This window comes from Plantibacter sp. CFBP 13570 (assembly GCF_014841395.1).
GTDB lineage: Bacteria > Actinomycetota > Actinomycetes > Actinomycetales > Microbacteriaceae > Plantibacter > Plantibacter auratus.
In genome coordinates this window covers 1-55,927 of sequence record NZ_JACYTW010000002.1, presented here as the reverse complement: position 1 = coordinate 55,927, position 55,927 = coordinate 1, and the positions used below count along the sequence as shown (strand labels likewise).

54 protein-coding genes, 2 tRNA genes and 1 pseudogene (1 of these 57 cut by a window edge) are annotated in these 55,927 nt (G+C 69.7%); 35 read left to right on the top strand and 22 right to left on the bottom strand.

Annotated features, from left to right (window positions below):
- Both ygfZ and IFT89_RS01285 read left to right on the top strand, forming a co-directional pair.
- On the top strand, positions 1-729 hold the 3' portion of the coding sequence (gene ygfZ / locus IFT89_RS01290; protein ID WP_370582587.1) for a CAF17-like 4Fe-4S cluster assembly/insertion protein YgfZ. 438 nt of this gene lie to the left of the window's left edge; 729 of the gene's 1,167 nt are visible here — the last part of the coding sequence; its start codon lies off the left edge, out of view; it ends in the stop codon at positions 727-729.
- 5 nt (positions 730-734) lie between these two features.
- Positions 735-1,859 (top strand): FUSC family protein, encoded by a 1,125-nt coding sequence (locus IFT89_RS01285; protein ID WP_137242101.1) that lies wholly within the window; start codon positions 735-737, stop codon positions 1,857-1,859.
- A gap of 19 nt (positions 1,860-1,878) precedes the next feature.
- On the opposite strand, the gene IFT89_RS01280 is transcribed toward IFT89_RS01285, so the two are convergent.
- Positions 1,879-2,703 carry a class I SAM-dependent methyltransferase gene (locus IFT89_RS01280; RefSeq protein WP_137242100.1) on the bottom strand — a complete coding sequence of 275 codons (825 nt, stop codon included), beginning with the start codon at positions 2,701-2,703 and terminating at the stop codon, positions 1,879-1,881.
- Between the two features lie 71 nt (positions 2,704-2,774).
- On the opposite strand from IFT89_RS01280, the gene IFT89_RS01275 reads away from it, so the two are divergent.
- The 3 genes from IFT89_RS01275 to IFT89_RS01265 all read left to right on the top strand — a co-directional run bounded on the left by IFT89_RS01275 (position 2,775) and on the right by IFT89_RS01265 (position 6,253).
- Positions 2,775-3,524, top strand: a complete 750-nt coding sequence (locus IFT89_RS01275) for a phosphoglyceromutase (protein WP_121289753.1) — start codon at positions 2,775-2,777, stop codon at positions 3,522-3,524.
- 162 nt (positions 3,525-3,686) lie between these two features.
- Complete coding sequence (locus tag IFT89_RS01270; protein ID WP_202937996.1) at positions 3,687-4,553, top strand: hypothetical protein; 867 nt, start codon at positions 3,687-3,689, stop codon at positions 4,551-4,553.
- Between the two features lie 110 nt (positions 4,554-4,663).
- Entirely contained in the window at positions 4,664-6,253 is a 1,590-nt protein-coding gene (locus IFT89_RS01265) for a chaplin family protein (RefSeq protein WP_202937995.1), read from the top strand.
- Positions 6,254-6,329: 76 nt separating this feature from the next.
- Here the strand turns inward: IFT89_RS01265 and phoU are convergent, their stop codons facing one another.
- A complete protein-coding gene (gene phoU, locus IFT89_RS01260; protein ID WP_064296372.1) occupies positions 6,330-6,998 on the bottom strand; it encodes a phosphate signaling complex protein PhoU in 669 nt (222 codons plus the stop codon).
- Between the two features lie 166 nt (positions 6,999-7,164).
- Between phoU and IFT89_RS01255 the strand changes: the two genes are divergently transcribed.
- The gene (locus IFT89_RS01255; protein ID WP_137242097.1) at positions 7,165-8,331 is read left to right on the top strand and encodes a sensor histidine kinase; all 1,167 of its coding nucleotides are present in this window, start codon (positions 7,165-7,167) and stop codon (positions 8,329-8,331) included.
- Complete coding sequence (locus tag IFT89_RS01250; protein ID WP_064296370.1) at positions 8,328-9,011, top strand: response regulator transcription factor; 684 nt, start codon at positions 8,328-8,330, stop codon at positions 9,009-9,011. The genes IFT89_RS01255 and IFT89_RS01250 overlap by 4 nt, the downstream gene beginning before the upstream one ends.
- Positions 9,012-9,087: 76 nt before the next feature.
- Here IFT89_RS01250 and IFT89_RS01245 read toward each other — a convergent pair whose 3' ends face one another.
- Positions 9,088-9,621 carry a hypothetical protein gene (locus IFT89_RS01245; RefSeq protein WP_194602081.1) on the bottom strand — a complete coding sequence of 178 codons (534 nt, stop codon included), beginning with the start codon at positions 9,619-9,621 and terminating at the stop codon, positions 9,088-9,090.
- Between the two features lie 211 nt (positions 9,622-9,832).
- On the opposite strand from IFT89_RS01245, the gene IFT89_RS01240 reads away from it, so the two are divergent.
- Together IFT89_RS01240 and ispD are read left to right on the top strand one after the other, a co-directional pair.
- Positions 9,833-10,315: a CarD family transcriptional regulator gene (locus IFT89_RS01240; RefSeq protein ID WP_064296368.1), complete on the top strand. Its 483-nt coding sequence runs from the start codon at positions 9,833-9,835 to the stop codon at positions 10,313-10,315.
- A 46-nt stretch (positions 10,316-10,361) separates the two neighbouring features.
- Positions 10,362-11,618 carry a 2-C-methyl-D-erythritol 4-phosphate cytidylyltransferase gene (ispD, locus tag IFT89_RS01235; RefSeq protein WP_202937994.1) on the top strand — a complete coding sequence of 419 codons (1,257 nt, stop codon included), beginning with the start codon at positions 10,362-10,364 and terminating at the stop codon, positions 11,616-11,618.
- Between the two features lie 11 nt (positions 11,619-11,629).
- Here ispD and IFT89_RS01230 read toward each other — a convergent pair whose 3' ends face one another.
- Positions 11,630-12,742: a winged helix DNA-binding domain-containing protein gene (locus IFT89_RS01230; protein WP_202937993.1), complete on the bottom strand. Its 1,113-nt coding sequence runs from the start codon at positions 12,740-12,742 to the stop codon at positions 11,630-11,632.
- A gap of 40 nt (positions 12,743-12,782) precedes the next feature.
- On the opposite strand from IFT89_RS01230, the gene cysS reads away from it, so the two are divergent.
- Both cysS and rlmB read left to right on the top strand, forming a co-directional pair.
- Positions 12,783-14,237, top strand: a complete 1,455-nt coding sequence (gene cysS, locus IFT89_RS01225; protein ID WP_202937992.1) for a cysteine--tRNA ligase — start codon at positions 12,783-12,785, stop codon at positions 14,235-14,237.
- Positions 14,227-15,237: a 23S rRNA (guanosine(2251)-2'-O)-methyltransferase RlmB gene (gene rlmB / locus IFT89_RS01220; RefSeq protein WP_137242092.1), complete on the top strand. Its 1,011-nt coding sequence runs from the start codon at positions 14,227-14,229 to the stop codon at positions 15,235-15,237. Before cysS ends, rlmB begins: the two co-directional genes overlap by 11 nt.
- A gap of 96 nt (positions 15,238-15,333) precedes the next feature.
- Here the strand turns inward: rlmB and IFT89_RS01215 are convergent, their stop codons facing one another.
- Both IFT89_RS01215 and IFT89_RS01210 read right to left on the bottom strand, forming a co-directional pair.
- Positions 15,334-16,614, bottom strand: a complete 1,281-nt coding sequence (locus IFT89_RS01215; RefSeq protein ID WP_137242091.1) for a DUF4032 domain-containing protein — start codon at positions 16,612-16,614, stop codon at positions 15,334-15,336.
- 104 nt (positions 16,615-16,718) lie between these two features.
- Positions 16,719-17,828 (bottom strand): ABC transporter ATP-binding protein, encoded by a 1,110-nt coding sequence (locus IFT89_RS01210; protein ID WP_079705359.1) that lies wholly within the window; start codon positions 17,826-17,828, stop codon positions 16,719-16,721.
- A 256-nt stretch (positions 17,829-18,084) separates the two neighbouring features.
- Between IFT89_RS01210 and IFT89_RS01205 the strand changes: the two genes are divergently transcribed.
- From IFT89_RS01205 to IFT89_RS01195, 3 genes are all read left to right on the top strand, one after another.
- Positions 18,085-19,053 (top strand): DsbA family protein, encoded by a 969-nt coding sequence (locus tag IFT89_RS01205; protein ID WP_137242090.1) that lies wholly within the window; start codon positions 18,085-18,087, stop codon positions 19,051-19,053.
- Positions 19,054-19,099: 46 nt separating this feature from the next.
- Positions 19,100-19,175, top strand: a tRNA-Thr gene (locus IFT89_RS01200).
- Positions 19,176-19,235: 60 nt separating this feature from the next.
- The gene (locus IFT89_RS01195; RefSeq protein WP_202937991.1) at positions 19,236-20,192 is read left to right on the top strand and encodes a DMT family transporter; all 957 of its coding nucleotides are present in this window, start codon (positions 19,236-19,238) and stop codon (positions 20,190-20,192) included.
- Positions 20,193-20,226: 34 nt separating this feature from the next.
- On the opposite strand, the gene IFT89_RS01190 is transcribed toward IFT89_RS01195, so the two are convergent.
- Positions 20,227-20,775, bottom strand: coding sequence for a nitroreductase family protein (locus tag IFT89_RS01190; RefSeq protein WP_085510333.1), 549 nt, complete (start codon positions 20,773-20,775; stop codon positions 20,227-20,229).
- Positions 20,772-21,191 carry a peptide-methionine (R)-S-oxide reductase MsrB gene (gene msrB, locus IFT89_RS01185; protein WP_085510334.1) on the bottom strand — a complete coding sequence of 140 codons (420 nt, stop codon included), beginning with the start codon at positions 21,189-21,191 and terminating at the stop codon, positions 20,772-20,774. The genes IFT89_RS01190 and msrB overlap by 4 nt, the downstream gene beginning before the upstream one ends.
- Before the next feature lie 217 nt (positions 21,192-21,408).
- Between msrB and IFT89_RS01180 the strand changes: the two genes are divergently transcribed.
- The 5 genes from IFT89_RS01180 (at position 21,409) to IFT89_RS01160 (ending at position 25,295) form a co-directional block, all read left to right on the top strand.
- Positions 21,409-21,717 (top strand): DUF3263 domain-containing protein, encoded by a 309-nt coding sequence (locus IFT89_RS01180; protein ID WP_079705365.1) that lies wholly within the window; start codon positions 21,409-21,411, stop codon positions 21,715-21,717.
- A 21-nt stretch (positions 21,718-21,738) separates the two neighbouring features.
- The gene (locus IFT89_RS01175; protein WP_202937990.1) at positions 21,739-22,311 is read left to right on the top strand and encodes a LytR C-terminal domain-containing protein; all 573 of its coding nucleotides are present in this window, start codon (positions 21,739-21,741) and stop codon (positions 22,309-22,311) included.
- Positions 22,312-22,596: 285 nt separating this feature from the next.
- Positions 22,597-22,800 (top strand): cold-shock protein, encoded by a 204-nt coding sequence (locus IFT89_RS01170; protein ID WP_079705369.1) that lies wholly within the window; start codon positions 22,597-22,599, stop codon positions 22,798-22,800.
- 204 nt (positions 22,801-23,004) lie between these two features.
- Positions 23,005-24,624, top strand: coding sequence for a chaperonin GroEL (gene groL, locus IFT89_RS01165; RefSeq protein ID WP_064296567.1), 1,620 nt, complete (start codon positions 23,005-23,007; stop codon positions 24,622-24,624).
- A 509-nt stretch (positions 24,625-25,133) separates the two neighbouring features.
- On the top strand, positions 25,134-25,295 hold the full coding sequence (locus tag IFT89_RS01160; protein ID WP_161578545.1) for a hypothetical protein: 162 nt from the start codon (positions 25,134-25,136) through the stop codon (positions 25,293-25,295).
- A gap of 34 nt (positions 25,296-25,329) precedes the next feature.
- On the opposite strand, the gene IFT89_RS01155 is transcribed toward IFT89_RS01160, so the two are convergent.
- From IFT89_RS01155 to IFT89_RS01130, 6 genes are all read right to left on the bottom strand, one after another.
- Entirely contained in the window at positions 25,330-25,620 is a 291-nt protein-coding gene (locus tag IFT89_RS01155) for a WXG100 family type VII secretion target (RefSeq protein ID WP_064296564.1), read from the bottom strand.
- Between the two features lie 153 nt (positions 25,621-25,773).
- Entirely contained in the window at positions 25,774-27,438 is a 1,665-nt protein-coding gene (locus IFT89_RS01150) for a sensor histidine kinase (RefSeq protein WP_202937989.1), read from the bottom strand.
- Between the two features lie 10 nt (positions 27,439-27,448).
- Complete coding sequence (locus tag IFT89_RS01145) at positions 27,449-28,138, bottom strand: response regulator transcription factor (RefSeq protein WP_202937988.1); 690 nt, start codon at positions 28,136-28,138, stop codon at positions 27,449-27,451.
- A gap of 46 nt (positions 28,139-28,184) precedes the next feature.
- Entirely contained in the window at positions 28,185-29,828 is a 1,644-nt protein-coding gene (locus IFT89_RS01140; RefSeq protein WP_202937987.1) for a DNA repair helicase XPB, read from the bottom strand.
- Positions 29,829-29,878: 50 nt separating this feature from the next.
- Positions 29,879-31,714: a helicase-associated domain-containing protein gene (locus IFT89_RS01135; protein ID WP_202937986.1), complete on the bottom strand. Its 1,836-nt coding sequence runs from the start codon at positions 31,712-31,714 to the stop codon at positions 29,879-29,881.
- Between the two features lie 5 nt (positions 31,715-31,719).
- The gene (locus tag IFT89_RS01130) at positions 31,720-31,995 is read right to left on the bottom strand and encodes a multidrug ABC transporter ATPase (RefSeq protein WP_124768896.1); all 276 of its coding nucleotides are present in this window, start codon (positions 31,993-31,995) and stop codon (positions 31,720-31,722) included.
- A gap of 136 nt (positions 31,996-32,131) precedes the next feature.
- Here IFT89_RS01130 and IFT89_RS01125 point away from each other — a divergent pair, with 136 nt between their 5' ends.
- Both IFT89_RS01125 and IFT89_RS01120 read left to right on the top strand, forming a co-directional pair.
- Positions 32,132-32,515, top strand: coding sequence for a cold-shock protein (locus tag IFT89_RS01125; protein WP_079705376.1), 384 nt, complete (start codon positions 32,132-32,134; stop codon positions 32,513-32,515).
- Entirely contained in the window at positions 32,508-33,194 is a 687-nt protein-coding gene (locus IFT89_RS01120; protein ID WP_202937985.1) for a DUF3027 domain-containing protein, read from the top strand. The genes IFT89_RS01125 and IFT89_RS01120 overlap by 8 nt, the downstream gene beginning before the upstream one ends.
- Before the next feature lie 86 nt (positions 33,195-33,280).
- Here IFT89_RS01120 and serC read toward each other — a convergent pair whose 3' ends face one another.
- The gene (gene serC, locus IFT89_RS01115) at positions 33,281-34,393 is read right to left on the bottom strand and encodes a phosphoserine transaminase (RefSeq protein ID WP_086474368.1); all 1,113 of its coding nucleotides are present in this window, start codon (positions 34,391-34,393) and stop codon (positions 33,281-33,283) included.
- A gap of 144 nt (positions 34,394-34,537) precedes the next feature.
- Between serC and IFT89_RS01110 the strand changes: the two genes are divergently transcribed.
- The 6 genes from IFT89_RS01110 to IFT89_RS01085 all read left to right on the top strand — a co-directional run bounded on the left by IFT89_RS01110 (position 34,538) and on the right by IFT89_RS01085 (position 39,435).
- On the top strand, positions 34,538-35,239 hold the full coding sequence (locus tag IFT89_RS01110; RefSeq protein ID WP_079705381.1) for a metal-dependent transcriptional regulator: 702 nt from the start codon (positions 34,538-34,540) through the stop codon (positions 35,237-35,239).
- Positions 35,240-35,488: 249 nt separating this feature from the next.
- Positions 35,489-36,655 carry a CHAP domain-containing protein gene (locus IFT89_RS01105; protein ID WP_202937984.1) on the top strand — a complete coding sequence of 389 codons (1,167 nt, stop codon included), beginning with the start codon at positions 35,489-35,491 and terminating at the stop codon, positions 36,653-36,655.
- Positions 36,656-37,083: 428 nt separating this feature from the next.
- A complete protein-coding gene (locus IFT89_RS01100) occupies positions 37,084-37,581 on the top strand; it encodes an HNH endonuclease (RefSeq protein ID WP_079001921.1) in 498 nt (165 codons plus the stop codon).
- A 25-nt stretch (positions 37,582-37,606) separates the two neighbouring features.
- A tRNA-Arg gene (locus tag IFT89_RS01095) sits at positions 37,607-37,678 on the top strand.
- A gap of 78 nt (positions 37,679-37,756) precedes the next feature.
- Entirely contained in the window at positions 37,757-38,599 is an 843-nt protein-coding gene (locus IFT89_RS01090; RefSeq protein WP_202937983.1) for a LysR family transcriptional regulator, read from the top strand.
- Between the two features lie 182 nt (positions 38,600-38,781).
- Positions 38,782-39,435, top strand: a complete 654-nt coding sequence (locus tag IFT89_RS01085) for a ScbR family autoregulator-binding transcription factor (protein ID WP_202937982.1) — start codon at positions 38,782-38,784, stop codon at positions 39,433-39,435.
- 216 nt (positions 39,436-39,651) lie between these two features.
- Here the strand turns inward: IFT89_RS01085 and IFT89_RS01080 are convergent, their stop codons facing one another.
- Entirely contained in the window at positions 39,652-40,323 is a 672-nt protein-coding gene (locus IFT89_RS01080; protein WP_202937981.1) for a response regulator, read from the bottom strand.
- Positions 40,323-42,062 (bottom strand): sensor histidine kinase, encoded by a 1,740-nt coding sequence (locus tag IFT89_RS01075; RefSeq protein WP_202937980.1) that lies wholly within the window; start codon positions 42,060-42,062, stop codon positions 40,323-40,325. Before IFT89_RS01075 ends, IFT89_RS01080 begins: the two co-directional genes overlap by 1 nt.
- A gap of 228 nt (positions 42,063-42,290) precedes the next feature.
- Here IFT89_RS01075 and IFT89_RS01070 point away from each other — a divergent pair, with 228 nt between their 5' ends.
- Positions 42,291-43,715, top strand: a complete 1,425-nt coding sequence (locus tag IFT89_RS01070; protein ID WP_137242074.1) for a CitMHS family transporter — start codon at positions 42,291-42,293, stop codon at positions 43,713-43,715.
- Positions 43,716-43,734: 19 nt separating this feature from the next.
- Here the strand turns inward: IFT89_RS01070 and IFT89_RS01065 are convergent, their stop codons facing one another.
- Positions 43,735-44,232, bottom strand: coding sequence for a LysM peptidoglycan-binding domain-containing protein (locus IFT89_RS01065; protein ID WP_161578542.1), 498 nt, complete (start codon positions 44,230-44,232; stop codon positions 43,735-43,737).
- A 163-nt stretch (positions 44,233-44,395) separates the two neighbouring features.
- On the opposite strand from IFT89_RS01065, the gene IFT89_RS01060 reads away from it, so the two are divergent.
- Positions 44,396-45,430 carry a Gfo/Idh/MocA family protein gene (locus tag IFT89_RS01060; RefSeq protein ID WP_192018282.1) on the top strand — a complete coding sequence of 345 codons (1,035 nt, stop codon included), beginning with the start codon at positions 44,396-44,398 and terminating at the stop codon, positions 45,428-45,430.
- Here IFT89_RS01060 and IFT89_RS01055 read toward each other — a convergent pair.
- Complete coding sequence (locus tag IFT89_RS01055) at positions 45,393-46,595, bottom strand: glycosyltransferase family 4 protein (protein ID WP_085511022.1); 1,203 nt, start codon at positions 46,593-46,595, stop codon at positions 45,393-45,395. The genes IFT89_RS01060 and IFT89_RS01055 overlap by 38 nt on opposite strands.
- 116 nt (positions 46,596-46,711) lie before the next feature.
- On the opposite strand from IFT89_RS01055, the gene IFT89_RS01050 reads away from it, so the two are divergent.
- The 3 genes from IFT89_RS01050 to IFT89_RS01040 all read left to right on the top strand — a co-directional run bounded on the left by IFT89_RS01050 (position 46,712) and on the right by IFT89_RS01040 (position 51,995).
- A complete protein-coding gene (locus tag IFT89_RS01050) occupies positions 46,712-47,926 on the top strand; it encodes an ROK family transcriptional regulator (RefSeq protein ID WP_124768906.1) in 1,215 nt (404 codons plus the stop codon).
- 135 nt (positions 47,927-48,061) lie between these two features.
- Positions 48,062-51,763 carry an AAA family ATPase gene (locus tag IFT89_RS01045; protein ID WP_244650528.1) on the top strand — a complete coding sequence of 1,234 codons (3,702 nt, stop codon included), beginning with the start codon at positions 48,062-48,064 and terminating at the stop codon, positions 51,761-51,763.
- A 16-nt stretch (positions 51,764-51,779) separates the two neighbouring features.
- On the top strand, positions 51,780-51,995 hold the full coding sequence (locus tag IFT89_RS01040; protein WP_137242067.1) for a hypothetical protein: 216 nt from the start codon (positions 51,780-51,782) through the stop codon (positions 51,993-51,995).
- A gap of 36 nt (positions 51,996-52,031) precedes the next feature.
- On the opposite strand, the gene mscL is transcribed toward IFT89_RS01040, so the two are convergent.
- Genes mscL through IFT89_RS01025 form a run of 3 tightly spaced genes read right to left on the bottom strand, consistent with a single transcriptional unit; the run spans position 52,032 to position 53,503 of the window.
- Positions 52,032-52,478: a large conductance mechanosensitive channel protein MscL gene (gene mscL, locus IFT89_RS01035; protein ID WP_137242065.1), complete on the bottom strand. Its 447-nt coding sequence runs from the start codon at positions 52,476-52,478 to the stop codon at positions 52,032-52,034.
- 51 nt (positions 52,479-52,529) lie between these two features.
- The gene (locus IFT89_RS01030) at positions 52,530-52,871 is read right to left on the bottom strand and encodes an FmdB family zinc ribbon protein (RefSeq protein WP_124768910.1); all 342 of its coding nucleotides are present in this window, start codon (positions 52,869-52,871) and stop codon (positions 52,530-52,532) included.
- A 32-nt stretch (positions 52,872-52,903) separates the two neighbouring features.
- Positions 52,904-53,503 (bottom strand): 5-formyltetrahydrofolate cyclo-ligase, encoded by a 600-nt coding sequence (locus tag IFT89_RS01025; RefSeq protein ID WP_137242064.1) that lies wholly within the window; start codon positions 53,501-53,503, stop codon positions 52,904-52,906.
- A 153-nt stretch (positions 53,504-53,656) separates the two neighbouring features.
- Here IFT89_RS01025 and galU point away from each other — a divergent pair, with 153 nt between their 5' ends.
- From galU to IFT89_RS01010, 3 genes and pseudogenes are all read left to right on the top strand, one after another.
- Positions 53,657-54,550 (top strand): UTP--glucose-1-phosphate uridylyltransferase GalU, encoded by an 894-nt coding sequence (galU, locus tag IFT89_RS01020; protein WP_191940703.1) that lies wholly within the window; start codon positions 53,657-53,659, stop codon positions 54,548-54,550.
- Between the two features lie 135 nt (positions 54,551-54,685).
- A complete protein-coding gene (locus IFT89_RS01015) occupies positions 54,686-55,339 on the top strand; it encodes a GNAT family N-acetyltransferase (protein ID WP_202937978.1) in 654 nt (217 codons plus the stop codon).
- A 204-nt stretch (positions 55,340-55,543) separates the two neighbouring features.
- Positions 55,544-55,927 (top strand): annotated as a pseudogene (locus tag IFT89_RS01010) (hypothetical protein); the annotation flags it as partial.

Here is a 55,927-nt window from a genome sequence, read left to right as displayed (position 1 = left end):
ACCGAGCAGTACGCCGTGATCGGTGCGGCGGCGGGTCTCGGGGTTCAGGCTGCAGCGCCGAACGGCATGCCGCTCGTCTGGCACGATCCGTGGTCCGAGGTCGCGGTCGGCGGGCATCAGTACGCGACGGGTGAGCACCCGGGTGCAGCGTGGACATGGACCGAGACGATCGTCGCGCGCGAGCAGCTCGGGTCGCTCGTGCAGCAGGTCCGTGCGGGGACGTTCTCCGCCGCGGGTTCGCTGGCCGCCGAGGCCCTGCGGATCGCCGCCTGGCGCCCGCGGTTGCAGTCCGAGGTCGACGAGCGGAGCATCCCGCACGAGCTCGACTGGCTGCGCTCGGCAGTCCACTTGAACAAGGGCTGCTATCGCGGTCAGGAGACGGTCGCCAAGGTGCACAACCTCGGGCACCCGCCGCGTCGCCTCGTCATGCTCCTCCTCGACGGCTCCGACGCGGTCCTGCCGCCGGCCGGTTCGAACGTGGTGCTCGTCGGCGACGGCGACGACACGACCCGGAAACCCGTCGGACGCATCACCTCGAGCGCGATCCACCACGAGTTGGGCCCGGTGGCGTTGGCGATCGTCAAGCGCTCCGCGGATCCGGCGGCCGTGCTGACGGTGGAGGCCGACGGCATCGATGTCGCGGCGTCGCAGGAGATCGTCGTGCCGGCGGATGCCGGGGCCACGGCGAACGTGCCGCGGCTGCCGCGACTCGGCGCCGTCCGGCGCTGACCCCGGTGGGGAAGGACGACGCCTCGGACCCGGGCGTACGGGTCGACCGATGGACCGCCGCGGTTCGTCGCCGCATCGCACTCGGCGACGCCTGGCATCGTCTCGTCGGATCCGTGCCGGCGGTGCTGCAGGTCAGCGCCACGGCGATCGGCGCGTACGCGTTCTCCCACTACGTGCTCGGGCACGCCGTGCCACTCCTCGCCTTGACCGTGACGATCTCGAGTCTCGGGTTCGTTCGCGACGCCCGCCCGATCCGGGTCCTCGAGACGGCCGTCGGGATGAGCGTCGGAATCGCGCTGGCCGAGATCCTGCTCCTCGGCTTCGGTCAGGGGACGTGGCAACTCGCGGTCGCGCTCGTGCTCACATTGCTCGTCGCCCGGTTCCTGTCGCCGGCGGCGTCGTTCGCGATCGCGGCGGCGGTGCAGTCCGTCCTCGTCATGCTCCTGCCCGTGCCTGACGGCGGCCCGTTCGTGCGTACCCTCGACGGACTGATCGGCGGGGTCTTCGCCCTGCTCGCGACCGCGCTCATCCCGCGCGACCCGCGCCGGAGCGCTCGCCGGGACGGCCAGCGGCTCATCGACGAACATGTCCGGACCCTCGCCTCGCTCGTCGCCGCCCTCCGTCTCGGCGACCTCGAGGAGGCGGACCGCGCGCTCGCACGGGCGCGGGCCACCCAGCCGGCCCTGGACGCGTGGCGCGGAACCCTCGACTCAGGGCTCGCCATCGCGCGCATCTCGCCGTTCCTCCGCAAGGCGGTGTTCGACCTCGAACGGCAGCGGACCATGCTCGACGGCATGGACCTCGCGACCCGCAACCTCCGGGTGATCGCCCGGCGCATCGACTACGTGTCGCGCGATGCCACGAGCCGCCCCGAGCTCGCGGACCTGCTCGCGCGGACCTCCGTCGCGCTCGGCATCCTGTCGCAGTCGATCGGCGACATCGCCCAGCAGCCGGTCGCGAGGCAGTCCCTGCTGGAGATCGCGAAGCACCTCGAGCCGGTGGCCGTCCTCCCCGACGCCTCGGTCTCCGAGCAGGCGCTCGTGCTCGTGCTCCGGCCGTACCTCGTCGACCTGCTCACGGCCACGGGTCTGCCGACGCCGGAGGCGCAGGCGGCGCTGCCCTCGCTCTGACGGGAGCGATCCCCGACACTCAGTCCGTCGAGGAGGGATTCGGGGCGACAGCCGACCACGGCAGCGTCAGCTCGCCGAGGCGCCAGCGGCTGCGACCGGCCAGCACAGGCCACCCGTTGTCGCGAAGTGTCCGGACGGTCGCCGACCAGCGCTGGACCGGGCTGTAGACCGCCAGGGGTGCATGCACCCGCCACGCGCGGTCGAGGTCCGTCATGAGCGCGTGGACACGTTCGCCCGGCACGTTGTGGTGGATCAGCGCCTTCGGCAGTCGTTCGGCCACGATGGACGGCAGCTCGAGGTCGGCGAGCCGCAGACTGATCGAGAACGACTCCGCACGCCCCTGGTCGTCGACGGCGATCCAGCTGGACACCCGTCCGATCTCGTCGCACGTCCCTTCGACGAGCACACCGCCGGGCTGCAGCCGCGACGCCATGAGACGCCAGGCCCCCGTGACCTCGGCTTCGTCGTACTGCCGGAGCACGTTGAACGCCCGGATCACCGCGGGACGGTCGTCACCGGTCGGCACCTCGAACCCGCCGCGCGCGAAGGAGACGGCGGCCGTCGGCGTGAACCGGGTCGTGCCCGCTCGCACCTGCTGCAGCTGCGCGTGAGCGGTGCGGACGCGCCCCGGCTCGATCTCGAATCCGATGACCCGTACGTCGGGTCGGACGGCGAGCAGCCGGTCGTGCAGTTCCAACGCTGTGACGCCGCTCGCGCCGTAGCCGAGGTCCACCACCAGCGGGTTCGTCGTCCGTCTGAGCGAGGGGTGGGTCGCGATCCAGCGGTCCACCCGCCGGAGCCGGTTCGTACCCGTCGTCCCGCGGGTGATCGATCCGACGGGCATGGACCCATTCTCCCTCACGGTGCGGGGTCATCGTCCACCTCGCGGTCATGCGCCGTCGGTATGCTGGGGACATGCCTGAGACTTACACCCTCGTCCTGCTGCGCCACGGCAACAGCGACTGGAATCAGAAGAACCTGTTCACCGGTTGGGTCGACGTCCGACTCAGCGAACTCGGCGTCACCGAGGCCAAGCGTGCGGGCGAGCTGCTCGCCGACTCCGGCATCACCCCGGACGTGCTGTACACTTCGGTGCTCTCCCGCGCGATCCAGACGGCGAACCTCGCCCTCGAGACCGCCGACCGCATGTGGATCCCGGTCAAGCGCAGCTGGCGCCTCAACGAGCGTCACTACGGCGCGCTGCAGGGCAAGGACAAGGCGCAGACGCTCGCCGAGTACGGTCCGGAGCAGTTCCAGACCTGGCGTCGTTCCTTCGACGTGCCGCCGCCGCCGATCGCCGATGACGACGAGTGGTCGCAGGCCGATGACCCCCGGTATGTCGGGATCGACGGCGAACTGCCCCGCACCGAGTGCCTGAAGGACGTCATCGACCGGATGCTGCCCTACTGGGAGTCCGACATCACGGTCGACCTGGCTGCCGGCAAGACCGTCCTCGTGACGGCGCACGGCAACTCGCTCCGCGCACTCGTGAAGCACCTCGACGACATCTCGGACGACGAGATCGCCGAGCTGAACATCCCCACCGGCATCCCGCTCGTCTACGAGCTCGACGCGGACTTCCGCCCGATCGCACCGGCTCGGTACCTCGATCCCGAGGCCGCAGCAGCAGGCGCCGCCGCCGTTGCGGCGCAGGGGAAGAAGTAGCGGAAACCCCACCAAACCACCACCCCGGTCGGGAGTGCGGCTTGGCGACATCGTCGCCGAAAGTGCTCCTGGCCGGGGTTTTCCATGTTGCAAAAAAGGGGTTGAACCGCCTCGGGGTTGGGCGTACAGTGACTGCACTGTAACCCGATTGGGGGGATACGCATGGAGCAGTCGACCGACGGCACCCGTTTCCCCCTGTGGCGCGCCCTGGCGCTCGGTGGCTTCGCCGCCGCGGCGTTCACGGCGATAGCCCTCTTCGGGTCGCCTTCCTCCGCGCATGCTGACGACGGTGCCACCGATCCGTCGCTCTTGGGCGCGGTGACCGAGGTCGTCGGCTCGCTCGAACAGCCCGTCAATGCTGTCGCCGAGGTCGTCGACGTCGTCGACACCACCGTGCTCGAACCGGTGGTCGACGTCGTCGACGAGACCGTCGCTGCGGTACCGGTGGTGAACGACGTGGTCGAGGAGACCGTCGGCGCAGCACCCGTCGCCGCGATCGTCGATCCGGTCGTGCAAACGGTCGACCAGACGTTGACCGGCGTCGCCGACGTCGTCGCCGCGGTCCCGGTCCCCAGTACGCCGATCATCGATCCGGTCGTCCCAGCGCTTCCGCAGGGCCCGGCAGAGGACGTGTCGGCCACTGACTCGACCGCCGTCGGCGCGATTCTCCCGACGACGGTCCTCGGACCGCCGTCCGTCCAGCAGGGTGACTCGACGATCGTGTCGGGCGGCCAGGATCGCGAGGACACGTCGTTCACCACGGCCGTGCCCGCCGCCGTCGTCGGATCGTCCAGCCTCCCCGCCACCCCTGCGAACCTTCCGCTGCTGCCGGACGCCGACGGTCGCTGGGCCGTCACGCCGAGCGGCTCCGGGTCCTCCGGCTCCGGTGGTGCCGTCGGCGGTCCCGCAGCGGCCGAACAGTCGATCTCCGTCATCCTCCCTGCGCCCGGTGACGACCGTCGCGGACCCGCGCGAGACGAAGACCTCCCGGCTTCACCCACGTTCCCCTCCGATACCTCTCCTGACTGACCCCGGATCACTCTGCCGTTCGCGGCGGAGACTCGCCCCCTGGGCGGTTCAACGGTCCGAAGCCTCCCGACCACGGGAGCACATCAGTCACTCTGCAAGGAGCAGGAATCATGAATTCGTATGTCAAGAAAGGCCTCTACTGTGGCCTGTTCGTCGCGGGACTCACGTTCCTCGGCGCTACGGCGGCCAACGCCGACACGTCCGGGGACGACAGCATCCTCGGCGGAACCCTCGTCGACGTGGTCCTCGAGGCCCCCGTCGAGATCGTCGACACCGCGGTGAGCGTCGTCGGCGATTCAACGGCGACGTCCGCACCGGAGGCGGTACCGGCGCCTGAGCCGGCGCCTGAGCCGGCACCCGCGCCGGCACCAGCACCGGCACCAGCACCGGAGCCGGCACCTGCGCCGGAGCCCGCACCGGTACCCGAGCCCGCGCCGGCCGCCACCACCAGTGGTGACGACAGTGTCGCGGGTGGGAACCAGGTCCAGTTGCCCGTCTCCATCCCGGTGACGGTCGAGGACAACGCGATCTCGATCATCGGCGATGCCGAGCAGTCGGGTTCGACGTCCGGACCGGTGGCGGGGGAGTCCGCCTCGCCGGTCGCCGACGAGGCGACGACGTCCGGTGACGACAGTGTCGCCGGAGGCAACCAGGTTTCGCCGGTGGTGACCGTTCCGGTCACGGTCGGTGGGAACGCCATCTCGCTGTTCGGTGATTCGAGCAGTGAGCAGGCGGGTGCGCCTGCCACGTCGGGTGGTGCGGCTGTTCCGGCAGCGCCGTCGACGACGACCGGTGACGACAGTGTCGCCGGTGGGAACCAGGTGTCGCCGGTGGTGACCGTTCCGGTCACGGTCGGTGGGAACGCCATCTCGCTGTTCGGTGATTCGAGCAGTGAGCAGGCGGGTGCGCCTGCCACGTCGGGTGGTGCGGCTGTTCCGGCAGCGCCGTCGACGACGACCGGTGACGACAGTGTCGCCGGTGGGAACCAGGTGTCGCCGGTGGTGACCGTTCCGGTCACGGTCGGTGGGAACGCCATCTCGCTGTTCGGTGATTCGAGCAGTGAGCAGGCGAGTGCACCTGCCACGTCGGGTGGTGCGGCTGTTCCGGCAGCGCCGTCGACGACGACCGGTGACGACAGTGTCGCCGGTGGCAACCAGGTCCTCGGCGACGTCGGGCTCCCGATCTCCGTGGTCGGCAACGCCGTCAGCGTGATCGGCGACTCCGAGTCGACGGGCACCTCGGCCTCGGCTCCGGCATCGTCCGGCGGCGGCACGTCGACCACCGGCGGTGACGACAGCCTCGGCGGTGGGAACCAGATCGACCTCGGCCTGGAGCTGCCGGTCACGATCGGCGGCAACGCGATCTCCGTGATCGGGGACAGCGAGACCGGTGGTCCCGGGACGACCGATCCCACCACCCCGGTCGACCCGACGGACCCGACCGACCCGACCGACCCGACGGACCCCACCACCCCGGTGACCCCCGTCGTGCCGACGGTCCCCGCCACGGTGATCACCACCGCGACGGCGGCGTCCTCGACCGGCTCGAACACGACGGCCTCGGCCGCGCGTTCAGCTGAGCCGACGCTCGCCGACACCGGCAGCGTCGCGGGTCAGCTCCTGCCGCTCGCCGGCCTCGCAACGGTCCTCGGCCTCCTGCTCCTGGCAGGCGGCGCGATCACCCGTCGTCGGATGAGCTAGTCCCGCACGAACGGACGAGCGGTGCCGACCCGGTCTCGGGTCGACACCGCTCGTCGGGGTGTCCGGGATCAGCTGGTCAGTGGTGCACCGGCGTGGTCGCCTCGGGGATCCAGTCGCCGGTCGCGAGGTACTGGACCTTCTTGGCGATCGAGACGGCGTGGTCGGCGAAGCGCTCGTGGTACCGGGAAGCGAGGGTGGCGTCGACGGTCGCGACGGGCTCACCCTTCCAGGTGTCGCCGAGGACCTTCTCGAAGACGCTGGCGTGCAGCTCGTCGACGTCGTCGTCGTCGTTGCGGATCTCGTCGGCGATGCGCGGGTCCTGGGTGCGCAGCAGTTCCGTCAGTTTGCGGGCGATCGAGACGTCGAGTCGACCCATCTCGGCGAAGGTGGTCCGCAGGCCCTTCGGCACGGCCTTGTCGGGGAAGCGGTACCGCGACAGCTGGGCGATGTGCTCGGCCATGTCGCCCATGCGCTCGAGCGACGCGCTGATCCGCAGCGCGCTCACAACGATGCGCAGGTCGCGCGCGACCGGCTGCTGACGGGCGAGGATGTCGATGGCGAGCTCGTCGAGTTCGATCGCGAGCTGGTCGATGCGGTTGTCGTTGGCGATGACCTCTTCAGCGACCGCGACGTCCGAGTTGCCGAAGGACTGCGTCGCCTTCTCGATGGAGATCGTGACGAGTTCGGCGATCTCGACCAGGCGATCCTGGACCTCTCGCAGTGACTGCTGGAATACCTCGCGCATGGCTCTGGGTGCCGTCCTTCCGTGACCTGGCGGTGGGCAGGCGGATGCCCGCTCCGCCGATGATGCCGAACCAAGGTTAACAGTTGGGGCCCCAAGCGTGAACAGTCGTCGAAGTGGCGGGGTATTCGCGAGTTCGGCGTTCGGCGGACTGAGTAACGTAGTACCCATGGACACCATGTGGTTGGTGCTGATCGCCCTGGCACTCGGCCTCATCGTCGGGGGCGGTTTCGTCGCCCTCACCTCGCTCGCCTTCCGCCGCGGAGAGCGCGCCGCGACGGTCGTCAACCCGGTCGTGCCCGACGGGGTCGACCAGGTGCTCGAAGCCCTCGACAGCGCGGGCATCGTCGTCGACCCGTCCAACAACGTGCTGAAGGCCTCGCCGGGGGCGTTCGCGCTCGGGCTGGTGCGCGACCGCGTGCTCGACAACCAGGAGTTCATCGACCTCGCGCTCGAGGTCCGACGCACCGGCGAGGCCGTCACGAGCGATCTGGAACTCGCGCTCGGGCGCTTCGGTGAGGCCACCCGGCATCTGCGCGTGCGGGCAGCGCCGCTCGGCTCTCGCTTCATCCTCCTCCTGGCCGAGGACCACACCGAGGCGCGTCGCCTCGACGAGGTCCGCAGGGACTTCATCGCGAACATCAGCCACGAGTTGAAGACGCCGATCGGCGCCATCGGGCTCCTCTCGGAAGCACTCGACACGGCGGCCGACGACCCGGAACGGGTGAAGCGGTTCGCCAGCCGGCTCGCGACCGAGTCACAGCGACTCACCCGGATGACCGCCGAGATCATCGACCTCTCGCGGTTGCAGGCGGCCGACGCCCTCCACCAGCCGGAACTCGTCCGCCTCGATCGGGTCATCGCCGCGGCGGTGGATCAGAACCGCGTGCCGGCCGAGGCGACCGGGGTGGGGCTCTCCCTCAAAGGCGGCAAGAACCTCGAGGTGTACGGTGACGAGGCGATGCTCGTCGTCGCCGTGCACAACCTCATCTCGAACGCCATCCACTACTCGCCCACCGGCGCGCACGTGGGTGTCGGCGTCCGGGCGGTCGACGACGTCGTCGAGATCGCCGTCACCGATCAGGGCGTCGGGATCGCCGAAGAGGACCGCGACCGGGTCTTCGAACGGTTCTTCCGCGTCGACCAGGCGCGGTCCCGCCACACGGGCGGCACCGGACTCGGCCTCAGCATCGTCAAGCACACCGTCCAGAACCACGGCGGCGAAGTGAAGGTCTGGTCGCAGCTGGGCCGTGGCTCGACGTTCACCATCCGCCTTCCCAGAGCAACGACCCCGCCGGAGGACCTCTCCACCGGCACGGCAAGGAGTACCCCGTGACCCGCATCCTGCTCGTCGAAGACGAAGCGTCCCTGAGCGAACCATTGAGCTACCTGCTCGAACGGGAGGGGTACGAGGTCGAGGTGGCGGAGGACGGCCCCTCGGCGGTCCAGGCCTTCACGGCTCGCGGCGCGGACCTCGTGTTGCTCGACCTCATGCTCCCCGGCATCCCCGGGACGGAGGTCTGCCGTCAGATCCGCGCGGTCTCGAGCACGCCGATCATCATGCTGACCGCGAAGGACTCCGAGGTCGACATCGTCGTCGGGCTCGAGCTGGGCGCCGACGACTACGTCACGAAGCCCTACTCGACCCGCGAGCTGCTCGCGCGGATCAGGGCGGTGCTGCGACGCCGTGTCGAGGCGGACCAGGCGCAGGAGGAGGTGCTGCTCGAGGCAGGCACGGTCCGGATGGACACCGAACGTCATGTCGTCGAGGTCAACGGGGCGCCGATCCCGATGCCGCTCAAGGAGTACGAGCTGCTCGAGCTGCTCCTGCGGAACGCCGGACGGGTCCTCACCCGTGGTCAGCTGATCGACCGGGTGTGGGGGAGCGACTACTACGGCGACACCAAGACGCTCGACGTCCACATCAAGCGCATCCGTTCCCGGATCGAGGCGAACCCCTCCGAACCCGTGATGCTCGTCACCGTGCGTGGGCTCGGCTACCGCTTCGAGGCCTGACGCAGGTCCAGGACGGACGAACGCCCCGCAACTCTGAAGAGGTGCGGGGCGTTCGGTCGTGTGGGGCGACGGAGCGTTATTCGGTCGGCTCCGTGGTGGGCGTCGCGAGCGGCGTCGGCGTCTCGGTGGGCTCATCCGTCGGCAGCGGCGTCGGGACGAGCGTGGAGTACTCGAGCAGCTGGCCGGTGAGGACCGGCACGCTCGCCGTGGCGCCCGTCTCGTCGCCGTACTGGAAGAAGACGTCCAGGACGGCTCCGGGCTGCGTGCCGAGGGACTCGATGCGCAGCGGGTCGTTGGCTCCCGAGCCGTCGAACGTCGTCAGGCCGGGCTCCGCGAGGACCTGGAACTGCTCGTCCTTGCCCTCGATCTCGATCAGCACCGTGTGGGCGCGGTCGTCGCGGTTCGCGACGCTGAAGACGAGGTTGCCGGTCTCGCCGTCGTCGGAGACGACGATGGCGTTGCGGACGGCCACGGAGCCGACGGTGACACCGACGCCGTCCGAGGCGTCGTACTGCTTCAGGGTCGCCTGCGGCGCGATGAGGTTGCAACCGCTCATGCCGAGTGCGACAGCACCCGCGACGACGATGGAAGCGATGAGACGCGCCTTCACAGAACCCTCCAAGATGTGGTGGCCCCGGGCGCAGACGAGTGACAGGTGTCCCGGGATCCGGATTCGAGTCTAGCCCACGGCTGCGAAGGGGTGTGGCCGGGTCGTCGACCCGTGATCGGCCGGTGCGCCACCCGGTCCGCGGGACACCCGGTACCCGGCTCTGATCAGGGGTCCCGTGGTATTCTGGGAGACGCTGAAGGGACCGAGACCCATGATCTTCGAAGTTGGCGAGACCGTCGTCTACCCGCACCATGGCGCCGCGACCATTACCGAGGTGAAGACCCGGATCATCAAGGGCGAGGAGAAGCTCTACCTCAAGCTCCGCGTCACCCAGGGCGACCTCATGATCGAGGTCCCGGCCGAGAACGTCGACCTGGTCGGGGTGCGCGACGTCATCGGACGCGAGGGTGTCGACCGCGTGTTCGACGTGCTCCGTGCGCCGTTCACCGAGGAGCCGACGAACTGGTCCCGCCGCTACAAGGCGAACCTCGAGAAGCTGGCCTCGGGCGATGTCATCAAGGTCTCCGAGGTGGTCCGCGACCTGTGGCGTCGCGACCAGGACCGAGGCCTCTCAGCGGGCGAGAAGCGGATGCTCGCGAAGGCCCGCCAGATTCTGGTCTCCGAACTGGCGTTGGCGGAGCAGACCGACGAGGAGCAGGCGTCGTCCGTCCTCGACGAGGTCCTCGCCTCCTGAGCCGACCGTCCGTTCGGGCGGGGCGCCCGAGAAGTAGGCTCGTGGCATGACTGCGATCGACGAACCGGGTGCCGTTGCCGACCCCTCCCTGGACGGCCCGGCTGTCGGCGTGATCGTCGTGGCGGCGGGCAGTGGGACGCGCCTCGGTGCCGGGATCCCGAAGGCGTTCGTGTCGCTCGCCGGCAGCACCGTACTCGAACACGCGCTCGCCCCGGTCTTCCGCCTGCGGGACGCGGTCCAGGTCGTCGTCGTGGTTCCAGCGGATCGCGTCGGTGAGGCGGAGACGATCGGTCGTCGCGCGGCGGGGAAGGCGGCCGACCACCTCCGCGTCGTCGTCGGAGGCGACACGAGACAGTCCTCCGTCCTCGCCGGACTCGCCGCCCTGTGGCCGGGAGTCCGCACGGTGCTCGTCCACGACGCCGCACGAGCACTCACCCCGACCGAACAGTTCGAACGGGTGATCGACGCCGCCGCGCGAACGGGGTGGGGGGTCGTGCCGGGGCTCCCGGTGACCGACACGATCAAGCGCGTCGACGCGAGCGACCTCGTCGAGCAGACCGTTCATCGGGCCGCCCTCAGGGCCGTCCAGACACCGCAGGCGTTCCCGCGTGATGCCCTCGTCGCGGCCTTCCGCGTCGCCGAGGACCGCCTGGCGGCGGCCACCGACGATGCGGCGCTCTACGCGGACGCCGGACATCCCGTCCTCGCCGTCGAGGGGTCGGAGGCGGCGTTCAAGATCACAACCCCGTGGGACGCCCAGCGCGCGGAGCGACTCCTGGCGGATCGGGACCGGGACCGGGGCCGAGAGCGCGAGGTGGGCGCACGGCCGACCTCCTCGATCAGAACCGGCATCGGCGTCGACGTCCACGCCTTCGCCGACGACGGCGAGCTGAGCCTCGCGGGCCTCAGCTGGCCGGGGGAACGGCCGCTGGCCGGACACAGCGACGGGGATGCGGTCGCCCATGCCATCGTCGACGCCTTGTTGTCCGCTGCCGGCCTCGGTGACATCGGCTCCATGTTCGGCACCGACGACCCCCGCTTCGCCGGGGCGAGCGGCGAGGTCTTCCTGCGGGCAGCTGTCGAACGGTTGCACGCCGCGGGCTTCGTCGTTGTCAACGTCGCGGTGCAGCTCGTCGGCAACCGCCCTCGGTTCGCGCCACGTCGGACGGAGGCGGAGGGCGTGCTGAGCGCGCTCGTCCACGGGCCGGTCAGCATCGCGGCGACGACCACGGATGCGCTCGGGTTCACCGGCCGTGGCGAGGGTGTCACAGCCATCGCCACCGCCCTCATCGAGCGCCGCTGACGGGTCGGTCCTCAGTCGGCGGACGTGCCCTCGTCGACCGACGCACCGAGCCCGAGGAACCGGCCGTATTCGCCGGCGGCTCGTCGGAACCCTGCCTGCACCCGCTGCGACAGCGGTTGGAACGGCGTCGGGGTGACGACGACGCCGGTCGCGCTCGTCCGTCGGCGCCAGGTGCCGACGACGCGCCCGTCGACGGCGATCATCGGGAGGAAGATGCCGTTCGCGCCGGGCACGATGCGGTCCGCGAACGCCGCCGGGAGCGTCAGCTCGCGGTCGCGGTAGCCGAGGAGCAGCTCGTCGAATCCGGGAAGCGCGAGCACCCGCGGTGGTCGTGGAGCAGATGGCGGTTCGATGCCCTCGGCGGTCGACCAGCGGGTGACCCCGTCGCGCGATTCGGAGACCAGCCGTCCGGCGGCCACCTCGACGCCACGTTTCGCCTGGGCGACGGTGAGCTTCGACCACCAGGTGAGGTCGGCGATCGTCGACGGGCCGTGGCCGGTGAGATACCGGACGACGAACTCGCCGAGCGCCTCATCCGCTTCGAGCACCCGCGGTGCACGGATCCACTCCTCACTCAGGACGAGGGCCTGCTGTCTCCCGGCGGGCGGTCCCCAGCAGACCACGCCCGACATCGCGAGTTCCATGATGAAGTGGGAGGCCCGTTGTCCGTCGATCGGGATCCCGGCGCCGGTGTGGGCGGCCAGCAGCTCATCCCTCGTCATGCGCCGATGCCCGCTGAGCATCCTCTCGGTGAGCGCACGGGAGCGCGAGAGGGTCTCGGCGTCGAGCTCGAGTTGCCGGTGTCTCGCAGCGATCGTGGAGCGCACCCGCGGGACACCGAGTCCGAGCAGCCACCCGAGGTCCTCCGCGGTGACGAGATGCAGGGTGCCGCGCATCGGCCATGACCGGACGATCGAGCCGTCCTCGAGCGCCGCGAGCACCGCGTCCATCGTGGCGCCGGTCGACCTGACGCCGACCGCCCACAGCGACGAAGCGAGGTCCTGGGCCTGGATCGCGAGCAGCCGCGAGACGACACCCGTGGGGGAGCGGTGCTCGGCTCCGTCGAGGAGCTGGGCCGCGAGTCGCGCGCGGAGAACCTGCTGGTCGTCGCGTCCCGTGGTCATGGGACCATCATGCCCGGACGACGGCGGCTAGTCTGGTCTCGTGGCCCTCCGACTCTACGATTCGAAAACGCAGTCCCTCCGGGACTTCGTGCCGCTCCGCGAAGCCGAGGCGGGGCTGTACGTCTGCGGACCGACCGTGCAGTCCTCTCCGCACATCGGACACCTGCGCAGCGCGCTCGTCTACGACCAGCTGCGACGCTGGCTGACGGCCTCCGGGGTCCGCGTCACGCTCGTCCGCAACGTCACCGACATCGACGACAAGATCCTCGCGAACGCCGCCGCCGGCGTCGAGGGCGGCTTCGCCCAGCCCGGCGAGGAGTGGTGGGCGCTCGCCTACCGGTACGAACTCGAGTTCACGGCCGCCTACCGTGCCCTGGGCATCCTGCCGCCGAGCTACGAGCCACGCGCGACGGCGAGCATCCCGGAGATGCAGGAGCTCATCGAACGGCTCATCGACGCCGGGCACGCGTACCCGGCTCCCGACGACTCCGGCGACGTCTACTTCGACACCGCCTCATGGAGCCGCTACGGCGAACTCACCCGGCAGAGCGCCGAGCACATGGAGGCCGCGACCGACGCCGACCCGCGCGGCAAGCGGGATCCCCGCGATTTCGCGCTCTGGAAGGGCACCAAGCCTGGGGAGCCGCGCTCGGCGAGTTGGATGTCTCCGTGGGGCGAGGGACGGCCCGGCTGGCACATCGAGTGCTCGGCGATGTCGACCAAGTACCTCGGTGAGGAGTTCGACATCCACGGCGGCGGACTCGACCTCCGGTTCCCCCACCACGAGAACGAGCTCGCCCAGTCGAGCGCAGCCGGCGACCCCTTCGCGCGGTACTGGCTGCACAACGGGCTGGTCGCCGTCACGGGCGGGCAGAAGATGTCGAAGTCCCTCGGCAACTCCGTCTACGCCGCCGACCTCCTGGCAGCAGCCCGGCCGCTCGTCGTCCGGTACTACCTCGGTGCAGCGCAGTACCGATCGACGCTTGAATTCCATCCGGGCGCACTCGCCGAGGCCGAAGCCGCACTCGGACGAATCGAGGGCTTCCTCGATCGCGCCGCCCGCGCCGACCTGCTCACCGAGACGGGCACGGCCGCCAGTCGAGCGACGCTTCCGGCCGCCTTCGTCGAGGCGATGGACGACGACCTGAACATCCCCCGCGCGCTCGCCGTGTTGCATGACGCCGTGCGCGTCGGCAACGCCGCCCTCGATGGCGGCGACGACCTGGCGACAGCCCGCGAGCGTGCGGTCGCCGTCCTCGACATGACCCGGGTGCTCGGCATCGACCCGACCGACCCTTCGTGGTCGTCGGGCACCGACCCCGTCACTCACCGATCCCTGTCCGCACTCGTCGAGCGTCTGCTCGTCGATCGCGCGGACGCCAGGGTCGCCAAGGACTTCGCAGCGGCCGACCGGATCCGCGACGAACTCACAGCGGCTGGGATCACCATCGAAGACACCCCGTCCGGAGCACATTGGAGTATCAGTGGCAAGTAAGCCTTCCCGCCCGACCGGGCCGAAGAAAGCGAAGAAGGGTCCCACCAAGGGCACCGGCGGCCTCGGCCGCAAGGCGCTCGAGGGGCGTGGACCGACCCCCAAGGCCGAGGACCGCGCCTGGCACCCGGCCGGCAAGCGGAAGGCCGCGCAGGAGCGCTACGCGGCCTCCGGCGGCACCGGCAAGCCGAGGCAGGCGGCCGGCCAGAACGGACGCCCGTCCACGAACGGCCGGACCAAGCAGAAGTCGAGCGACGAGTCCGAGGTCGTCACCGGCCGCAACTCCGTCCTCGAAGCGCTCCGCGCGAAGATCCCAGCCACCACGCTGTACGTCGCGACCCGCATCGAGATGGACGACCGGGTGAAAGAGGCGCTCAGCATCGCCACCCGACGCGGGATCCCGGTGCTCGAGGTCATGCGTCCGGAGCTCGACCGCATGGCCGGGTTCGACGGTGTGCACCAGGGCCTCGCCATCAAGGTGCCGCCCTACGAGTATGCGCACCCCATGGAGCTGCTCGACCAGGTCATCTCCCGTGGCGAGAACCCGTTGTTCATCGCCCTCGACGGCATCACCGACCCCCGGAACCTGGGTGCGATCATCCGATCGACCGCAGCCTTCGGTGGTCACGGAGTCATCCTGCCGCAGCGCCGGAGCGTGGGCCTCACCGCCTCCGCGTGGAAGACCTCGGCAGGAGCGGCGGCTCGGACGCCGGTCGCGATGGCCGCCAACCTCACTCAGACGCTCAAGGCGTTCAAGGAGCGCGGCGTCTTCGTGATCGGTCTCGACGGCGACGGCGACGTCTCCCTTCCCGGGCTCGAACTCGCCGACCAGCCGATCCTCGTGGTCGTCGGCAGCGAGGGCAAGGGCCTGTCCCGCCTCGTCACCGAGACCTGCGACGCGGTCGTGTCGATCCCGATCTCGGCCTCGACCGAATCGCTCAACGCCGGGATCGCGGCCAGCGTGACGCTGTACGAGATCGCGCGTCGCCGGAACGCCGAGTAGGCGACCGGCGCTCGCGCCGCACGAACGAGGACAGGCCCTCGGAACGGATCTCCGTTCCGAGGGCCTGTCTGTCGTCAGTCGAGGAGACGGACGTGGTCAGACGAGGTCTCGCCAGTCGACCGGTCCGGTCATGGCGGCGGGGACGCTGATCGCCTCGGTCGGCGGCACGATCATGGTCGCCTCGTCGCGGCGGTGCCGCAGGACGGTGTTCACGTAGGAACCGACGGCTTCCGCCAGCGGGATGTCGCGACCCTCGTTCTGCGCGAGGAACCAGCGGTGCTCCAGGAGTTGGTGGAAGATCTCGGCGGGCTCGAGCTTGCCGCGGAGTTCGCGCGGGATCGCCTTCACCACCGGCTCGAACACGCGGATGAGCCACTCGTGCGCCGCCATCTCCTCGTCGAACCCGTCCTTCCCGAACGAGGCCGAGTAGGCGTCGAGATCGTTGAGCAGGCGCCTCGCCTGGTTCTCGCCCGCGTCGAGGCCGGTGAGCCGCAGGAGGCGGCGCTGGTGATGCCCGGCGTCGACGACCTTCGGCTGGATCCGCACGGTCGAGCCCTCATCGGTCGTCTTGATCGCGAGTTCCTCGATGTCGAAGCCGAGTTCGTTCAGACGGTGGACGCGCTCGGTGATGCGCCAGCGCTCGGACGCGTCGAAGGACTCGGAGCCCGTGAGCTCCTTCCAGAGGGACCGGTAGGCGGCGACGATGCCGTTGCTCACGGTGACGGGGTCGAGTTCGGCGTCGGCGCGTCCGCCGGCCTCGAGATCGAGGAGCTCGCCGGCGATGTTCACCCGGGCGATCTCGAGGTCGTTCTCACGCTGCCCGTTCGACAGTCCGCCCTCGTAGAGCTTGCCCGTCTCGGCGTCGACGAGGTAGGCGGCGAAAGCTCCCGCGTCACGCCGGAAGAGCGTGTTCGACAGCGACACGTCACCCCAGAAGAAGCCGACGATGTGGAGGCGGACGAGGAGGACGGCGAGCGCGTCGACGAGGCGGGTCGCGGTGTCGGGTCGGAGGGTGCCCTGGAAGAGCGCACGGTAGGGGAGTGAGAACTTCAGGTGCCGCGTCACGAGCACGCTCGGCAGCTCACGGCCCTTGCGATCGCTCCGGTTCGTGATGACCGCGAGCGGGTCGACGCAGGGGATGTCGAGCCGCTGCAGGGTGCGCAGCATGTCGTACTCGCCCTTCGCCATCTCCGCGGTCGTCTCCTTGACGGCGATGACGTAGCCGGACAGGTTCGCGAACCGGACCAGGTGGCGCGAGATGCCCTTCGGGAGCGAGGCGATGGCCTCGTTCGGCCAGTTCTCGAGGGGGAGCTCCCAGGGGAGATCGAGCAGCGCCGGGTCGACGGTGGCAGCGGTGATGTTCAATGCGCCGGACATGGTGCGGAGCGCTCCTCGGGGATCGTCGTACTGAGACTGGACAAGCGAAAACGACGATGGCCGAGCGATCGGAGACCGACCGCTCGACCATCGTCGGCGGGAAACTAGATCGAGGAGGACACGACCGGCTTGTTGCCCAGACGCTCACCCGATGCCGAGTCGAACGCGTGCACGTGGTGCGGCGTCGGCGCGAGGAACACCGTGTCGCCGATGTGCGCGTGGTTGCGACCGTCGACGCGGGCGACGATGTCGGTGCGCTTGCCGGAGACGTCGGTGTGGCCGTAGAGGTAGCCGTCGGCGCCGAGCTCCTCGACGAGGTCGACGGTCACCTCGATGCCGGAGCCCGAGTTGCTGGATACGGTGATGTCCTCGGGGCGCACGCCGACCGTGACGTTCTTCGACGGAGCGGCGTCGGTGATCTCGCGCTCGACCGGGATGATGAATCCGCCGAGCTTGATGCCGCCGTCGGCGATCTCGCCCTCGAACAGGTTCATGGCCGGGCTGCCGATGAAGCCGGCCACGAAGACGTTGTTCGGCTTCTCGTAGAGGTCGCGCGGGGTGCCGACCTGCTGCAGGATGCCGTCCTTGAGGACCGCGATGCGGTCGCCCATGGTGAGCGCCTCGGTCTGGTCGTGGGTGACGTAGACGGTGGTGACGCCGAGACGACGCTGCAGCGACGCGATCTGGGTGCGGGTCTGGACGCGGAGCTTGGCGTCGAGGTTCGACAGCGGCTCGTCCATGAGGAAGACCTGGGGCTGACGGACGATGGCTCGACCCATCGCGACGCGCTGACGCTGACCACCGGAGAGCGCCTTCGGCTTGCGGGTCAGGTAGTCCTCGAGGTCGAGGAGCTTGGCGGCTTCGAGCACGCGGGTGGCACGCTCTTCCTTGCCGACACCGGCGATCTTGAGCGCGAAGCCCATGTTCTCGGCGACGGTCATGTGCGGGTAGAGCGCGTAGTTCTGGAACACCATCGCGATGTCGCGGTCCTTCGGCGGCACGTCGGTGACGTCGCGGTCGCCGATGAAGATGTGGCCGTCGTTGACCTCTTCGAGACCGGCGAGCATGCGGAGGGAGGTGGACTTGCCGCAGCCGGACGGGCCGACGAGGACGAGGAATTCGCCGTCGGCGACCTCGAGGTTCAGCTTGTCGACCGCGGGGCGGGTGCCACCCGGGTAGAAACGGGTTGCGTTGTCGAACGTCACAGACGCCATGGTTGTTCTCCTTCACCGGCAGGTACGTGCCGGACGATCCGTTGTGAATGGACGCGAACCCGTCATCGATGGCCGGTTCGCCGTTCCAGTATGCCACGACCACCTGTGAATGGAAGGTCCAGCGGCCAGTGGATCTCTCGGTGGACGCACAGCCGGCTCCCGGCCTGGTTTGGGCCTCTCCCAGGCGGCAGGTCTACGATTACTCTGTTTGGCGCTGCCTCGTCTCCGCAGCGCGAGCCCCCCGAAACGAGGATCAATGTCTGGCGCTGGATCGCAGAACCGACCGACCAAGAACGAACGACGCGACGCGGCACGCGAGAAGGCGCGGGTGCTGCGCGAGCAGCAGAAGCGCCGCGACCGCCGCAACCGGGTGCTGCTCCAGGGCGGCATCGTGCTCGGTGCGCTCGCGATCGTGGCGGTGGTGGCGGTCATCATCGTGACGTCAATCAAGCCCGCCGGACCGGTCCCGACCGCGGCCAAGAACGACGGCTTCACCGTCTCCGCCGGCTTGCAGCTGGTCGGAGCCCCGGCCAGTGCGTCCACGCCGACGCCGAGCGCGACCGATCCGGCCGCCCCCGCGGAGCCCGCCCCGGCCGAGACGCCGGCGGCCACCGAGACTCCCGCCGCCGAGGGCGTCGAGATCTCCGTCTACCAGGACTTCCTCTGCCCCTACTGCGGTCAGTTCGAGACCACGAACGCCGAGCAGGTCAAGGGTTGGCTCGAGGCCGGCGCCGCGACCTACACGGTCCACCCCCTTGCAACGCTGAGCAACCTCTCGCTCGGGACGCAGTACTCGCTGCGCGCCTCGAACGCGGCGGCCTGTGTCGCGGAGTACTCGCCGAACGACTTCTTCTCCTTCAACACCGCACTGTTCGAGAACCAGCCCAAGGAGAACACCGAGGGCCTGACCGACGCCGAGCTGAAGTCGATCGCCAAGGGCGTCATCTCCGGCGGCGAGAAGAAGATCAACGCCTGCATCGACGACGGCACCTACAAGTCGTGGGTGAAGGACTCGACCGACCGTGCGCGCAGCGGCCCGCTGCCCGGCACCGACGTCGCCAAGGTCGAGGGGACGCCGACCATCCTGGTGAACGGCAAGCAGTACACCGGTTCGCTCACCGACGCCGAGCAGTTCGCGGCCTTCGTCCTCGCCGTCTCGAGCGAGAGCTACTCCACCGGCACGCCGACGCCGGCCGCCAGCGATTCGCCCGTGACCAACGGCTGATCCGCCGTCATCGTAGGATGGGTGGGACCGGGGCCAGCCCCTGTCGGCCGACGTGGCGCAATTGGTAGCGCAACGCTCTTGTAAAGCGTAGGTTACGGGTTCAAGTCCCGTCGTCGGCTCCAGCCGAGAACCGCCCGCTCAGCCTGCTGAGTGGGCGGTTCCTCATTGGAAGGAACCCTCCCGTGACCCGTGTCCCAGCGCCGCTCGCGCTCCTCATCGCCGTCGTCAGCGGAGCCTTCATCGCGGTGCAGGCCCGATTGAACGGTGAGCTCGGCGCGCGACTCGGCGATGGGTTCACCGCCGCTGCGATCTCGTTCGGCGGCGGCTTGATCATCCTCACCGTCGGACTGGCGCTGTCCCGTACCGGTCGTCGCGGTCTCTCCACGGTGGCCGGTGCCGTCCGACGCCGGGAGATGCCCTGGTGGACGGTGCTCGGTGGATGTGCCGGAGCGTTCCTCGTGCTCTCGCAGGGGCTCACCGCCGCCACGCTCGGCGTCGCCCTCTTCACGGTCGCGGTCGTCGCCGGCCAGACCGCGAGCGGACTCGTGCTCGACCGGATCGGCTTCGGCCCGGGAGGCGTCGTCGGGTTCAGTGTCCAGCGCGTCCTCGGGGCAGTCGTCGCCCTCGTCGCGGTCGGCGTCGCGGTCTCGGGCGAGCTCGGCGGGAGCATCCCACTCGGCCTGCTCGTCCTGCCGCTGCTCGCCGGGATCGGGATCGGCTGGCAGCAGGCGGTCAACGGCCGCGTGAAGATGCGGGCACAGAGCACGCTCGCCGCCACGTTCATCAACTTCATCGTGGGGACGGTCGTGCTGGTCATCGCCGCCGTGCTGCACGCGATCATCGTCGCGCCGCCCGGACCGCTCCCGGGGGAGTGGTGGCTCTACCTCGGTGGCCCGATCGGCTGCGTGTTCATCGCCGTGGCGGCGTTCCTCGTGCAGCACACGGGCGTGCTCATCCTCGGTCTCGGCACGGTGGCCGGTCAGACCCTGAGCGCGCTCGCCCTGGACGTGCTGCTGCCCACCGACGACGGCGGGGTGCATGGCGCGACCGTCATCGGGACGCTCCTCGCGTTCGCCGCCGTGGCGATCGCGTCGGCGCGGTTCAGGCGTCGTCCCACGGCATCGTCGACCGGCGACTGAGTCGAGCCGTCGGACGCCGTGAGCGACTCCGTCGTCAGGGCATGGAGCTGAGGTGCGCCTTCGCGTTGATCGTCTTGCGGCGCCCTGTGCGAGCGTTGCCCGGCTTCCCTCCGACGTACAACCAGCCGAGGAGCTCCTCGCCCTTCTTCAGACCGTGTGCCTTCCGGACCGCTTTGGCGCGAGTGGCGCCGCCCGTGCGCCAGAACACGCCCCACCCGGCGTCGTCGAGCAGGAGGCTGACCATGTGGGCCACTCCGGCCGCGACCGCCTCCTGCTCCCAGGCGGGCACCTTCGACTTCTTCACGCTGACGACGACCGCGAGCAACAGGGGCGCGCGGAGCGGCTTCGTCGAGGGCTTCGAGTCGCCCTCCGCCTTCGCGAGCGCCCGGCCGAGCTTCACCCGGTCGTCGCCGCGGAGGGTGATGACCCGCCACGGACGCAGGGCACTGTGGTCGGCCACTCGACCGGCCGCCCCGAGGACCTCGAGGAGTTCCGCGTCACTCGGAGCGACGTCGGTGACCTTGGACCACGAACGGCGCCCGGCGACGGCGGCGAGGACTGGACGCTCGACCGGTTCGGTCACTCCGTCGGCTCGGCGGTGTCGGCCGCGGCGAAGTTGAGCGCGATCGAGTTCATGCAGTAGCGGTCGCCGGTGGGCGTCCCGAAGCCGTCGTCGAACACGTGGCCGAGGTGCGAGCCGCAGTTGGCGCACCGGACCTCGGTACGCACCATGCCGAGGGTGCGGTCCTCGATGAGCTGCACCGCCTCGGGGTTCACGGACTCGTAGAAGCTCGGCCATCCACAGCCGGAATCGAACTTGGTACCGCTCTTGAAGAGTTCGGCGTTGCAGGCGGCACAGGTGTAGAGGCCCGCGCGCGACTCGTCGAGGAGCTCACCGGTCCAGGCCCGCTCGGTCGCCGCTCCGCGGAGGACCTGATACTGCTCCGGCGTGAGTTCCTCGCGCCACTGCTCATCGGTCTTCGACACGTCGTACGTCATGCTGCTCCATTCGTCTCGGTCATCCTACGTGCGGGGCTGCCTCGTGCATGCGGCTCCCGACGTATTCCATAACACTGCACCGAGCCTGATCCTTCCCGGTGAACGTCGGCCCTCGCCGGGGTGGATGCGGCCCGGCGGGCATCGGCTGAATAGACTTGGACGACGGCGGACCGGAGCATGACTCCACGGTCGCCGCATCGGCACCGATCGGCAGGAGATGAGCATGCAGCCAGCGTCGCGCACGCCTGCCGATGACGACGCGTCGACGCCGACGGGAGGCCTCGACCAGCGCGAGCTCGAGATCCTCGAGTTCGAGTCCCACTGGATGCAGCACGTCGGGGCCAAGGAGGCCGCCATCCGCGACCGCTTCGCCCTGTCCCCGGCCCGGTACTATCAACTGCTCGGCGCGCTCATCGACTCGCCGTCCGCCCTCGCCCACGACCCCATGCTGATCAAGCGGCTGCAGCGCACCCGCGACGCCCGACTCTCGGCGCGAGGAGCCTCGGCTCCCCGCACCGACGGCTGAGCAGCTCTCGGAGACCACACCATGGCTGAATCCTTCCCGCCCGACCGCTTCGACGAGGTCCCCGACCTCAAGCGCGTCGGCGCGCACCGTGCCCCTGCTCCCAAGGGACGCGGCTGGATCGCCTTCCTCGTCGCCGTGGTCGCCACGCTCGTACTCGTGGGGGTCGGCACCTTCGCCCTGTTCGGGTTGAACGACCGGATCGACTTCTTCGGCGGCTCGCAGAGCCCGAGCGCCACGCCCACGCCGACCCCCACCCCGACCGAGGCTGCCCCCGTCGTCGACCCCGCGGCCAGCATCCTCGTCCTGAACGGCACACCCACCGCCGGCCTCGCCGCATCGGCGGCGGCAGCGATCGCGGCTGCCGGCTTCACGCAGCAGATCGGGACGAGCGACGCCAGCACGGAGGACGTCACGACGAGCGGCGTCTACTACCAGGATCCGTCGCAGGAGGGCGTCGCCCGCGCCATCGCGAACGCGCTCGGCGGCATCCCGATCCAGATCACGGACACGTACGCGATCCCCGTCGAGGAGGGCGAGGCGCCGGTCCTCCGCATCGTCGTCGTGGTCGGCGCGGACTACCAGCCTGCCGGCTGAGCGCGGCTGGAGCGGGTCGATCGCTCGGGTCGCCGGCACGCCGTGTTTCCGGAGTGTTTCCTCCATGTTGAGTTGTCGTATCACTCCGCCCCGTTTGTCGATTTCGGGGTGAATCCGCGCGGTGCTCCGGATTAGTATCTGGAACTGGCCGCTCATCCCGTCCCGTCTCGACTCGCCCCCGGGTCCACTTCGGCGCAGGGTGGTCACCGGGGTCCCGATCCCGGATGGCAGGTCCGGGTTCGGCAACAGTCGATGCCTGCGAGCACGCAGCAATGGGAGTATGAAATGGCGAACGGAACCGTCAAGTGGTTCAACGCTGAGAAGGGCTTCGGCTTCATCACGGTCGACGACGGTGGACAGGATGTCTTCGTCCACTACTCGGCGATCGACATGAGCGGCTACAAGTCCTTGGAAGAGGGCCAGGCGGTCGTCTTCGAGGTCGGCACTGGAGCAAAGGGGCCTCAGGCCGAGGGTGTGCGCCTGGCGTAGCCGCTGATCAGGTACGCGATTCCTGCGACGCCGTCCACTTCGGTGGGCGGCGTCGTTCGTCGTTCCGGGGCTGTTCCCGGGAGTTCGCTCAGGGCGCCGGTGCTCACTTGCACTCCCACCCCCTGAGTGCCAGAATCGACTTAGCACTCGTACTCATTGAGTGCTAACAACGTTCATGACGTCCGGGAGGGACGAAAAACACACATGGCTAAGATCATTGCTTTCGACGAGGAGGCCCGTCGCGGCCTCGAGCGTGGACTGAACATTCTTGCTGACACGGTCAAGGTCACCCTTGGGCCGCGCGGTCGCAACGTTGTCCTCGAGAAGAAGTGGGGCGCCCCCACGATCACCAACGACGGCGTGTCCATCGCCAAGGAGATCGAACTCGACGACCCGTACGAGAAGATCGGCGCGGAGCTCGTCAAGGAGGTCGCCAAGAAGACCGACGACGTCGCCGGCGACGGCACCACCACGGCGACCGTGCTGGCACAGGCGCTCGTCCGCGAGGGCCTCCGCAACGTCGCCGCAGGCGCCGACCCCATCAGCCTCAAGCGCGGCATCGAGAAGGCCGTCGAGGCCGTCACGGTCGAGCTCATCGCCAACGCCAAGGAGGTGGAGACCAAGGAGGAGATCGCTGCGACCGCTTCCATCTCCGCCGGCGACACCACCATCGGCGAGATCATCGCCGAGGCGATCGACAAGGTCGGCAAGGAGGGTGTCGTCACCGTCGAGGAGTCGAACACCTTCGGCACCGAGCTCGAGCTCACCGAGGGCATGCGCTTCGACAAGGGCTACCTGTCGCAGTACTTCGTGACCGACCCCGACCGCCAGGAAGCGGTGTTCGAGGACCCCTACATCCTCATCGCCAACCAGAAGATCTCCGCGATCAAGGACCTCCTGCCGATCGTCGACCAGGTCATCCAGTCGGGCAAGCAGCTCCTCATCATCGCTGAGGACGTCGACGGCGAAGCTCTCGCGACGCTCGTCGTCAACAAGATCCGTGGCATCTTCAAGTCCGTCGCCGTCAAGGCTCCGGGCTTCGGCGACCGCCGCAAGGCTCAGCTGCAGGACATCGCCATCCTCACCGGTGGCCAGGTCATCTCCGAGGAGGTCGGCCTCAAGCTCGAGACCGTCACCCTCGACCTGCTCGGCCGTGCCCGCAAGGTCGTCATCACCAAGGATGAGACCACCATCGTCGAGGGTGCCGGCGACGCCGACGCCATCGCTGGTCGTGTCTCGCAGATCCGCAAGGAGATCGACAACACCGACAGCGACTACGACCGCGAGAAGCTCCAGGAGCGTCTCGCCAAGCTCGCGGGCGGTGTGGCGGTCATCAAGGCCGGTGCAGCGACCGAGGTCGAGCTCAAGGAGCGCAAGCACCGCATCGAGGACGCCGTTCGCAACGCGAAGGCTGCCGTCGAAGAGGGCATCGTCGCCGGTGGTGGCGTCGCCCTGATCCAGGCTGGCAAGACCGCGTTCGAGAAGCTCGAGCTCGTCGGTGACGAGGCGACCGGTGCGAACATCGTCAAGGTCGCCATCGACGCTCCGCTCAAGCAGATTGCGCTCAACGCAGGCCTCGAGCCTGGCGTCGTCGCCGACAAGGTCCGCAACCTGCCCGTCGGACACGGCCTCAACGCCGCGACCGGTGAGTACGTCGACATGCTCGCTGCCGGCATCAACGACCCGGTGAAGGTCACGCGCTCCGCGCTGCTCAACGCAGCGTCGATCGCCGGTCTGTTCCTCACCACCGAGGCCGTCGTCGCCGACAAGCCGGAGAAGAACCCGGCTCCGGCCGGCGACCCGACCGGTGGCATGGACTTCTAAGTCCGCAGCAACACCTGCGCAGGGCGTCTCCTTCGGGAGGCGCCCTGCGTCGTTTCGCCTGCATCGCTGTGAGGGGGGAGGTGGCTCTGGAGCGTGTATGTGCCTCGCGGCATGTTCGGACGAAACGTTGTGAAGCCGTGACTGGACGCCCGCAGGACGGGGCCAGTGCGTCTCTCAGCCCGAACCATGACACGACTCGCTCTCGCCGGAACGTTCTGACTGGCCGAGTACGTGTGCCGAAGTCGTATCCGCCGAAACGCTCGAGTCCACCCTTGATCTCACTTCGCCCAGCTGGGAACCGGGCTTCAGCTATCGGTCCAGCAACGTCTCCTACGGTGCGGTGCTCGTCGCTGGGGGCCAGACGTGCGGCTTCGCCGGCGCGGAGTCCGGACGAACCGGATCGATCGACACGCTCCGCGGCGCTGGACCCGCGTTTGCGGACTCGCTGACGCTCGCGCGAACTGCCCCCGGCGTCTCGGTCGTCGAGATCGACGGGCGATAGCGCGTTCGTGCGCGTCAGTCCGACGATCACCGATCGGGCTGAGCTCGAGATGAACCTCCGCGGAACCTGGGTCACGATCACGGTCGGTGGAGCGTCGATGCTGGGAGACGGGTCGCTCACGGCCACGGAGCGGGTCATCGCGCTGGCGACGGCCATGGCGGCGGCCTGACGTCGATCGAGTCGTTCCAGCCGCCGCCGGAGCGTCACCCGCTGAACATGCTCGCGTTCGCCCGCTCGATCTCGGCGTACTGCGTGCCCGCGACGGCGAGCGCTCGGCTGATCTCGCCGAGGTTCTCCTCGACCTGACGCTGGGTGCCCCTCCAGCGCTCGACGACACCGTGGAACGCGGCCGCTGCAGCGCCGGTCCACTGGCCGTCGAGTGCCGCCAGCTGCGTGTGCAGGCGGGCTACCTCGTTCTGGATCTGCTCGATCGTGACGCGTGCCGCCGTGGAAGCGCGCTCGACCGCGTCGCTGTCGACCTGGAAAGTGGCCATCGGGAACTCCGTTCGTCCGGGCGATGCCTGTCATCGCCGCTACCGAGACGGTAGGTGCTCGCCACCGGCCGGAACCGGCCAGGAAGGACTCGGGCGCGCACTCCGGAGCAGACCGGAGCCTGTGGAGGAGGGTCGAGCCAGCCCGCCGGCGGGTCAGGCCGGAGGGCCCGCGATGACGATGGGGCTCGTGGCCGCTGACGGTGCGAGCGGCAGGATGACGCGGAACGTCGCGCCGCCGCCGGGGGTCTCGGTCACGTCGACCGTGCCACCGTGCGCCGCGACGATGGAGGCGACGATCGCCAGTCCGAGGCCGCTGCCGCCCGTCTCGCGGGTCCGCGAACTGTCGGCACGCCAGAAGCGCTGGAAGATCTTCTCGCGGATCTGCGGCGGGATGCCCTCGCCGTGGTCGACGATGGCGATGCTGGCGGTCCCGGCGCGGGCGTCCGTGCCGACCGCGAGCTCGATCGGACTGTCGGCGGGCGTGAAGCGCAGGGCGTTTCCGATGAGGTTCGTGACGACCTGCCGGATCTTGTTCTCCTCGCCGAGGACGATCGGCGGCACGGCCAGGGTCAGTGGTTCTGCGATGGGCTTCGTGTCGGGCGTGGTGGCGTCACCGGACGGCTTCGGCCGACGCCGGAAGCGGTTGAACGTCGCGCCGAAGATCGGCCCGGTCGAGCCCGTCTGGGGTGGTGCTTCGGCAGCGGCCGGGGACTCGCCGGTGGTCTCGGAGGCATCGTCGTCGACGGCTCGCGCCATGCGTTCGTCGCGGACGACCTGGACCGTGCGCCCGGGGGCCTGGGCCGTGGTGTCGAGCGCGGCGTCGCGCGCGATCGGGAGCAGGTCGACGGGGGCGACGTTCAGCGGTCGCGTCTCATCGAGGCGGGCGAGCTGGAGGAGGTCCTCGACGAGCGCACCCATGCGGATGGCCTCCTTCTCGATGCGCTCCATGGCCTGTGCGACGTCCTGCGGCGTCTGGAGGGCACCCATCCGGTAGAGCTCGGCGTAGCCGCGCACGGAGACGAGCGGGGTGCGCAGCTCGTGGCTCGCGTCGCCGACGAAGTTCCGCATCTGCTCGATGGTCTTCCCGCGGTCCGAGTACGCGCGGTCGATGCGGGCCAGCATCGTGTTGAGCGATCGGCTGAGTCGCCCCACCTCGGTGTTCGGCGTCGACCCCGCGAGTCGCTGGCTGAAGTCGCCGTCGGCGAACGCGGCGGCCGTCCGTTCCACCTGGCGGAGCGGTTCGAAGGTGCCTGTCACCAGCCACCGGGTGAGGAGCGCTCCGACCACGATGATGAGCACGCCGAGGACGAAGAAGATCGTGAGGTAGGTCGCGATCGTGTTGTCGGTGCCCTGCATCGAGATGGCGACCCACGCCGCTCCCGTGCGGAACCCGTCGAGGGTGACCGGGACGGAGACCGCGTGGTACACGATCGTGCCGCTCGCGTTGGTGGTCGTGTAGATCTGGGTCCCGCTCGCGGCGACGTCGTTCGCGCTGAGGTGCGCCGGGTGTTCGGGAGCGATGCTGTCGTCCCACCCGGACGAGGCCCGGAGTTCGCCGTTCGTGTCGTACACGGCGACGAACAGCGTCGAGGGGGCGTCGAGCTGGAGTTGTCCGTCCTCGGAGATCTCACCGACGATCTTGCCCTTGGCGGCAGTGACCAGACTGTCGTTCGCCTGCTGGGTGAGGACCTCTTTGAGGAGCGGGGTCGTCCCCATGCCCGCGACGAGCAGACCGAAGGCGAGGACCAGCACCGTCACCCCGGTGATCTTCGTCCGGAGTGAGACGCTGCTCCACCAGGTGGACAGGGAATCGGCCATCGGGTGGGGGCTACGCCTTTCCGGCCTTGAGCATGTAGCCGAATCCGCGCTTGGTCTGGATGAGCGGCTCGCTGGAGAACTGGTCGAGCTTCCGGCGCAGGTAGGAGATGTAGCTCTCGACGATGCCGGCGTCGCCGTTGAAGTCGTACTCCCAGACGTGGTCGAGGATCTGGGCCTTCGACAGGACACGGTTCGGGTTGAGCATGAGGTAGCGGAGGAGCTTGAACTCGGTCGGGCTGAGGTCGATGGGGGTGTCGCCGACGAGGACCTCGTGGGTGTCCTGGTCCATCGTCAGCTCGCCGGCGCGGATCACCGCATCCTCGTCGGCCTGCATCGTCCGGCGGAGGATCGCCTTGATGCGAGCCACGATCTCGTCGAGGCTGAATGGCTTGGTGACGTAGTCGTCGCCGCCGACGGTGAGGCCCGTGATCTTGTCCTCGGTGTCGTCCTTCGCGGTGAGGAAGAGGATGGGCGCCGTGTAGCCGGCGCTGCGCAGACGCTTGGTGACGCCGAAGCCGTTCATGTCCGGCAGCATCACGTCGAGGATGATGAGGTCGGGCTCCTCCTCGAGGACCGCCGAGATGGCGGCTGCGCCGTTGCCCACGGCACGGACGGCGAAGCCGGCGAATCGCAGGCTCGTGGTGAGGAGGTCGCGGATGTTCGGTTCGTCGTCGACGATGAGGATGCGGGGTCCGGTCATGACACCATTATCTGCACGTTTCTTGAGACTTTTCTGAGAGCCTGTTTCACGCGTTCTGCAGGGCGTGGGCGTCGAGGATCGTGTAGCTGTAGCCCTGTTCAGCGAGGAAGCGCTGCCGGTTCTGTGCGAACTCCTGATCGACCGTGTCGCGCGACACCAGGGTGTAGAAGCTCGCGGTGAGTCCCGTGGACTTCGGGCGCAACAGACGGCCGAGACGCTGCGCCTCTTCCTGTCGTGAACCGAACGAACCCGACACCTGGATGGCGACGGTCGCTTCGGGCAGATCGACCGAGAAGTTCGCGACCTTCGAGACGACGAGCACCTGCTCGGTGCCGTCGCGGAAGGCCTGATAGAGCCGTTCTCGCTCGTCGACCGGTGTTGCGCCGGTCAACTGCGGGGCACCCAGCGTCTCTGCCAGCTCCTCGATCTGGTCGAGGTACTGCCCGATGACGAGGATCTGCTCACCGCGGTGCCGTTCGACGAGCTGGCGGACGACGTCGAGCTTCGCCGGAGCGGTCGCCGCGAGGCGGTACCGCTCGTCGTCGGCGGACGCGGCGTACGTGAGGCGGTCGGCCTGCGGCAGGTCGACGCGCACCTCGAAGCACGCGGCGGGGGAGATGAAGCCCTGCGCCTCGATCTCCTTCCACGGGGCGTCGAACCGCTTCGGGCCGATGAGCGAGAAGACGTCGCCCTCGCGGCCGTCCTCCCGGATGAGCGTCGCCGTCAGGCCGAGGCGACGCCGCGCCTGCAACTCGGCGGTGAGCTTGAAGACGGGTGCCGGGAGCAGGTGCACCTCGTCGTAGACCACGAGGCCCCAGTCCATGGCGTCGAGCAGCGCGAGGTGGGCGTACTCGCCCTTCCGCTTGGCCGTGAGGATCTGATAGGTCGCGATCGTGACCGGCTTGACCTCCTTCACCTGCCCCGAGTACTCGCCGATCTCCTCGGCGGTGAGGGAGGTGCGCTTCAACAGCTCGTCACGCCACTGCCGTGCCGACACCGTGTTCGTGACGAGGATCAGGGTGTTGGTGGACGCCGTCGCCATCGCGCCGGCGCCGACCAGGGTCTTGCCCGCACCACAGGGGAGCACCACGACACCGGAACCGCCGGAGAAGAAGTTGTCGACCGCCTGCTGCTGATAGTCGCGGAGGCGCCAGCCGTCCTCGACCAGGTCGATCTGGTGCGGCGTGCCGGCGGTGTACCCGGCGAGGTCCTCGGCGGGCCAGCCCAGCTTCACGAGTTCCTGCTTGAGCGCGCCGCGTGCCCACGGCTCGACGAGGAAGGTGTCCGGCGTCGGGTGCCCGATGAGGAGGGGCGCGATCCGCTTGGCGCCCGCCACCTCGGTCAGGATCGGGAGGTCCGTGGAGCGGAGGACGAGCTCGCCCTCCTCGGAGCGTTCGATCACGAGCCGGCCGTAGCGGTTGACGGTCTCGCGCATGTCGATCGTCACGGACGCGGGGATGGAGAACTTCGAGTACCGCTCCAGCGTCTCGATCATCTGGTCGGCATCGTGCCCGGCGGCCCGTGCATTCCACAGTCCGAGACGGGTGATCCGGTAGGTGTGGATGTGCTCCGGCGCGCGCTCGAGCTCGGCGAACACCGAGAGATCGTGGCGGGCGTCCTCGGCGAGCGGGTGGGCGACCTCGAGCAGCACGGTGCGGTCGCTTTGGACGATCAGTGGTCCATCAGACATAACGGTCGAGTCTACCGGCGGATCCGGTGCGCAACCCCCTGAGCGAGCGCTCAGCCGGCGATCCGGACCTCGGTGATCATCGCGAGCGGCAGGGTGCGTTCGACGTCGGCCGACCGGTCCAGACCGCGCAGGCGACCGCCGGCGAGGCTCACCGGTTCGATCGTGAACGTGGATCGGCGCTCGCCGTGCTGCAGCTGCACGGTGACCGGCGTGTGGTCGCGGACGGCGATCTCCAGCTGCTTGGCCAACCATGCGCTGCTCGTGTCACCGCGGTCGTCGGCGCGGAGCCGTGACACCAGATCCGGTTCCGTCGAGGCGGCCGGAGCGGAGAGGCTGGTGCGCATGACCGGCTGCCGGCGGATCCGGAGCGGGGCGCCGCCGTCGTCCTCCGCGACCACCGGGTAGCGCGCGTCGTGGAGGGCCCAGTAGACCGTCGCCGCCTCGATCCGGCTGGTGAGCCGGTGCTCGTCGCTCGGACGGAGACCGAGCGCCACGAGGCTCTGGTCGACCGAGATCGCCGCGATCAGGCCGGCGTCGTCGGAGCGGATGTAGCTGCTGCGTCCAGGGTCGGCCGAGGCGTCGGCCGACGCGCGGATCGTCCCGACGCGGACGAGGCCGAATCGGGATGCGGCCTCGGACACGAGGTACCGCAGAGGCTGAGGGACGCCGGTCAGGGAGATCGACTCGAGGTACGCGAGCAGGTCCTCGGCTGTGTCTCCGTCGGCGAGGGCCCGGGTGACGCTCGCGGTCGTGATGCGGTACCTCGACGCCTGAGCGCGCCCCTCCGGCTCCGCGAGGGCCCGGAGGCGGACGTCGAGTTCCGCCGTCGGGGGACCGAGCGCGATGACCGTCAAGTCGTCCTGGAGGACGACCTGCGACACCTCGGCGGGGAGCATGGACGCGAGCGTCGAGGCCGCGTCGGCCGCGTGGTCGTCGACGAGGAGTCGTCCGAATCCGCTGGTCGCGCCGTCGACGGTGACCCCGAGCAGCTCGGCGACCGCGTCGACCGCTCGCGTCGGCGCCACGACGGCATCCTCCGCCAACGGGTACCACCAGCTGAGCTCCTCGACCAGGTCGACGGAACCGCGCCGGTACGCCGTCAGGATGCGATCGCGGATCGTGGCCGGGATCGCGTCGCGCCAGGCTGTCGCGAGACGAAGCCAGCGTTCCGCGGTGGCCGACGCCAGCCAGGCCTCGCCGACCTCGCTCAGGCGGATGGCGGAGCCGATCGCGTCCGTGAGCCCGGCAGCCGACGCCACGGACAGGGCGAGCTCGATCTGGTCGGGCGTGCTCGCCGCCGCGGCTGCGAGCCGTTTGAGGTCCGGCATGGACGGGGCTCCACGGCCGAGCAGGCGTGCGGGCTCGCGGTCGAGTTCATGGAGGCTCTCGCCGACGATGCCGACCGCGCCGGCCGCTCGCTCGCTCGCGAGGGCGTCCGTGTCGGGCGAGGGGCGGGTCGCGTGGGACGTCGGCGCCGCCGCCGGAAGTTGGAGTTCTGCACGGCCTGGTCTGCCGCTCGCCGCCCACTCCTCGAACACCGCGGCCACCGCGCTCACCGGTCTGATCGGACCGGCTCCGTCGTCCAGCACGAGGATGTCCCGCTCCAGCCGCTCCAGGGCGGCATCCACCTCCGACTGCTCGCGTCCGAGCGTGCTCGCGAGCGATCGGCGCTCGGTCCCGTCCAGCGCGGCGGCGAGCACCGCGAGGGTGTCCCGGTCGAGCAGTGCCATCCGGCGGGCGACGCTCGCATCGTCCAACAGGGCCTCGGCGAAGTCGAAGAAGTCCGCGATGCGGGCGGAGGAGGCCCTGCGGTCGGGCGTCAGCCGGCGGAGCGCGTCGTCCGGGAGCTCCCGGAGGCGGCGCGCGATCGCGAAGGCCTCGCCCATGGTCGTCAGCGCGGCGACTGACCGCGGGACTCGCGGGACCGTCGTACGGCACCCACGATGATGAGCGTGATCAGCATCAGGAAGGCGATCGGGAGTCCGACGAGCGGCAGGATCGTCACGACCGGCCAGACGCCGACGGCGAAGTCGCCCTGCTCGAGGCCGGTGGCGGTGCCGACCATCACCGCGACGAACGCGGCGATCGACACGGCGACGATCGTCACGACCATGTAGGCCAGGATCCGTTCGGGCCGCGAGATGCTCGGCGTCTGCTCATCAGTCACGCTCCCAGGATAGAGGCACGCGGCTGCTGCACCGAATAGGCTGGGGGCCGAGGACCGATGGTCCTCTCGATCGCGCTTCCTGCGCGATCACCGCACGGCGCTGCATTTTCTGCGCACGACACACAGCGAGGTTCCCATGCCCACCGGCAAGGTCAAGTTCTACGACGAGGAGAAGGGCTTCGGCTTCATCAGCTCTGATGACGGCCAGGAGGTCTTCCTGCACGCTTCCGCACTGCCCGCGGGCACGGCCGGCGTGAAGCCGGGGACGCGGCTCGAGTTCGGCATCGCCGACGGCAAGCGCGGCGCCCAGGCGCTGTCCGTGCGCGTCCTCGAGGCTCCGCCCAGCCTCGTCAAGCTGAAGCGCAAGCCGGCCGACGACATGGCGATCATCGTCGAGGACCTCGTGAAGCTCCTCGACGGCATCGGCGGCGACCTGCGCCGCGGCAAGTACCCGAACAGCAGTCACAGCACGAAGATCGCTGCTGTGCTGCGCAAGGTCGCGGACGAGCTGGATGCCTGACGCCGATCAGGAGACGCCCGTCGAGGATCGCGACGTCACGGCCGACACGGACACACGAGCCGAGTCGGACGAGCATCGCTCGGACGACGGCACCGATGGCGAGTCGACCCCGGCACCCGTGCCGGACGAGACCCTGATCGCGGCCGTGGAGCTCGCGCGCGAAGCGCTGCAGGAGATCACGCCCGCGAGCACGGTCGGTGAGCCGGCCGGGCACGTCGTGGTCGATGATCACGTCGTCTCGCTGCTGTTCGCGAACACGATGGCGGGCTACCCCGGATGGTTCTGGACGGTGACGCTCTCGCGGACCGCCGACGACGCCGCGCCCAACGTGCTCGAGACGGAGCTGATGCCCGGCGACGGCGCGTTGCTGGCTCCGCAGTGGGTGCCGTGGTCGGAACGCCTCGCGGACTACCGCGCCGCGCAGGAGGCAGCGGCTGCGGCTGCGGCTGACGACGCGCTCGACGACGCGGATGACACCGACGAGTTCGACGACGACGATGTCGCGCTGTCCGGGGATCCCCGCGACCGCGACCGCGACGGCATCGAACTCGAGTACGACGAGGACGACGTCGATGCGGCGTCGGACGACTCGGATGACGACGACTCGGACGAGGACGAGGACGACTCGGACGAGGACGAGGACTCCGACGAGGACGACGACCGGTTCGAGGACGAGTAGCACTCGCGCACCACGCGACAGACGAACGGGCGGCCGAACCTCGAGAGGGTTCGACCGCCCGTTCGGCGTTCAGCGGGGGAGACGGATCAGAGCGCCCCGACGACGTGTTCGATGCTCGCGATGAGCTGACGGACGTCTGCGGGGTCGATCGCCGTGAAGGTCGCGACGCGCAGCTGGTTGCGGCCGAGCTTGCGGTAGGGCTCGGTGTCGACGATGCCGTTCGCCCGGAGGGTCTTCGCGACCAGCGCGGCGTCGATGGCGTCGTCGAAGTCGATCGTGACGACGACCTGCGAGCGGTGGTCGGGGTTCGTCACGAACGGCGTCGTGTAGGAGGTGCGCTCGGCCCACTCGTACAGGGCGCCGGAGGACTCGGCCGTCCGTGCCGATGCCCAGGCGAGGCCGCCGTTGCCGTTGATCCACGAGATCTGCTCCTCGAGGAGCACGAGCGTCGACAACGCGGGAGTGTTGAGCGTCTGCTCGAGTCGGGAGTTGTCGACCGCGTTCTTCAGGCTCAGGAACTCCGGGATGTAGCGGCCGCTCGCCGCGATCCGTTCGATGCGCTCGATCGCCGCGGGGGAGCAGAGCGCGAACCACAGGCCGCCGTCGGATGCGAAGTTCTTCTGCGGTGCGAAGTAGTAGACGTCCGCCTGGCTCGCGTCGAAGTCCACACCACCCGCGGCGCTCGTCGCGTCGATCACCGTGAGGGCGCCGGCGTCGCCGGACACGCGTCGCACCGGGGCCATGACGCCGGTCGAGGTCTCGTTATGCGGCCAGGCGTACACGTCGACGCCCTCGACCACCTCGGGATCGATGCGGGATCCACCCGGCACCTCACGGACGTCCGGAGCGGTGAGCCACGGGGCGCCCGCCGCCTTGGCGAACTTGCCGCCGAACTCGCCGAAGACGAGGTTCTGGCTGCGCTGCTCGATGAGGCCGAAGGCGGCCGCGTCCCAGAACGCGGTCGAGCCGCCGTTGCCGACGATGATCTCGTAGCCCTCGGGGGCGCGGAACAAGTCGGCCAGGCCGGCGCGCACGCGGCCGACGAGCTGCTTGACGGGAGCCTGACGGTGGGAGGTGCCGAGGAGGGACAGGCCGGCCTCGGAGAGCGCTGCGATCTGCTCAGGTCGGATCTTGGAGGGGCCGCAGCCGAATCGACCATCGGCGGGCAGAAGGGACGTGGGAATCGTGATCTCCGGCATACGGCGATTCTAGAGGCGGGGGCCTCATGGCGTCGTGCCACGGCGCCCGGATGCGTCCACGCGGGGCGGAGTGGCTTGGCGCGGGAACGTCGCCGCCGCGCACTAGGCTTACCGGGAACGTGCAATCGGGCAGGGAGGGCGTCGATGACCGATTTGATTGACACCACAGAGATGTATCTCCGCACCATTCTGGAGCTCGAGGAGGAGAACATCATCCCGCTTCGTGCGCGGATCTCCGAGCGCCTCGGGCACTCCGGACCGACGGTCTCGCAGACGGTCGGTCGGATGGAGCGCGACGGACTCGTCGTCGTGTCGGGCGACCGGCACCTCGAGCTCACTGAACCGGGCCGACGCAAGGCGGTCCACGTCATGCGGAAGCACCGCCTGGCTGAGCGCCTCCTGAGCGACGTCATCGGGCTCGAGTGGGAGTTCGTCCACGAGGAAGCCTGTCGCTGGGAACACGTCATGAGTGAGCAGGTCGAGCGCAAGCTGCTCGACATGCTCAACCACCCCACCGAGTCGCCGTACGGCACCCCGATCCCCGGACTCGACGAGTTCGGCGACAGCCCCGCCGTCGCCTTCTCGCAGGGCGTCATCAACATCGTCGGCCTCGTCGAAGGACGCTCCGAGCCGGTCACGGCGACGGTCCGACGTCTCGGCGAGCCGGCGCAGGTCGACCCCGAACTCCTCCTGCAGCTGAAGCAGGCCGGCGTCATGCCGGGTCGCTCGGGAACCTTCGCGGCAGCGGGCGGCTACGTGCTCGTCACCATCGACGGTGTCGAGGGCGGCCTCGAGCTGCCCAACGAGCTCGCGACGCACATCTTCGTGGAGACCCCTGCCGCGTGAGCATGAGACGTGTATGAGGATTCCCTCATGTCCCCGTTTTCCCGTGATCGAAACGTGACTTTCCGAGGGGTAACCCGTAGGCTGTCACTCGTCCTGAAGGCCATGATCTGGCCCCAGGAAGACGACCGAGGCACCCCCTAGCCCGTCCCTCGGCCACACGAACCGACATCAATCGTCGGATGGGGCTGCGCCATGCCGATCGCCACACCGCGATCGTCGTCGCTCATGCGGGGTGCCGGAGGAATCCACTTGACTGCAGCTGGCGAGAGCGGCCCCGAACAGGCCGAGACGACCCCGAACGTCCTCACCCGGAAGCAGCTCCGACTCCAGGAGCAGGCCGCGAAGCAGGCGGAGCCGACCACCCCGTCCCAGTCGGCAACCGACGACGCGCTTGTCGCCGACGTCGCTCCGGACGCACCCGTCGAGCACCCCGAGATCATCCTCGACGATGCCGTGGTCGAGGAGGCCGACGCCGCCGTCACGACCGGCGAGGTCCGTCTCGACGAGCGGCCGCTGACGAAGCCCGCCGCGCCGGAGCCGACGACCCCGCAATCTTTCACCGTGACGTCCGCCACTGACACCTCGTTCGCGACCGTCGCTCCGCTCCGCACCGGCGCGGACCGCGTCGCGCGCAGCAAGCCCCCGGTCAAGCCGACCGCGTCGACGGTCGCCGTGCGCAAGCCGAAGCCGTCCGGAGCCCGACCCGGATCCGTCCGCGGCGTCGCCACCATGGCCTTCCTCGTGCCGGCACTGGTCGCCACCGTCGCCCTCCCGGCGTATGCGGCGAGCAGCAGCGCGCAGACCACGTACGGGACGTCCGCCTCGGAGCAGTTGAAGACCTCCGGCGCCCAGAGCGTCGTCGCTTCCGACAAGGTGGCCGACGCCCCGATCTCTCGCGATCTCTACAGTGCGACGACGCCGGACGAGCTCGCCGAGCGCCAGCGGCAGCTCGACGCCGCTGCAGCTGCCAGCAACGCCACCTACTCGATCACCGTCGGCGCACGCCAGGCCGGCGACGACTACCCCTGGTTCGACCAGGCGACCGACGACGAGGGCGGCGGGCTGTCACCACTGCGCTACTACTACCGTGAGTGCGTGGACTTCGTCGCCTGGCGACTCAACCGCGACGCAGGCACGCCGAGCGGGAACTGGGCCTTCACCTGGGGCAACGGCCTGCCGCCGAGCAGTGCCTACGGCTGGGCGGACTCGTGGCAGTACAACAAGGGGACCAACGCCATCGCCGGCTCCGTCGCCTGGTTCAACTACAACCACGTCGCCTACGTGCAGTCGGTCAACGCCGACGGGACGGTCACCCTGGAGGAGTACAACTGGGGGTCCGCGCGTCACAGCTACAACACGCGCACCATCGCCGCCAGTGCCGTGGCGCTCTACCTCTACCCGCCGGGCGTCGGCTGATCCGACCCGCTCGACCTGGATCGCGTCCCTCCGTCGGAGGGACGCGATTCGTCGTCGATGCGGGGTCACCGTTTGCGACCATGCGGTGTCCGCCGGTCGAAGCCGAGGTGGCGCGGAGGGGAATTCTCCTGCAACGTGCGGAAATCCGGTCGGTGTGGGTTAATCTGGTGCTCTGCAACTCGGAGAGGTTCAGGAGCTGATGCACGCTATACGTCGCCACGTGGTCGCGAATGGTCGCGGCCTCTACGTGCTGCGGCATTCCAGCCAAGCGTGCCGCGGCTCCGCCGTGGGTCAAGAGGGTGCTGTCGTCATGACAGTGCCCTTTTTTGTTCCCCGGAGACGACTCGATCCGGCGCGTCACGGACGCTGCAGGTGGTGATCGTCGACCGGTCGCGGCAGCCGTCGTGGCCCTTCGGAAGGGAACGTGCATGCGCACACTGGTGTTGAACGCGGGCTACGAGCCGCTCGCGATCGTCTCGTTCAAGCGGGCCCTCGTGCTCGTGATGCATCACAAGGCGACCGTCGTCGAGATCGACTCCTCGCATCCCGTGGTGGCGACGAGCGGATCGTTCGATCGGCCGTCGGTCATCCTGCTCACCAGATACGTCCGGATCCCGAACGCCCGCCGGGTGCCCGTGACCCGCCGCGGGGTGCTGCGCCGTGACGGCCACCGCTGCGCCTACTGCGGGAAGGCGGCGACGACAATCGACCACGTGCAGCCGCGCTCGCGCGGGGGTGTGGACAGCTGGGAGAACCTCGTGGCCTGCTGTCTGCGCTGCAACAACGTGAAGGGCGACCGCACGCCGATGGAGATGAACTGGAGCCTCCGGGTCTCACCGGGGACGCCGCACGGCTCGCAGTGGATGGTGCGGGGCGTCGAGCGCTCGGAGCCCGACTGGGAGCAGTACCTGGCGCCCGCCGCCTGAGCGACCGGCTAAACTCGTCGGGTCAGCCTCTGTAGCTCAATGGAAGAGCAGTTCCGTCCTAAGGAAAGGGTTGGGGGTTCGAGTCCCTCCAGGGGCACAGTCGGAGGTACGGTCGTCCAGGCGAGCACGGCTTCGCCTGTCGGGTAGGGCTGCGAGCACGCCGTAGGCTCGAAGCATGACGCACGACCTCCACCGCCAACTCGAACGCGACGCCGTCACCCTTCGTCAGCTGCGGTCGGCCGTGGTCGTCGCGGATGCTCGGACGCTCGGTGCCGCGGCGAACCTGCTCGGGGTCGCACAGCCGAGCCTGGCGCAGCAGCTGCGGCGGCTCGAGGCTGCGCTCGGGGTCGAGCTGTTCAGCGTCCTGGGGGAGGAGTACCGCCCGACGCGTGAGGGGCAGCGCTTCCTGCTGAAGGTCCGCACCTTCATCGACGTCGTCGCCGACATGGATCCCGCGTCACCGGCTCGGCACATCCGGGTCGGCCGTCCGCCGACGACGTGGGACGCGGTCGTCTCCGAGGCCGGTCGCCGCATCGACGTCCCGGCGGTCGCCGTCGCGATCGAACCGGTCGAGCAGCTGCACCTCGTCACCACCGGTCGTCTCGACGCCACCATCGTGCGTCTGCCGATGGAGCTGCCGGACGAGCTCGCCGCAGAGGAGATCGCTGCGCTGCCGCTCGGCGTCGTCATGCGCGCCGCGCACCCGCTGTCGGCGAAGGACGTCATCGAGTGGTCCGATCTCGCCGACCAGGAGCTGCTCCGTCCCGAGCCCGGCAAGGACCCGGCGTACTCGGCCTGGTTGGCCGGCGCGCTCGCGGCGCGCGGCTGGTACCCGCGCTCGCTGACGATCGACGCGGGGAACGACACCCTGTTCCTCGACGCCCTGCGCTTCGGTGAGCGACTCGTCGCCCTCCGTCCGGTAGCTGCGATGCGGGAGGACGACGGCCTGTGCTGGCGACCGTTCGCCGACGCACCTGAGCTCCGCGAACGGTTCGCCCTGGTCACCCGACGCGAGTGAGTCCGCTCGGTCGCGGTCGGTGATGACACCCTCGATGCGCCCTTTTGCGACCCGACCGGGATCTTCTCGCGATCAAGTCGGTCGACTTGTTCCGAATTTCTGCCGCGTTCGACACCGTCTTCTCAGCTCGGAGTGGGTACGCTTATCCCTGAATCGGGGGATGACAGAAGCAGGAAACGCACATGCCCGAACGACGACCACAGCAGCAACGAGGTCATGAACGACGCCAGACCGTCGTCGAAGGTGCCGCCCGCATGTTCGACCGGGTCGGCTACGGACAGGCGAGCCTGTCGGACATCGCCCGCGAGGCGGGGACGACGCAGGGTTCGCTCTACTTCTACTTCCCCTCGAAAGAGGAACTGGCGATCGCCGTCATCAACGAGCAGAGCACGCGCTCGATCGCTGCGCTGACCGCGCCGACCACCGCGCCCTCGCCGTTCGGTGGGCTGGTCCAGGCCTCCCGCCTCATCACCGAGCAGCTGCTCACCGATCCCATCGCCCGCGCCGGCCTGCGGCTGTCCCTCGAGCAGGGCGTCATCCAGGCTCCGACGACCGCGTTCCACGAGCAGTGGATCGCGAGCGTCGAGGAGCGGGTGCAGGCCTCGATCGAGCTCGGTGAGCTGCAGTCTCCGCTCGAGCCGGCGGAACTGGCGAGGTCCTTCGTCGCGTTCTTCACCGGGACGCAGCTCATCTCGAACCTGCTGGCCGGCCGGACCGACCTCCTCAATGCGGTCGACACCATGTGGCGGATCCTCATCGCGGCGGTCATCGTCGCGGATCGCCAGGCCGAGGTTCTTGCCGTCCTCGACGCAGCCTTCGAGGCGCAGGACGCCTGAGCGGTCGGCTGCACGTTAGGGGGTAGCCCTGACGCATGCGTCGTGAGGTCACCCTAAACTGAATCGGGTGATTAACTCACTTTGCTGATCGTCGTGCGACGACGGATGGATCACGGAGTGCGGGGGCATTCCGCGTTCCATCGGCGAAGAGTTGGTTCACGTGCCGGGCTGGGCGATGTCGTGGGGGGATCGCCCAGCCGACGGCGTGTGGACGCCTCAGCGGCCGACGCCTGGCGGCGCGTATCGGTGCTCTGGACGCCCGGTGGTCCCGTACCGCAGCTGCGTCGTCAGGAGACCTCGAGCGGCCAGCGCGGAGAGATACCGTTGCGCCGTCGCGCGTGAGACGCCGACCAGCTCGGCTACTTCGGCGGCCGAGCGCTCTCCGTCCGCCTCCGACACCGCTTCGAGGACTGCCGTCTCCGTCGCGGATCTCGACCGGGTCGTCGCCCCAGCGTCGCCGGAGTGCAGGATGCGCAGGGCGCGCTCGATCCTCTCCTGGTCGGCGTTCACCGCCTCGTCGAGGACGTTGCGGAAGCGGGCGTAGGCGGCGAGCCGGTCCTGGAGCACCTGGGGCGCGAACGGCTTCACCAGATACCCGAGGGCTCCCGCACGAAGCGCTCGGCGCACGGACGCACCGTCCGACGCTGCGGAGACGACGATGGTGTCGATCGGGAGGTCCACGAGGAGCTCGAGCCCGTTCCGATCGGGAAGGTAGCCGTCGAGGAGCACGAGGTCGGGCGGCTCGGCGGCGATGGTCCGTGCGGCCTCGGCAGCAGACCCGACAGGACTGAGCGCACGGAACCCGTCGACCTCGTCGACGATCCGGCAGTGCAGGCGGGCGACGTGGAAGTCGTCGTCGACGACCAGCACGGTGAGATCGGCCGCCATCATCCGTCTCCCGCCATGGACGGCGCCGCTACGACCGTCCCGGGGAGCCGCGCGCAGAAGACCGCTCCGTGTTCGCCGCGGACGCCGGGAGACGCCAACCAGACGTCCCCTCCTCGACGACGGGCGATGTCGCGTGAGAGGGGCAGACCGAACCCGTGGCCGTGGACGTCGTCCAGAGCGCCGTGGTCGCTGGTCGGGGAGGCGGGTGGAGCGTCGTCCTGGCCGGTCGCCACGACGCCGTCGCCCGAGTCCATCACGGAGCAGTGCAGCTCGGTGCCGTGGTCGAGGACCTCGACCTCCACCCAGGCCGGTCGGACCCGGCCCGCGACGGCCGCGTTCACCGCATTGTCGAGCAGGTTGCCGAGGACGGTGGTCACGTCCTCAGGATCGCACAGGGAGCCGGTGACGAGGGTCTCGGAGCCGATGGTCACGAGCACCCCGCGTTCCGCGGCTTCGACGCCCTTCGCGCCGAGGAAGGCCTGGAGGTAGGGCTCGGTGAGTCGGTCCGCGTGTTGCACCGGGTACTTCAGCGGTCCATGGTCGAGCACGTTGGCGAGATAGTCGCGGGCCTCGGCGTCCTGCCCGGTCTCGAGGAGTCCGGAGATCGCGTGCAACCGGTTCGCGAACTCGTGCCGCTGCGCGCGGAGGGCGGTCGTCATCGTCGCGACCGCGTCGAGCCGCCGGGTGAGCGCCTCGACGTCGGTACGGTCGCGGACGACGACCACCCGCCCGAGGTCGACGCCGTCCCGGGACACGGGCCGGACGTCGACGAACAGGACGCGGGACCCGACGACGAGCTGGGCCGAGGTCGGCGATGCGGCGTCGTCCACGACGAGGTCCACCAGTGGATCGGGCAGGTCGAGGTCGTCGAACCGGCGCCCGACGACCGACCCGATGTCGAGGAGCCTGGCCGCCTGATCGGTGCACACCGTCACGACGCCGTCCGGCGAGACACCGAGGACGCCTTCGCCGACCCCGCCGAGGACGGCAGCCTGGTTCTGCACGAGCGCGGCGAGTTCCTCCGGTCCGAGGCCGAGGGTCAGCCGCCGCAGCCGGCGCCGGATGAGCATCGAAGCGACCAGGCCGATCGTCAGCGCGAGGAGCGCTGCGCCCGCGACCAGCATGGTCTCGCCCACGACGTCGGCGAACACGCGCTGCGGGGCGAACCCGACGCTGATCTCGCCGACGACCTCGCCGGCGCCGGACGAGACCACGGCCCCACCGGTGTCGGAGGACTCGGCGGCGAAGACGGGCACCTTGGCGCGCGCGGACGGGCCGAGGGTGCCGGTCTCCCACGAGACCGACTCCGTACCGGCCAAGGCCGCTTCCGCGCTGGTGCTCACCCGGAGCCCGAGCTGGTCGGGGTCGGGGTGCGCCAGACGGATCCCGCGCTCGTCGGTGATGACCACGAAGAGCGCCCCGGTCCGTGCGCCGACCTCACGGCCGAGCTCCTGCAGGGGGCCGGTCCGGAGGTCGGCCGCCGTCGGCGTCCCCGGGGTACGTGCCTCGAGCGTCACGGCGGTGCGGACGTCGGGATCGCTCGCGACACTCTGGGCGATCGCGAGGGCGGTGGACTGGGCCTCCTGCACGAGGCGCTCGCTGCTCATCCAGGCGAACACGCCCGTGCACACGGCGACGACCGCGATGACGACGACCAGCTGCAGCACGAGCACCTGCGCCGCGAAGCTGGAGCGCCCGCCCCGTCGTCGACCTGGCCGCTCCGCTTCGTCGCCGATCATGGCTCCGATCGTACGTCGCCGGGGCGATGGGCGGCGTCGACCGCGTGATGAGCAGAATGCGCAGAAGGCCGTGTAACCCGCAGATCCGAGCCGAATGCCCACAAGCGAGACAGCTCCGTGCCGCTCCCGTACGGTTCCGGGAACGCCCGCCGCGCTCGGTCCATCGCCCGTGTCGCCGCGCCGCGTCCCGTCGTGCACACCGCGGTGCACGCAGACGAAGGAGTCGACATGCTGGTCATTCTCGGATTCGCGATGATCCTCACCTTCATGGTGCTGATCATGACGAAGCGCCTCACCCCGATGGTGGCGCTCATCATCGTCCCCACGGTCTTCGGGCTGTTCGCCGGCGCCGGACTCGGGCTCGGCGACATGGTCATCGAGGCGATCGGCAGCCTCGCTCCGACCGCCGCCCTGTTGATGTTCGCGATCATGTACTTCGGGATCATGATCGACGTCGGGCTCTTCGACCCGCTCGTCCGGTTCATCGTCCGTGCGCTGGGCAATGACCCGGCGAAGATCGTCGTCGGTACGGCGCTCCTGGCGGGCGCGGTGTCACTCGACGGCGACGGGTCGACGACCTTCATCGTGACGACCGCCGCGATGCTGCCGATCTACCTACGGCTCGGCATGAACCCGGTCGTCCTCACCTGCGTCGCCGGGCTCGCGAACGGCACGCTCAACATCGTCCCGTGGGGTGGGCCGACCGTCCGAGCCGCCTCGGCCCTGGGTGTCTCGCCCACCGAGATCTTCGTCCCGATGCTGCCGTCGCTCGCCGCCGGCCTCGTCCTCGTGTTCGCCTTCGCCTGGTTCCTCGGGCTGGGGGAGCGCAAGCGCCTCGCGGGCGTCGACCTCCTCGGCGACGGTGCCTCCGGCGTCGCAGCACCGGCTTCGGGTTCCGGGCCCGCCGACCACCCGCTCACCGGTGGCATGTCGACGACCTTCTCGACCAGTGCCCGTGGGCGCCTCGCGACCCTCGTCCGCCCCGACGACACGGCCATGGCCGACACGATGCTCGACCCCGAGCGCGACACCCTGCGCCCGCGACTCATCTGGGTCAACCTCGTGCTCACGGTCGCGGTCATGACGTTGCTCGTGCTCGACCTCGTCCCGTTGCCCTACGTGTTCATGGTCGGCACCGCCATCGCCCTCCTGGTGAACTTCCCGAGGCTCGCGCAGCAGTCCAAGGAGATCGTCGCACACGCCCCGAGCATCGTCGGCGTGGTATCGATGGTGCTCGCGGCCGGTGTGCTGATCGGTGTCCTCAACGGGACCGGCATGGTCACCGCCATGGCCGACTGGATCGTCGACATCATCCCGACGGAGCTCGGTCCGTTCCTCGCGGTCATCACCGGGGTGCTCAGCATCCCGATGACGTTCTTCATGAGCAACGACGCGTTCTACTTCGGCATCCTGCCGGTGCTGGCCGAGAGCGCCTCGACCTTCGGCATCGAACCGGTCGAGATGGCGCGTGCGTCGATCACCGGTCAGCCGGTCCACCTGCAGAGCCCGCTCGTGCCGGCCATCCTCCTGCTCGTCTCGCTCGCCAGCGTGAACCTCGGCGACCACCACAAGAAGGTCCTGTGGCGCGCCGCGATCGTCTCGCTCGTGATGCTCGTCGTCGGCGTGCTCGTCGGCACCATCCCGTTCGGCTGACACCGGCGGGCGCCGAGGCTCAACGCGTGGTCGTCCAGTCGAGGTTGACGATGTCGCCGATGTAGATGTCGAGTCCGAGGCCGGGGATCGACGGGTTCATGCGGAGCAGCTGCTGCTGCGGCAGGTCGAAGCGCTGCGCGATGTCGAAGAACACGTCGCCGGCGACCACCGTGTAGGTGAGCGGGTTGCCATCGGCGTCCGAGACGACCGGACCGAGCGCGCCGTCCCGCGGCCCGAGGTCGAACGCGGGGCCCTCCGGAAGGGGTTCCGCCGGTTCCGCCGGCGCGTTCGGCACGATCGGCGCCGGTTCAGGAGGCAGGGCGTCGCGCGCGGTCGAGGTGGGGACCGGGGCGACGGAGGGCGACGGGTCGGGCTGCTGGGTGACGACGACCGTCACCGGAGGCGGGGCCGGCTCCGAGACGCAGCCGCTCAGGGCGAGGAGACCGACGACGCCGATCGCGAGGTTCCGGGCGTGCGACAGCGCACGTCGACGTCCGGTCGATTCCTTCGGCCCCACAACGCATCCCCCCAGGATGGACCGGGCCTCAGCGCGGTCGGCGGGGCTCGGTCGAACCCTCAGCCTACGGCGAGGCGCCGCGAGCCCGAGCAGGGCTAGCCCCGAAATCCCGAGCGCCGGAGGCCCTCCAGTAGGCTGCTGGAACGCGCATCGAAGGAGAGCCATGACGGAGCAGGACATCGACCGGACCGGAACGGGAACCCCCGCGGCAGAACCGTCCACCGGCTTGCGATGGGGCATCCTCGGCCCCGCCGGCGTCGCGAAGAGCTTCACCGCCGACCTCCGACGGCACGGATTCGACGTCCGAGCCGTCGCCTCGCGATCCGCCGAGACCGCCGCCTCGTTCGCCGCCGAGTTCGACATCCCGAACGTCCACGTGGGGTACGAGGCACTCGCCGCCGACCCCGAGGTCGACGTGATCTACATCGCGACCCCGCACCCGTTCCACGCCGAGCAGGCGGTGTTGGCGCTCGACGCCGGGAAGCACGTCCTCATCGAGAAGCCCTTCACCCTCAACGCCGCCGAGGCGCAGGCGGTCGTGGCGCTCGCCGCGGAGCGTGGCCTGGTCGTCCTCGAGGCGATGTGGACCCGGTTCCTCCCGCACATGGTCCGGCTCCGCGAGCTGCTTGCCGACGGCGTCATCGGGCAGCCGCGCAGCCTCGTCGCCGATCACACCCAACTGCTCTCGGACGACCCGGAGCACCGCATGAACAACCTCGAGCTGGGCGGCGGCGCGCTGCTCGACCTCGGCGTGTACCCGGTCTCCTTCGCGTCGTCCGTCTTCGGGACCCCGACGACGATCCAGGCCACGGCCGCGCTCCGCGACACGGGGGCGGACATGCAGGTCGCGACCCTCTTCGGCTACGCGGACGGCCAGGTGGCGAACACCCTGTCGGCGAGCAACACCGTCGGCCCGAACCGCGCGGCCATCGTCGGGACCGACGGCTGGATCGAGTTCGACCGCGTCTGGTACACGGCGACGACCTTCCGGGTGTTCGGCACCGACGGCGAGGTCGTGGAGACCTACCGTTCCGAGGTGGACGGCCGTGGGATGCACTTCCAGGCGTGGGAGCTCGAACGGCTCGCCTCCGAGGGCCGCCTCTCCGGTGACATCATGCCGCTCGCCGAGACGGTCGCGATCATGGAGACCCTCGACGAGGTCAGGCGCCAGATCGGCGTCCGGTACCCGGGCGAGTGACCCGAGGCACCTGAACACGCGGGTCGAGACCACTCCGCCGTGCCCGAGCGCCCTCGTGCAGCTCGATGGCGTCACTGTAGTGCCCGATCAGGGCGCTGCTGACGCTCTTCCAGCTGCGCGGCAGGACGCCTGCCCGAGCTGCGGCACCGAACGCCGCCCGCTTCACCTCGTCGCCCACGAGGTCCTGGACGAACCCGCGCAGCTGTTCGAGCCTGCCGGGTTCGTACAGCCACCCGGTGCGGCTGGAGTCGACGAGGTCGACCGGCCCACCTCGACCGGTCGCGACGACGGGTACGCCAGAGGCCATCGCCTCCTGGATGGTCTGGCAGAAGGTCTCCGACTCGCCGGGGTGGACGAACACGTCCAGTCCCGCCATCGCGACCGCCAGCTCCTCGCCGCCCAGGAATCCGGTGAAGACCGCGTTCGGGAGCCGCTGTTCGAGCGAGGCACGCAGCGGCCCCTCGCCGACGATGACGAGCTTGACGCCCGGGAGCCCACCGAGCACAGCGAGGTCCTCGACCTGCTTCTCGGCCGCGAGCCGACCGACGTAGCCCACGATCCGTTCGCCGCCGGGAGCGACGGAACGACGCCAGGCCTCGCTGCGCCGCTCCGGGGAGAACCGCACGGCGTCGACGCCGCGCACCCACAGGCGGACCCGCGGGATGGCGTGCGCCTCCAGCTGAGCGATCGACTGCCGTGACGGCGCGAGCGTGAGCGTCGACCGGCCGTGGAGGCGCTCGACGTGCTGCCACAGCAACGCTTCGGCGACCGGGAATCCGTACCGTCCGGCGTAGGCCGGGATGTCGGTCTGGTACACGGCGACGGTCGGGACGCCTAGGCGCTCGGCGGCTTGGACACCGCGCCAGCCGAGGACGAACGGCGAGGCCAGGTGCACCACGTCGGGGCGGAAGCCGCGGAGGAGCTCCGTGATCCGGCCGACCCCGCCGGCGGCGACCCGCACGTTCCGGTAGCGGGGGAGCGGGATCGACGGGACGCCGTCCACCCGGAAGCCCTCGTGGAGTCGCGGCGTCGAGGCTCCGGCGCCGGGGGCGATGACGAGCACCTCGTCCCCTCGGTCCGCGAAGTGCTCCATGATGCGGAGCAGGGAGTGGGTGACGCCGTTCATCTGCGGCAGGAACGACTCGGTCACGATTGCGATCCTCACACCCATGATGCTCCGCGTCGTACGGGTCGCAGCGGTGCCCGGCGGGCGACGTGTCGGTGACCATCGGGTGACATCGCGGTGCCGCACGATGAGGCGCAGCCTGCTTTACTTATCGCATGAGTGCTGGTGGATTCGGAAGCGGCGGCGGGATCGCGTCGGAGCGGATCGAATCCTTCTCGTACACCCCGGCGCGGCGGCTGCGGCCGAATGCGAAGGTCCTGCCGGAGCACGCCCGTGGTCACAACCGGGCGCTCGTCCTCCAGACCCTCTTCGCCAGCGGTGCCATGAGTCGGGCCGACATCGCCCGCGCCACCGGCCTGACCCGGGTGAGTATCTCCGACCTCGTCGCCTCGCTCATCGCGGACAACCTCATCGTCGAGGTCGGCCTCCGCGAGACCTCTCGCCCGGGCAAGCCCGCCACGCTCATCGACATCAACCGCGACGAGTTCCAGATCGTTGGCCTCGACCTCTCCGACACCGAGGTGTTCAGAGGTGCTGTGCTGACCCTCGACGGCGAGGTCGTGACGATGCTCGAGGTGCCGCTCGACGGCGCCACGGGGACGGACGCGATCGCGAAGGCCGTCGCGCTCGCCGCAGACCTCGTCGAGGAGGCGACGGTCGAGGTGCTGGGCATCGGGGTCGGTTCGCCCGGCGTCGTCGACATGACCGGCACGGTCCGCAGCGCCCCGAACCTCGGCTGGACCGACGTCGACCTCCAGGGGGCGATCGAGCAGGTCGCCCAGGTGCCGGTCCTCGTCGCGAACGACGCCAATGCCGCGGTGCTCGCGGAGTACAGCTTCGGCGGGGCGGACGGCGACCTCATGCTCGTGAGCGTCGGGAACGGCGTCGGGGCGGGGCTGCTCGTGGGCGGCCATCCGCTCTTCGGGAGCCGGTTCGCCGCCGGTGAGATCGGCCACGTGGTCGTCGGCACCGACGGCGGGCCGCTGTGCGCCTGCGGGAAGCGGGGGTGTCTCGAGGCCTGGCTGGCCGTGCCGCACCTGCGCGAGCTCCTCGCGGCGGCCGAGGCGAGCGATCTTCCCGCCGCGGAGGTCGAGCAGCGTCGCGAGGAGATCCTGCGCGCCGCGGGGGAGCGCCTCGGTGTCTCGCTCGCCGCGATCGTCGGTGCACTGAACCTGTCGGAGATCGTGGTGAGCGGCCCGGAAGAATTGCTCGCCGGCGTACTCCTCGACGCGGCGATCGAGACCGTGCGGGCGCGCACGATGACCGAGTTCCACGGCGGCGTGCAGATCCGGATGAGCGAGCAGGGCGCCGACATCGTCCTGCGCGGCACCGCGGTGATGGTGCTCTCCGGCCTCCTCGGCGTCTCCTGACCCTCGGACGACGCGCGCGTCGCACATTTCCTCGGCGGACTCGGCGAAAAACCGCACCGCTTCCCGGTGTTTCCACTACCGGGCACGTATGGTGCAAGTGTGTGGCGGCTAGAGAAGAGACGGGATGACGGCGACGTGACGTCCGGAGTCGAACGGGAAGCAGCGGAGGCGCAACTCCGCGAGGGTCCCGTGGCGGCATCGGCAGGCGTGGTCGACACGGCGCTGCACGCCTGGCGTCAGCAGCTCAGCACGGTCGGCGGCCCCTCGCCGCTGCTCCACTTCGTGGACGCACCGACGACCCGGGTGGAGCTCAGCTCGACGCATCCCGGTGGTCTGCCGCAGTTCATCTCGGGCAAATCGACGCTGCTGTCGAACCTCATCCGTGACGAGATCGCGCTCCGCGGTGCGAAGCGCGCCGCCGACCGCATCACGACGAAGGGCATCGAGCTCTCCACCGTCCGCGGCATCGACGCCGTCCACCTCGCCGTCGGTCTCGCCCAGTGGACGCATCAGGGTGAGGACTTCAGCGCGCCGGTCCTGCTCCGGCCGCTGGCCATCCGCCGGTACGGTCGCGACTACGAGGTCAAGCTGCGCGGCGCCACGACCGCGAACCCGGAACTCGTCCGCGCCCTCCGCGAGCAGTTCGGCATCGTCCTCGATCCCGACGAGTTCGTCGCGCTGAGCGAGTCGGGCGGGGTCTTCAAGCCGCAGCCCGTCATCGACCGCCTCCGCTCGCTCGCCGCCGGGCTCGAATGGTTCACCGTCCAGCCGCGTCTGCTCGTCTCCTCGTTCGCCGCCGTCGGTCACTCCCTGCTCGACGACGCCGCCAAGCTCGACCACCCGATCCTCGACGCCGTCGCCGGCGACGAGGGTGCGGTCGGCCTCGTGCGCAGCAGCTTCACGCCCGTCGACGCGCCGGGCCAGGACGACCGCCCGCCGTCGACCGACACCCTGCTGCTCGACGCGGACGTCGAACAGGAGAACGTCATCGCGCAGATCGGTGCCGGCAACTCGCTCGTCGTCACGACGCTTCCAGGCACGGGCGGCACGCAGACCATCGTGAACGCGATCGGCGTGCTCGCGTCGCAGCACAAGCGCGTCCTCGTCGTCAGCCCCCGCCGCTCCACGCTCGAGGGCATCCGCCACCGCCTGACCAAGGTCGGTCTGCCGGGTCTGTGCGCGTCGCCGTCGACCCTCCGCCGCGACCTCATCCAGGCGATTACACGCAACGAGCGCGCGATCCCGCCGCAGGTCGGCGAGGTCGACGACGCACTCGTCCGGCTGCGTCGGGTCCTCATCGACTACCGCACCTCGCTGCAGGCGAAGGACCCGGACCTGCGGGTCTCGGTCATCGAAGCGCTCGAAGCACTCTCGAAGCTCTCCAAGCTGCCGCACCCTCCGGGAACCCTGGTCCGCCTCGACCGCCAGACGCTCGTCGGGCTCGCCGCAGGCCGCTCCCGCGCGGCGGAGGCGCTCGAAGGCGCGGCCGCCCTCGGCGAGTTCCGGTACGGTCCGGGCGACTCGCCCTGGTACGGCGCGTCGTTCGACACGACCGCGGAAGCCCAAGAGACCCACGACCTCGCCAAGCGCCTGCACCGTAAGGACCTGCCGCAGCTCCTGGAGCGCGCGTACGGCCTCATCGGGCAGACGCAGATGCGGCCGTTCGAGTCCATCGACGAGCTGGGCATCTACCTGCGACTCCTCGCGGACATCCGGGAGACGCTCGACCGCTTCCAGCCCGACGTCTTCGACCGGTCGCTCGCCGACCTGATCGTCGCGACGAGCCCGCGGAAGGACTCCGCCGCGATGTCGTCGGCGAGCCGCCGGCGACTCAAGGCCTTGGCCAAGGAGTACCTGCGGCCCGGCGCACACGTACCCGACATGAACGCCGCCCTCCGCCGGATCCAGCAGCAGCGCACTCTGTGGCAGCGCTACGTGACGACCGGCGCGCCGCCCGAGGTGCCGCTCGGCATCGCGGACGTCGAGCAGGCGTACCAGACGGTCGCCGCGAAGCTCGAGCTGGTCGACCAGCCGCTCGGCATCGCCGACACTCCGGACCGCCTCGGACGCCTCGCGATCCCGAGTCTCGTCCGCACGATCTCCGAACTCGCCGCCGAGTCGGAGGTCCTCCACAACCTCCAGGAGCGCACCGCGATCCTCGCCGGCCTGCGCGAGCAGGGTCTCGGCGAGCTCATCATCGACCTCTCACAGCGGCACGTGCCGCGGACGCGCCTCGCCGACGAGCTCGAGCTCGCGTGGTGGCAGTCGATGCTCGAACTCGTGCTCACCGAGGACCGCGGTCTGCTCGGTGCGAACACGAGCGTCGTCGAGCGTCTCGAGTCCGACTTCCGGCTGGTGGACGAGGCGCACGCCTCCGCCTCCGGACAGCTCCTCGCCTCGCTGCTGGCCGACACCTGGAAGATCGGTCTCGTCGACCATGCCGCGGAAGGCATGGCGCTCCGGTCGCTCCTCAAGCGCGATCGACCGCTCCGAGCGGCTGAGCTCGAGCAGGCGGCCCCCACGTTGTCCCGTGTCCTCGCGCCGGTCTGGCTCGTCTCGCCGTACGAGGTGCCGCGCATCCCCGAGAGCGCGTCCTTCGACGCCGTCTTCCTCGTCGACGCGGGGGCGACGCTCCTCGCCGAGAACGTGGACGCCATCCGTCGTGCGCGTCAGGTCGTCGCCTTCGGTGACCCCGTCACGCAGAGTCCGTCGCCCTTCGAGATCCGTCTGACGGATCAGGAGGCGACCCCCGAGCAGCACGCCGACATCGCCGAACTGCACCGTGAGTCGGCGCTCGAACAGCTGAGCTCGGTCCTGCCGACCCTCATGCTCACGCGCTCCTACCGCGCGGGAGGCGAGGACCTCGCAGAACTCGTCAACGAGCGGTTCTACGGCGGCCAGATCGACTCCCTGCCCTGGGCGGGTTCGTTCCTGGGCCACGGCAGCCTGAGCCTCGACTACGTGCCCGGCGGGCTCGGCATGCCCGACCCGGTCACCGGAGCGGTGGAGAGTGTCGACGTCGAGGTCGAACGGGTCGTGGAACTCGTCCTCGAGCACGCCTCGAACCGCCCGAAGGAATCCCTGATGGTCGTGACCGCGAGCGACAAGCACGCGGTCCGGGTCCAGCAGGCGGTCCTCGCAGCGTTCTCCCGTCGTGCCGACCTCTCCGACTTCCTCCTGCGCGAGCGGGCTGAACCGTTCACCGTCCTGACGCTCGAGCAGTCCGTGGCCGAGAGCCGCGACCGCGTCATCTTCTCGATCGGGTACGGCCTCACGCCGCACGGACGGGTCCTGTCCGACTTCGGCGCGCTGGGTCAGCCCGGCGGCGACCGACTGCTCGCGGTCGGCATGACGCGCGCACGGCGGTCCATGGTGATCGTCTCGTGTGTCCGCCCCGAGGACCTCGACCAGAACCGGATCCAGCACGGCATCCTCGCTCTCGCACGCATCCTCACGGACACGTCGCGACGCGCCTCCGAGGATCAGGCGACGCACGAGGCCGAGCCGATGCTCGTCGACCTCGCGACGCGCCTGGAGACGCTCGGGATGCGGGTCGACATGGGCTACCGCGGCAAGCTCGCCCTGGTCGCCTCGTGGGGTGGCCGAGCCGTCGTCGTCGAGTGCGACGAGGAGCTGGGCGACGCGAGCCTCCGGGAGTCGCTGCGGCTCCGGCCCGACGTCCTGCGCCGCCTCGGCTGGCACTACGTCCGTGTCCACAGCTTCGACCTCTTCGCCGACGCCGAGGCGGTCGCGCAGCGCGTGGCCGGTGTGCTCGGGCTGAACACCACCGAGCACCTCGACACCGCGCCGATCGCCGTGCAGGTCCCACGCCACTGATGGTCGGACGCTGATCATGCAGGACGATCAGGAGCCACGGATCGTCCGTCCCCGAGGATCGAGGCGGGCGATCCGCCCCGGTGCTCCCGGGACGGATCCCGCACCGCAGCTGCCCGCCGGTCCGGTCAAGGCGGCGGAGGACACCGACGCCGCCTGGGGTGGCACCGCCAAGCCCGCGGGCGGCGGTGGCAACGACGACGAGCTGCAACGCAACGTCCCGCCCCACTGGTGAGCGGGACGGGACGTCGGTGCTGCTGGACGAGCCGGACTAGCGGCCGTCGGTCGTGTCGTCGCGTGCGGGCGGCAGCGGAGCGCTCGTGCCCGTCTTCAGGACGTCGCGGATCTCGGTGAGGAGCGACAGCTCGCTCGGTGCTGCCGGCTCGTCGGCGACGGTCGGCTTCGTCGTGATGCGCTTGAAGTGGTTCATCGGCAGGACGATGACGAAGTAGACGACGGCGGCGACGAGCACGAACTGGATCGCCGCGCCGAGGAACGCACCGAACTGGAGCTTCGCAGTCGCGCCGGCGAGCGTCGGGATCTCGACGATGAAGGCGTCCTTCAAGCTTTCCGCCTTGAAGAGTGCCCCGAGCAGCGGGTTGAAGATGTTCTCGACGAGCGAGTTGACGATGGCGGTGAACGCGGCCCCGATCACGACGGCCACGGCCAGGTCGATCACGTTGCCGCGGAGGATGAACTCCTTGAAGCCTTTGAGCATGGGGTCTCCCTGAGGATCGGGGATGGGCAGGACCCTGGCTACGCTACCGGCTCAGGACGTGGCGCTCCCGGCGGAGGCCGGTGTGGCGCTGGAGCCGGAGCTGGAGGAGCCGCCCGAGGAGGAGGATCCGCCCTTGGTGTCCGAGGAGGACGAGCTCGACGACCCCTCCGAGGACTTCGAGGAGGCCGGGATGGAGCTCGAGCCCTTGCCGGCACCGGCGCGGGAGTCCGTGCGGTAGAAGCCGGAGCCGTTGAACGTGACACCGACCGCGCTGAACAGCTTGCGCAGCTTGCCGGAGCATGCCGGGCACTCGGTGAGGGAGTCGTCGGTGAAGGACTGCTGGACGTCGAAGGCGTTGCCGCACTCGGTGCAGCGGTAGGCGTAGGTGGGCACGGGGTCTCCTGGGATGTGGTGGGTCGGCGCGCTCAGCGGCGCGGTCGGACCTGGTCGAAGTCGAGGATGCGGCTCGGGGTCACGGCACCGCCGACGGGTTCGTCGTGGATCTCGCTCGGGACCTCGTCGAGGATCTCGGTGTCGTACAGCACGGCGTAGACGGGTGGGCAGCGCTCCATCGAGCCGAGCGTCTTGTCGAAGTACCCGCGACCCCAGCCCATGCGCATGCCGTGGGCGTCGACGGCGGCCGCGGGGACGAGGATGAGGTCGACGTCGTTGATCGCGATGGGACCGAGGGTGGTACCCACGACCTCGGGGGTACCGGCGAATCCCACCGTCTCGATGCCCGCTTCGCCGATCGTCCAGTCGAGGAGCCCGTCGGTGCGGGTGATGGGGAACAGGATGCGGATGCCCGCCTCCTGCGCCCACTGGAGGAAGGGACGGGTGTCGGGCTCGCTCGGGGAGGAGAGGTAGCAGGCGATGGAGCTCGCGCCGAAGCGGGAGACGAGGGCTCGGAGGTTGTCCGTCAGGCCGGTGGTCGAGCGCTCCTTCTCCAGGGAGGTGAGCAGCTCCCGCCGCTCACGGAGCTCGGCGCGCAGCGCTCGTTTCTCGTGTTCGGCGGGGCTCGTCATGCGACCTATTCTAAACGGCTCGTCGTCGCGCCCGGCTCGTTGCCCGACGTCCTACCCGACATCCGCCGCCTCGTCCAGGGGTTCAGGGGATTTCACCCTCGATCGAGGGGGTATTCGGCGACTTCACCGACTCCACACGATAGGTTTTCCCTCATGACCACTCGTGTTACCAAAGCAGTCATCCCCGCAGCAGGTCTCGGCACCCGGTTCCTTCCGGCGACGAAGGCCCTGCCGAAGGAGATGCTCCCCGTCGTCGACAAGCCGGCCATCCAGTACGTCGTCGAGGAGGCCGTCAGCGCCGGGCTCGCCGATGTGCTCATGATCATCGGCCGCAACAAGAACGCGCTCGCGAACCACTTCGACCGCGTGACCGAGCTCGAGCTCAACCTCGCGAAGAAGGGCGACACCCAGCGCCTCGAGAAGGTCAACGAGTCGAGTGAGCTCGCCGACATCCACTTCCTGCGCCAGGGAGACCCGAAGGGCCTCGGCCACGCCGTCCTGCGGGCCAAGCGCCACGTCGGCCACGAGCCCTTCGCCGTGCTCCTCGGCGACGACCTGATCGACGCCCGCGACGTCCTCCTCGAGCGCATGCTCGACGAGCAGGACAAGCGGAACGCGACGATCATCGCCCTCATGGAGGTCGACCCCGATTCGATCCACATGTACGGTGCAGCAGCCGTCGAGGCCACCGACGACGCCGACGTCGTGCGGGTGACCGGCCTCGTCGAGAAGCCTGCGAAGGAGGACGCCCCGTCCAACCTCGCCATCATCGGCCGCTACGTGCTGAAGCCCGAGGTGTTCGAGATCCTCGAGCGCACCGAGCCGGGCAAGGGTGGCGAGATCCAGCTGACCGACGCACTCCAGGAGATGGCCGCCGACGTCGAGGGCACGGGCGGCGTCTACGGCGTCATCTTCCGTGGCCGTCGCTACGACACGGGCGACCGCCTCGACTACATCAAGGCGATCGTGCAGCTCGCGGTCGACCGCGAGGACCTCGGTCCCGAGCTCCGTCCGTGGCTCAAGGGCTTCGCCGGGGACCTCGACTGAGTCCGTCGGACGACACACGACGCGCCCCGGGTCCGCAGCAGCGGATCTCGGGGCGCGGTGCTGTCGGCACCACGGTGTCGGTGCAACGGTGAGTGCTCCACTAGGCTCACCACAGAACGCGAGAGGGGTGGCACGGTGGCGCAGGTCGTACCCGTTCTGAGCAGTGGGCGAGTGAGCATCCGGCCCATCAAGGTCCGTGACGCGAGGCCGCTCGAGCGCGAGCTCGCGGAGAACCGAGCCTGGTTGCGCCGCTGGGAGGCGACGAGCCCCTACGGCCCGGTCCCGGCCGACAGCCGTGCGGCGATCCGGTCGTTGCAGAACCACGCGCGCTCGGGTGCCGGCCTCCCGTTCGTCATCGAGGTCGACGGGGAGTTCGCCGGCCAGCTCAACGTCTCCGGCATCACCTACGGATCGCTGGCCTCGGCGTCGATCGGCTACTGGGTCTCCCAGCGGTTCGCTGGTCTCGGTGCCACACCGATCGCGACCGCCCTGGCCACCGACCACTGCTTCACCGCCCTGCAGCTCCACCGTCTGGAGATCTGCATCCGGCCCGAGAACACTCCGAGCCTCCGGGTCGTCGAGAAGCTCGGGTTCCGGTACGAGGGACTGCGGCGCCGCTTCATCCACATCGACGGCGACTGGCGCGACCACTTCTGCTTCGGCCTCGTCCGCGAAGAAGTCCCGGGCGGCGTCCTGAACCGGTGGTTGGACGGCCAGGTCCCGAAGGACGCGTGCGTGATCCCCGAGGCCGATCGTCTCGCGGCCGCGTCGCCGTTCCCCACCCGCTGACCCGGCTCCCCGGTCCCTGCGTCCACCTCCACCGGTCCCTGAGTCCACCTCCACCGGTCGCTGAGTCCACCTCCACCGGTCCTTGAGCTTGTCGAAGGGCAGCGTTCGCTGGGAGACACCTGCCGAAGCCGTTTTCCCCCTCTATCCGGGGACACACCCGACGACTGCCCGTCTCCGGTCGTTGCACCCGCTACGGTCAGGGACATGGACGGCGGATTCCTGAGCGGTGGGGTGATCATTCTGGTCGCAGCGATGCTGTGGCTGGTGTACCTGGTGCCGTCGTGGGTGCGCGACAGCCAGTTCTCCGCCAGCGAGCGCAACGCGATCCGGTTGCAGCAGACGCTCCGTGTGCTCGCCGAGACGGCTGAGGTCCCGGAGGCCGTGCGGCTCGAGGCGACGTCGCGTGAGGTCGCCGCGCAGCGCAAACTCCTCAAGCAGCTCGAGGCCAGGACGAAGGCGACGGCTGAGGCTGCGGCCCGCGTCGAACTCGCCGAAGCCGACCGGATCCGCCGCGAGGAGGAGGCCAGGGCCGTGCAGGCCGAAGCCGCCGCCCGTGCCGCGGAGGACGCTCGTCGTGCTGCCGCTGCC

Bases quoted from the DNA above. Each gene is read 5' to 3' on its own strand.
- IFT89_RS01125 (WP_079705376.1), top strand. From the start codon at position 32,132: ATGCCCACCGGCAAGGTCAAGTTCTACGACGAGGAGAAGGGCTTCGGC.
- phoU (WP_064296372.1), bottom strand. From the start codon at position 6,998: ATGCGCGAGGTATTCCAGCAGTCACTGCGAGAGGTCCAGGATCGCCTG.
- IFT89_RS01265 (WP_202937995.1), top strand. From the start codon at position 4,664: ATGAATTCGTATGTCAAGAAAGGCCTCTACTGTGGCCTGTTCGTCGCG.
- IFT89_RS01170 (WP_079705369.1), top strand. From the start codon at position 22,597: ATGGCGAACGGAACCGTCAAGTGGTTCAACGCTGAGAAGGGCTTCGGC.
- IFT89_RS01100 (WP_079001921.1), top strand. From the start codon at position 37,084: ATGCGCACACTGGTGTTGAACGCGGGCTACGAGCCGCTCGCGATCGTC.
- IFT89_RS01240 (WP_064296368.1), top strand. From the start codon at position 9,833: ATGATCTTCGAAGTTGGCGAGACCGTCGTCTACCCGCACCATGGCGCC.
- IFT89_RS01040 (WP_137242067.1), top strand. From the start codon at position 51,780: ATGCAGGACGATCAGGAGCCACGGATCGTCCGTCCCCGAGGATCGAGG.
- galU (WP_191940703.1), top strand. From the start codon at position 53,657: ATGACCACTCGTGTTACCAAAGCAGTCATCCCCGCAGCAGGTCTCGGC.
- IFT89_RS01080 (WP_202937981.1), bottom strand. From the start codon at position 40,323: ATGGCGGCCGATCTCACCGTGCTGGTCGTCGACGACGACTTCCACGTC.
- IFT89_RS01140 (WP_202937987.1), bottom strand. From the start codon at position 29,828: ATGTCTGATGGACCACTGATCGTCCAAAGCGACCGCACCGTGCTGCTC.
- IFT89_RS01255 (WP_137242097.1), top strand. From the start codon at position 7,165: ATGGACACCATGTGGTTGGTGCTGATCGCCCTGGCACTCGGCCTCATC.
- IFT89_RS01090 (WP_202937983.1), top strand. From the start codon at position 37,757: ATGACGCACGACCTCCACCGCCAACTCGAACGCGACGCCGTCACCCTT.
- IFT89_RS01135 (WP_202937986.1), bottom strand. From the start codon at position 31,714: ATGGGCGAGGCCTTCGCGATCGCGCGCCGCCTCCGGGAGCTCCCGGAC.
- IFT89_RS01060 (WP_192018282.1), top strand. From the start codon at position 44,396: ATGACGGAGCAGGACATCGACCGGACCGGAACGGGAACCCCCGCGGCA.
- IFT89_RS01085 (WP_202937982.1), top strand. From the start codon at position 38,782: ATGCCCGAACGACGACCACAGCAGCAACGAGGTCATGAACGACGCCAG.
- IFT89_RS01050 (WP_124768906.1), top strand. From the start codon at position 46,712: ATGAGTGCTGGTGGATTCGGAAGCGGCGGCGGGATCGCGTCGGAGCGG.
- IFT89_RS01205 (WP_137242090.1), top strand. From the start codon at position 18,085: ATGTCTGGCGCTGGATCGCAGAACCGACCGACCAAGAACGAACGACGC.
- serC (WP_086474368.1), bottom strand. From the start codon at position 34,393: ATGCCGGAGATCACGATTCCCACGTCCCTTCTGCCCGCCGATGGTCGA.
- IFT89_RS01175 (WP_202937990.1), top strand. From the start codon at position 21,739: ATGGCTGAATCCTTCCCGCCCGACCGCTTCGACGAGGTCCCCGACCTC.
- groL (WP_064296567.1), top strand. From the start codon at position 23,005: ATGGCTAAGATCATTGCTTTCGACGAGGAGGCCCGTCGCGGCCTCGAG.
- IFT89_RS01215 (WP_137242091.1), bottom strand. From the start codon at position 16,614: ATGTCCGGCGCATTGAACATCACCGCTGCCACCGTCGACCCGGCGCTG.
- IFT89_RS01275 (WP_121289753.1), top strand. From the start codon at position 2,775: ATGCCTGAGACTTACACCCTCGTCCTGCTGCGCCACGGCAACAGCGAC.
- IFT89_RS01070 (WP_137242074.1), top strand. From the start codon at position 42,291: ATGCTGGTCATTCTCGGATTCGCGATGATCCTCACCTTCATGGTGCTG.
- IFT89_RS01150 (WP_202937989.1), bottom strand. From the start codon at position 27,438: ATGGCCGATTCCCTGTCCACCTGGTGGAGCAGCGTCTCACTCCGGACG.
- mscL (WP_137242065.1), bottom strand. From the start codon at position 52,478: ATGCTCAAAGGCTTCAAGGAGTTCATCCTCCGCGGCAACGTGATCGAC.
- IFT89_RS01110 (WP_079705381.1), top strand. From the start codon at position 34,538: ATGACCGATTTGATTGACACCACAGAGATGTATCTCCGCACCATTCTG.
- IFT89_RS01230 (WP_202937993.1), bottom strand. From the start codon at position 12,742: ATGACCACGGGACGCGACGACCAGCAGGTTCTCCGCGCGCGACTCGCG.
- IFT89_RS01075 (WP_202937980.1), bottom strand. From the start codon at position 42,062: ATGATCGGCGACGAAGCGGAGCGGCCAGGTCGACGACGGGGCGGGCGC.
- IFT89_RS01145 (WP_202937988.1), bottom strand. From the start codon at position 28,138: ATGACCGGACCCCGCATCCTCATCGTCGACGACGAACCGAACATCCGC.
- IFT89_RS01025 (WP_137242064.1), bottom strand. From the start codon at position 53,503: ATGACGAGCCCCGCCGAACACGAGAAACGAGCGCTGCGCGCCGAGCTC.
- IFT89_RS01210 (WP_079705359.1), bottom strand. From the start codon at position 17,828: ATGGCGTCTGTGACGTTCGACAACGCAACCCGTTTCTACCCGGGTGGC.
- IFT89_RS01270 (WP_202937996.1), top strand. From the start codon at position 3,687: ATGGAGCAGTCGACCGACGGCACCCGTTTCCCCCTGTGGCGCGCCCTG.
- IFT89_RS01280 (WP_137242100.1), bottom strand. From the start codon at position 2,703: ATGCCCGTCGGATCGATCACCCGCGGGACGACGGGTACGAACCGGCTC.
- msrB (WP_085510334.1), bottom strand. From the start codon at position 21,191: ATGACGTACGACGTGTCGAAGACCGATGAGCAGTGGCGCGAGGAACTC.
- IFT89_RS01120 (WP_202937985.1), top strand. From the start codon at position 32,508: ATGCCTGACGCCGATCAGGAGACGCCCGTCGAGGATCGCGACGTCACG.
- IFT89_RS01155 (WP_064296564.1), bottom strand. From the start codon at position 25,620: ATGGCCACTTTCCAGGTCGACAGCGACGCGGTCGAGCGCGCTTCCACG.
- ispD (WP_202937994.1), top strand. From the start codon at position 10,362: ATGACTGCGATCGACGAACCGGGTGCCGTTGCCGACCCCTCCCTGGAC.
- IFT89_RS01180 (WP_079705365.1), top strand. From the start codon at position 21,409: ATGAGCATGCAGCCAGCGTCGCGCACGCCTGCCGATGACGACGCGTCG.